The sequence below is a fragment of the Acidovorax sp. FG60 genome (assembly GCF_057808995.1).
Genome location: NZ_JBMDJC010000001.1, coordinates 396,141 through 452,371, shown reverse-complemented (window position 1 = coordinate 452,371; position 56,231 = coordinate 396,141). Strand labels below are relative to the sequence as shown.

At 65.9% G+C, this 56,231-nt stretch carries 50 protein-coding genes and 1 pseudogene (2 of these 51 cut by a window edge); 11 read left to right on the top strand and 40 right to left on the bottom strand.

What is annotated here, in order from left to right; all coding sequences use genetic code 11:
* The 4 genes from ACODS0_RS02035 to ACODS0_RS02020 all read left to right on the top strand — a co-directional run.
* Positions 1 to 18, top strand: the 3' end of a protein-coding gene (locus ACODS0_RS02035) for a hypothetical protein (RefSeq protein WP_488832391.1). 375 nt of this gene lie to the left of the window's left edge; the window shows 18 of its 393 coding nt (coding positions 376–393); its start codon lies off the left edge, out of view; the stop codon is at positions 16 to 18.
* 109 nt (positions 19 to 127) lie between these two features.
* A complete protein-coding gene (locus tag ACODS0_RS02030; RefSeq protein WP_055395483.1) occupies positions 128 to 445 on the top strand; it encodes a BON domain-containing protein in 318 nt (105 codons plus the stop codon).
* A 170-nt stretch (positions 446 to 615) separates the two neighbouring features.
* Entirely contained in the window at positions 616 to 1,791 is a 1,176-nt protein-coding gene (locus ACODS0_RS02025; RefSeq protein WP_488832388.1) for a zinc-binding metallopeptidase family protein, read from the top strand.
* 146 nt (positions 1,792 to 1,937) lie between these two features.
* Entirely contained in the window at positions 1,938 to 2,897 is a 960-nt protein-coding gene (locus ACODS0_RS02020) for an alpha-E domain-containing protein (protein WP_055395479.1), read from the top strand.
* On the opposite strand, the gene ACODS0_RS02015 is transcribed toward ACODS0_RS02020, so the two are convergent.
* The 3 genes from ACODS0_RS02015 to ACODS0_RS02005 form a co-directional block, all read right to left on the bottom strand.
* Positions 2,863 to 3,843, bottom strand: coding sequence for a transglutaminase family protein (locus ACODS0_RS02015; protein WP_488832385.1), 981 nt, complete (start codon positions 3,841 to 3,843; stop codon positions 2,863 to 2,865). The two genes, ACODS0_RS02020 and ACODS0_RS02015, sit on opposite strands and share 35 nt — an antisense overlap.
* A gap of 2 nt (positions 3,844 to 3,845) precedes the next feature.
* The gene (locus ACODS0_RS02010; protein WP_488832384.1) at positions 3,846 to 6,491 is read right to left on the bottom strand and encodes a circularly permuted type 2 ATP-grasp protein; all 2,646 of its coding nucleotides are present in this window, start codon (positions 6,489 to 6,491) and stop codon (positions 3,846 to 3,848) included.
* A gap of 159 nt (positions 6,492 to 6,650) precedes the next feature.
* Entirely contained in the window at positions 6,651 to 10,148 is a 3,498-nt protein-coding gene (locus tag ACODS0_RS02005) for a transglutaminase family protein (RefSeq protein ID WP_488832382.1), read from the bottom strand.
* A 159-nt stretch (positions 10,149 to 10,307) separates the two neighbouring features.
* Between ACODS0_RS02005 and ACODS0_RS02000 the strand changes: the two genes are divergently transcribed.
* The gene (locus ACODS0_RS02000) at positions 10,308 to 11,030 is read left to right on the top strand and encodes an alpha/beta fold hydrolase (protein ID WP_121505597.1); all 723 of its coding nucleotides are present in this window, start codon (positions 10,308 to 10,310) and stop codon (positions 11,028 to 11,030) included.
* A gap of 171 nt (positions 11,031 to 11,201) precedes the next feature.
* Here ACODS0_RS02000 and ACODS0_RS01995 read toward each other — a convergent pair whose 3' ends face one another.
* From ACODS0_RS01995 to ACODS0_RS01945, 11 genes are all read right to left on the bottom strand, one after another.
* On the bottom strand, positions 11,202 to 12,587 hold the full coding sequence (locus ACODS0_RS01995) for an FAD-binding oxidoreductase (protein WP_488832380.1): 1,386 nt from the start codon (positions 12,585 to 12,587) through the stop codon (positions 11,202 to 11,204).
* A 101-nt stretch (positions 12,588 to 12,688) separates the two neighbouring features.
* A complete protein-coding gene (locus ACODS0_RS01990; protein ID WP_082522388.1) occupies positions 12,689 to 13,609 on the bottom strand; it encodes an ABC transporter permease in 921 nt (306 codons plus the stop codon).
* Positions 13,606 to 14,448, bottom strand: a complete 843-nt coding sequence (locus ACODS0_RS01985; protein ID WP_488832378.1) for an ABC transporter ATP-binding protein — start codon at positions 14,446 to 14,448, stop codon at positions 13,606 to 13,608. Before ACODS0_RS01985 ends, ACODS0_RS01990 begins: the two co-directional genes overlap by 4 nt.
* 70 nt (positions 14,449 to 14,518) lie before the next feature.
* On the bottom strand, positions 14,519 to 15,517 hold the full coding sequence (locus tag ACODS0_RS01980) for an ABC transporter substrate-binding protein (RefSeq protein ID WP_228896478.1): 999 nt from the start codon (positions 15,515 to 15,517) through the stop codon (positions 14,519 to 14,521).
* A gap of 86 nt (positions 15,518 to 15,603) precedes the next feature.
* Entirely contained in the window at positions 15,604 to 16,467 is an 864-nt protein-coding gene (locus ACODS0_RS01975; protein ID WP_116749125.1) for a creatininase family protein, read from the bottom strand.
* Between the two features lie 29 nt (positions 16,468 to 16,496).
* On the bottom strand, positions 16,497 to 16,973 hold the full coding sequence (locus ACODS0_RS01970) for a RidA family protein (RefSeq protein WP_218300429.1): 477 nt from the start codon (positions 16,971 to 16,973) through the stop codon (positions 16,497 to 16,499).
* A complete protein-coding gene (locus tag ACODS0_RS01965) occupies positions 16,970 to 18,289 on the bottom strand; it encodes an amidohydrolase family protein (RefSeq protein WP_488832374.1) in 1,320 nt (439 codons plus the stop codon). Before ACODS0_RS01965 ends, ACODS0_RS01970 begins: the two co-directional genes overlap by 4 nt.
* 23 nt (positions 18,290 to 18,312) lie before the next feature.
* Positions 18,313 to 18,900 (bottom strand): NAD(P)H-dependent oxidoreductase, encoded by a 588-nt coding sequence (locus ACODS0_RS01960; protein ID WP_488832372.1) that lies wholly within the window; start codon positions 18,898 to 18,900, stop codon positions 18,313 to 18,315.
* A 25-nt stretch (positions 18,901 to 18,925) separates the two neighbouring features.
* Complete coding sequence (locus tag ACODS0_RS01955; RefSeq protein WP_488832370.1) at positions 18,926 to 19,228, bottom strand: 2Fe-2S iron-sulfur cluster-binding protein; 303 nt, start codon at positions 19,226 to 19,228, stop codon at positions 18,926 to 18,928.
* 189 nt (positions 19,229 to 19,417) lie between these two features.
* Positions 19,418 to 20,074, bottom strand: a complete 657-nt coding sequence (locus ACODS0_RS01950; protein WP_218300432.1) for a TetR/AcrR family transcriptional regulator — start codon at positions 20,072 to 20,074, stop codon at positions 19,418 to 19,420.
* A 78-nt stretch (positions 20,075 to 20,152) separates the two neighbouring features.
* Positions 20,153 to 20,680 (bottom strand): nucleoside deaminase, encoded by a 528-nt coding sequence (locus ACODS0_RS01945; RefSeq protein ID WP_488832367.1) that lies wholly within the window; start codon positions 20,678 to 20,680, stop codon positions 20,153 to 20,155.
* Positions 20,681 to 21,115: 435 nt separating this feature from the next.
* Between ACODS0_RS01945 and ACODS0_RS01940 the strand changes: the two genes are divergently transcribed.
* Positions 21,116 to 22,114, top strand: coding sequence for an isopenicillin N synthase family dioxygenase (locus ACODS0_RS01940; RefSeq protein ID WP_488832365.1), 999 nt, complete (start codon positions 21,116 to 21,118; stop codon positions 22,112 to 22,114).
* A gap of 93 nt (positions 22,115 to 22,207) precedes the next feature.
* On the opposite strand, the gene ACODS0_RS01935 is transcribed toward ACODS0_RS01940, so the two are convergent.
* The 12 genes from ACODS0_RS01935 to ACODS0_RS01880 all read right to left on the bottom strand — a co-directional run bounded on the left by ACODS0_RS01935 (position 22,208) and on the right by ACODS0_RS01880 (position 35,002).
* Complete coding sequence (locus tag ACODS0_RS01935) at positions 22,208 to 22,624, bottom strand: VOC family protein (RefSeq protein ID WP_488832363.1); 417 nt, start codon at positions 22,622 to 22,624, stop codon at positions 22,208 to 22,210.
* Positions 22,621 to 23,619 carry an isopenicillin N synthase family dioxygenase gene (locus ACODS0_RS01930; protein ID WP_488832361.1) on the bottom strand — a complete coding sequence of 333 codons (999 nt, stop codon included), beginning with the start codon at positions 23,617 to 23,619 and terminating at the stop codon, positions 22,621 to 22,623. The genes ACODS0_RS01935 and ACODS0_RS01930 overlap by 4 nt, the downstream gene beginning before the upstream one ends.
* Positions 23,620 to 23,632: 13 nt before the next feature.
* A complete protein-coding gene (locus ACODS0_RS01925; RefSeq protein WP_488832358.1) occupies positions 23,633 to 24,661 on the bottom strand; it encodes an ABC transporter substrate-binding protein in 1,029 nt (342 codons plus the stop codon).
* 379 nt (positions 24,662 to 25,040) lie between these two features.
* Positions 25,041 to 25,838: a 2-oxo-tetronate isomerase gene (gene otnI, locus ACODS0_RS01920; protein WP_488832356.1), complete on the bottom strand. Its 798-nt coding sequence runs from the start codon at positions 25,836 to 25,838 to the stop codon at positions 25,041 to 25,043.
* A 27-nt stretch (positions 25,839 to 25,865) separates the two neighbouring features.
* Positions 25,866 to 26,933, bottom strand: coding sequence for an alpha/beta fold hydrolase (locus tag ACODS0_RS01915; protein ID WP_488832354.1), 1,068 nt, complete (start codon positions 26,931 to 26,933; stop codon positions 25,866 to 25,868).
* A gap of 68 nt (positions 26,934 to 27,001) precedes the next feature.
* On the bottom strand, positions 27,002 to 27,691 hold the full coding sequence (locus tag ACODS0_RS01910; RefSeq protein WP_488832658.1) for a class II aldolase/adducin family protein: 690 nt from the start codon (positions 27,689 to 27,691) through the stop codon (positions 27,002 to 27,004).
* A 17-nt stretch (positions 27,692 to 27,708) separates the two neighbouring features.
* Entirely contained in the window at positions 27,709 to 28,986 is a 1,278-nt protein-coding gene (otnK, locus tag ACODS0_RS01905; RefSeq protein WP_488832352.1) for a 3-oxo-tetronate kinase, read from the bottom strand.
* A complete protein-coding gene (ltnD, locus tag ACODS0_RS01900) occupies positions 28,983 to 29,897 on the bottom strand; it encodes an L-threonate dehydrogenase (protein ID WP_488832350.1) in 915 nt (304 codons plus the stop codon). Before ltnD ends, otnK begins: the two co-directional genes overlap by 4 nt.
* 37 nt (positions 29,898 to 29,934) lie before the next feature.
* Positions 29,935 to 31,302: a GntP family transporter gene (locus ACODS0_RS01895; RefSeq protein WP_488832348.1), complete on the bottom strand. Its 1,368-nt coding sequence runs from the start codon at positions 31,300 to 31,302 to the stop codon at positions 29,935 to 29,937.
* Between the two features lie 332 nt (positions 31,303 to 31,634).
* Complete coding sequence (locus ACODS0_RS01890) at positions 31,635 to 32,414, bottom strand: FadR/GntR family transcriptional regulator (protein WP_488832346.1); 780 nt, start codon at positions 32,412 to 32,414, stop codon at positions 31,635 to 31,637.
* Between the two features lie 126 nt (positions 32,415 to 32,540).
* Positions 32,541 to 33,797: an alpha/beta hydrolase family protein gene (locus ACODS0_RS01885; RefSeq protein WP_488832344.1), complete on the bottom strand. Its 1,257-nt coding sequence runs from the start codon at positions 33,795 to 33,797 to the stop codon at positions 32,541 to 32,543.
* A 155-nt stretch (positions 33,798 to 33,952) separates the two neighbouring features.
* Complete coding sequence (locus ACODS0_RS01880; protein WP_488832342.1) at positions 33,953 to 35,002, bottom strand: SDR family oxidoreductase; 1,050 nt, start codon at positions 35,000 to 35,002, stop codon at positions 33,953 to 33,955.
* Positions 35,003 to 35,147: 145 nt separating this feature from the next.
* Between ACODS0_RS01880 and ACODS0_RS01875 the strand changes: the two genes are divergently transcribed.
* Entirely contained in the window at positions 35,148 to 35,780 is a 633-nt protein-coding gene (locus tag ACODS0_RS01875) for a TetR/AcrR family transcriptional regulator (RefSeq protein ID WP_488832340.1), read from the top strand.
* Between the two features lie 132 nt (positions 35,781 to 35,912).
* On the opposite strand, the gene ACODS0_RS01870 is transcribed toward ACODS0_RS01875, so the two are convergent.
* The 9 genes and pseudogenes from ACODS0_RS01870 to ACODS0_RS01830 form a co-directional block, all read right to left on the bottom strand.
* Positions 35,913 to 36,971: a patatin-like phospholipase family protein gene (locus ACODS0_RS01870; RefSeq protein WP_488832338.1), complete on the bottom strand. Its 1,059-nt coding sequence runs from the start codon at positions 36,969 to 36,971 to the stop codon at positions 35,913 to 35,915.
* A gap of 131 nt (positions 36,972 to 37,102) precedes the next feature.
* Complete coding sequence (locus ACODS0_RS01865) at positions 37,103 to 37,585, bottom strand: nucleoside deaminase (protein WP_488832336.1); 483 nt, start codon at positions 37,583 to 37,585, stop codon at positions 37,103 to 37,105.
* Positions 37,578 to 38,345: an ABC transporter permease gene (locus ACODS0_RS01860; protein WP_055394856.1), complete on the bottom strand. Its 768-nt coding sequence runs from the start codon at positions 38,343 to 38,345 to the stop codon at positions 37,578 to 37,580. The genes ACODS0_RS01865 and ACODS0_RS01860 overlap by 8 nt, the downstream gene beginning before the upstream one ends.
* Positions 38,346 to 38,363: 18 nt before the next feature.
* Positions 38,364 to 39,188, bottom strand: coding sequence for an ABC transporter ATP-binding protein (locus ACODS0_RS01855; RefSeq protein WP_431150328.1), 825 nt, complete (start codon positions 39,186 to 39,188; stop codon positions 38,364 to 38,366).
* Positions 39,189 to 39,351: 163 nt separating this feature from the next.
* Positions 39,352 to 40,383 carry an ABC transporter substrate-binding protein gene (locus ACODS0_RS01850; protein WP_218300439.1) on the bottom strand — a complete coding sequence of 344 codons (1,032 nt, stop codon included), beginning with the start codon at positions 40,381 to 40,383 and terminating at the stop codon, positions 39,352 to 39,354.
* A gap of 293 nt (positions 40,384 to 40,676) precedes the next feature.
* Positions 40,677 to 42,983: an NADP-dependent malic enzyme gene (locus tag ACODS0_RS01845; RefSeq protein ID WP_488832332.1), complete on the bottom strand. Its 2,307-nt coding sequence runs from the start codon at positions 42,981 to 42,983 to the stop codon at positions 40,677 to 40,679.
* 450 nt (positions 42,984 to 43,433) lie between these two features.
* A pseudogene (locus ACODS0_RS01840) lies at positions 43,434 to 44,920 on the bottom strand (nucleobase:cation symporter-2 family protein).
* 200 nt (positions 44,921 to 45,120) lie between these two features.
* Entirely contained in the window at positions 45,121 to 45,825 is a 705-nt protein-coding gene (locus tag ACODS0_RS01835) for a GntR family transcriptional regulator (RefSeq protein ID WP_121505618.1), read from the bottom strand.
* A complete protein-coding gene (locus ACODS0_RS01830) occupies positions 45,822 to 47,150 on the bottom strand; it encodes a C4-dicarboxylate transporter DctA (RefSeq protein WP_055394897.1) in 1,329 nt (442 codons plus the stop codon). Before ACODS0_RS01830 ends, ACODS0_RS01835 begins: the two co-directional genes overlap by 4 nt.
* Positions 47,151 to 47,370: 220 nt before the next feature.
* Between ACODS0_RS01830 and ACODS0_RS01825 the strand changes: the two genes are divergently transcribed.
* On the top strand, positions 47,371 to 48,711 hold the full coding sequence (locus tag ACODS0_RS01825) for a glycerate kinase type-2 family protein (protein ID WP_488832329.1): 1,341 nt from the start codon (positions 47,371 to 47,373) through the stop codon (positions 48,709 to 48,711).
* Positions 48,712 to 48,771: 60 nt separating this feature from the next.
* On the opposite strand, the gene ACODS0_RS01820 is transcribed toward ACODS0_RS01825, so the two are convergent.
* The 4 genes from ACODS0_RS01820 to ACODS0_RS01805 all read right to left on the bottom strand — a co-directional run bounded on the left by ACODS0_RS01820 (position 48,772) and on the right by ACODS0_RS01805 (position 53,521).
* A complete protein-coding gene (locus ACODS0_RS01820; RefSeq protein ID WP_488832326.1) occupies positions 48,772 to 50,016 on the bottom strand; it encodes a M20 family metallopeptidase in 1,245 nt (414 codons plus the stop codon).
* Positions 50,013 to 51,791, bottom strand: a complete 1,779-nt coding sequence (gene uraD / locus ACODS0_RS01815) for a 2-oxo-4-hydroxy-4-carboxy-5-ureidoimidazoline decarboxylase (RefSeq protein WP_488832324.1) — start codon at positions 51,789 to 51,791, stop codon at positions 50,013 to 50,015. The genes ACODS0_RS01820 and uraD overlap by 4 nt, the downstream gene beginning before the upstream one ends.
* 77 nt (positions 51,792 to 51,868) lie before the next feature.
* Positions 51,869 to 52,819, bottom strand: a complete 951-nt coding sequence (puuE, locus tag ACODS0_RS01810) for an allantoinase PuuE (protein WP_488832323.1) — start codon at positions 52,817 to 52,819, stop codon at positions 51,869 to 51,871.
* 24 nt (positions 52,820 to 52,843) lie between these two features.
* A complete protein-coding gene (locus ACODS0_RS01805; RefSeq protein ID WP_055394876.1) occupies positions 52,844 to 53,521 on the bottom strand; it encodes a GntR family transcriptional regulator in 678 nt (225 codons plus the stop codon).
* Positions 53,522 to 53,629: 108 nt separating this feature from the next.
* Between ACODS0_RS01805 and uraH the strand changes: the two genes are divergently transcribed.
* On the top strand, positions 53,630 to 53,980 hold the full coding sequence (gene uraH / locus ACODS0_RS01800) for a hydroxyisourate hydrolase (RefSeq protein ID WP_055394878.1): 351 nt from the start codon (positions 53,630 to 53,632) through the stop codon (positions 53,978 to 53,980).
* A gap of 169 nt (positions 53,981 to 54,149) precedes the next feature.
* Here uraH and ACODS0_RS01795 read toward each other — a convergent pair whose 3' ends face one another.
* Positions 54,150 to 54,692 carry an energy transducer TonB gene (locus tag ACODS0_RS01795; protein ID WP_121505624.1) on the bottom strand — a complete coding sequence of 181 codons (543 nt, stop codon included), beginning with the start codon at positions 54,690 to 54,692 and terminating at the stop codon, positions 54,150 to 54,152.
* Positions 54,693 to 54,759: 67 nt separating this feature from the next.
* Here ACODS0_RS01795 and xdhC point away from each other — a divergent pair, with 67 nt between their 5' ends.
* The gene (gene xdhC, locus ACODS0_RS01790) at positions 54,760 to 55,590 is read left to right on the top strand and encodes a xanthine dehydrogenase accessory protein XdhC (protein WP_431150310.1); all 831 of its coding nucleotides are present in this window, start codon (positions 54,760 to 54,762) and stop codon (positions 55,588 to 55,590) included.
* A 212-nt stretch (positions 55,591 to 55,802) separates the two neighbouring features.
* Positions 55,803 to 56,231, top strand: partial view of a urate hydroxylase PuuD gene (locus tag ACODS0_RS01785; protein ID WP_487260861.1) — the 5' portion only. Its footprint extends 813 nt past the window's final position; only the first 429 of its 1,242 coding nucleotides appear in the window; it begins with the start codon at positions 55,803 to 55,805; the stop codon falls past the right edge of the window.

The following is a 56,231-nucleotide window of genomic DNA, read 5'->3' as shown; positions in this document are numbered from 1 at the left end:
CGCAAGCACGCCTACTGAAGCCTGTCTCTATCCCTACAGTCCGCCGGTCGCGGAGGGTGCAACAGACCGGCAGATTGCAATCTTCCAGCACCCGCGTTCCCAACCATTTTCAAACAAGGACAACACCATGAAATACGCACGTGCACTCGCCTTTGCCGCTGTCGCTGGCATCACCATCATCACGGCCACGGGCTGCTCGGTGGCCCGTGAACAACAGACCGTTGGCGCCTATGTAGATGACGCCGGCATCACCACCGCCGTCAAGGCAAAAATGGCTGAAGACAAATCCGTCTCCGCCACGTCGATCAGCGTCGAAACGCTCAACGGCACGGTGCAGCTCTCGGGCTTTGCCAAGTCGCAGGCTGAAAAGAACCAGGCTGAAGCCATTGCACGCAACACCAAAAATGTGCGTGAAGTGCGCAACAGCATCGTGGTTCGTCCCTGACCGGATTGCCTGAACATTGCGCTGCGGGCTTCCTGCCGGTAGCGCATAGGCACTGACCGCTGAGCAGGCTCCGGGTACCTCCTGGAGCCTGCTTTTTTCATGGGGCGCCAGCAGGCATACCCCTGGGTCTTGCTCGTTTGCCACACCCTACCGGGTATAAGCTCCACACCATGCGGGTATTCAATTGCGACCATTGCGGTCATCTGGTTTTTTTCGACAGCGTGCAGTGTCTGCACTGTGGCAGCGCGCTGGCATTTTTGCCCGATGTGTTGACCATCGCGGCCCTGGCGCCTGCGCCGCAGGATGGCGCCGACCTGTGGCGCCGCAGGGGCGGGCGCGGTGGCTCGGATTACAGCGGTCGCTTGTACCGTATGTGCCGCAACCATACCGAACACCAGGCCTGCAACTTTGCCGTGCCTGCCAACGACTATGCAGAACTGTGTGTCTCGTGCCGCCAGACCCGGGTGTTGCCCGATCTGTCGGAGCCCGCGAACATGGGCCGCTGGATGCAGATCGAGGCCGCCAAGCGGCGCCTGTTTTACAGCCTGGCCCGCTTGGGCCTGGAGCCCGCCCCCGGGCGCACCGGACCCGTTTTTGAATTTTTGGCCGAGGTGCCCGGTGGTCCGCCGGTGTTGACGGGCCACCACAGCGGAACGATTACGCTGAATGTGGCCGAGGCCGATGACGATGAGCGCGCACGCCGCCGCATCGCGCTGGGTGAGCCCTACCGCACGCTGATTGGCCACCTGCGCCATGAGTCCGGCCATTTTTATTGGGATCAGCTGGTGCGCGACGGCGGCCGCCTGGAAGATTTTCGCCAGATGTTTGGCGATGAGCGCCAGGACTACGCCGCCGCGCTGGAGGCTCACTACGCCAAGGGCAACGACCTGGGCGACTGGGTCGACCACCATGTCAGCGCCTATGCCGCTGCCCACCCCTGGGAAGACTGGGCCGAAACATGGGCTCATTACCTGCACATGATCGATCTGCTGGAGACGTCGGCCAGCTACGCGACCGAGGTCACGATCCCGGGCATTTATGGGGCGCAGCGCAGCAGCGCCATCGACCCGTTTGCCAGCCCGGCGCCTGATTTCCAGTCGATGGTGCAGCACCTGGTGCCGCTGACACTGCTGCTCAACAGCCTCACCCGCAGCTTGGGGCAGCCAGATGCCTATCCGTTTGCGTTGGCAGGCGAGGTGCTGGCCAAACTGCGGTTTGTGCATGACGTGGTGCGCGAAGCCGCCCGGCGGCCCGCCCCAGTCGCTGCTCCGGCTCCGCAGCCCCCACCGGGTCCCAAACAAAACGTCAAAAAAAATAGCAAAACAACCAGCAAGGACGTGCGCTAGCGCCATTTTTTCCTTGGTTTTTTTGCCTGCATCAAAGAGCGACAAGGGTGGCGGCCTGGAACTTGCTAGGTGTCTGCCATGGGGCTGTTGAAACCCCTTGAGCAGCCAGTACCGAGCCACACACGACGCCAAGGGAGGGCGCGACCATGCTGAGCCGCACCGCTGACCATCTTTTCTGGATGGCACGCTATACCGAGCGCGCCGAAAATACGGCGCGCATGCTGGATGTGAATTACCAGAGCGCGCTGCTGCCGCAATCGACCGAGGTCGCCAAGCAGGGCTGGCAAGGGTTGCTGTCCATCAGCGAGCTGCTGCCCGCCTACACCGCCCAGCATGGCGAAGTGACTCCGGCGAAGGTGCTGGACTTCATGGTCAAAGACCCTTCCAACCCCTCGTCCATTCTGGCCTGCCTGCAGGCCGCGCGGGAGAACGCGCGGGCCGTACGCGGTGCGCTCAACACCGAGGCCTGGGAGATCCAGAACCAGACCTGGCTCGAAGTGAACCGCCTGATCGCCAGCGGTGCACTGGAGCAGGACCCGGCGCGATTCTTCGAATGGGTGAAGTTCCGCTCGCACCTCTCGCGGGGTGTGACGGTGGGCACCATGCTGCAGGACGAGGCGCTGCACTTCATGCGCCTGGGCACCTTTCTGGAGCGGGCCGACAACACGGCGCGGCTGCTGGATGTGAAGTTTCACGCGGTGCAAAGCGACTTCATGGGCGCGGCCACGGCGCAGGACCAAGACTACGATTTCTACCACTGGAGCGCCATCCTGCTCAGCGTGTCGGGCTTCGAGACCTACCGCAAGGTGTACCGCGACGTGATCACGCCCGAACGTGTGGCCGAACTGCTGATCCTGCGGGCCGACATGCCCCGCTCACTGCACGCTTGCATGAAAGAGGTGCTGGGCAACCTCGACATGCTGGGCAGCGGCCAGTCGGCCGAGACCCAGCGGCACGCGGGGCGGCTGCTGGCGCACCTGAAGTTCGCACGCATCGATGAAATCCTGACCCATGGACTGCATGCTTACCTCACCCAGTTCCTGGAGCGGGTGAACGACCTGGGCGCGCGGATCAGCCGGGACTTTCTGGTGCCTGCGGCGGTGTGAGGGGTGTATCTGGTGCGTCTGGCGCAGCGGCCATAGCGGCCGTGGCGGCGGGCACCGGCTCCACCGTCACGCCCACCTGCAGCACATGGTGGTCGCCGCCGTGGATCACGCCGCGCAGCGGCGACACATCCGAAAAATCGCGGCCGATGGCCAGGGTCACATAGTCCTCGCCCGCCGCGCGGTCGTTGGTGGGGTCCAGGTCAAACCAGGTGTTGTCGCCTGATGCGCCATCACTTTCGTCGGCTGCCGGTGACCACACCGACACCCAGGCGTGCGAAGCATCGGCCCCCACCAGCCGGGGCTGCCCGGGCGGGGGCTCGGTCAGCAGGTAGCCGCTCACATACCGCGCCGCCAGACCCAGGCTGCGCAGGCAGCCGATCATCACATGGGCAAAGTCCTGGCACACGCCCCGGCGCAGCCGCAGCGATTCGAGCGCGGGCGTGCCCGCGTCGGTGGCGTTGGATGTGTAGGCAAAGTCGGCATGGATGCGCGACATCAGGTGGCGGGCGGCCTGCATCAGCGGGTGGCCGGGTGCAAAGCTCTCGGCGGCATAGGCCACAAAGTCGGCATGCCGGGGAATGTAGGGCGACGCAAAGCTGAACTCGGTGGCCGCGTGGTAGGGCTGGCCGCGCCGATAACCCAGGCGCTCGCGCACGGCCTCCCAAGGTTCGCCGGGCGGTGCGGCGGGCACGGGCAGGGTCTCCAGCAGGCTTTCGGCGCGCACCCGCAGTTGCTCGTGGGTGAACGGCAGGCTGAAGAACGCGCGGGTGTTGCCAAACACGTCCTGCACCATGTTGCACTGTGTTGGGGCGGGGTCCACCTGCAGGCTGTGGGTCAGCACACGCTGCACCACGCCGGTGCGCGGACGCAGATGGGCCATGTGCTGGGCGTTCTGCACCGCCGGGCTGTAGTGGTACACCGTTTCGTGGATGACGCGCAGCTTCATGGTCAAGCTCCTACGCTGTGCCGAAGTGCATCCGCCGAATGCGTGAAGTAGCGCGTGGCCAGCACATCCGACAAGCCCATCACGCCCTGCACACACCGGCCCAGATATTCCTCCAGAGCGGCATGGCGGCCTTCGGCGTCCTGTGCGCACAGGGCCACCAGCGACAGGTCGGCCGCCTCAGGGATGCCCGTGGCGGCGGATTCGCCGGGCGTACCGGCGGCCGCTTCGATCTTGGCAATGCGCCCGCGCAGCGTCTGTGCGACCCAGGCCAGCGAGCGGGGGTTGTCGCGGTCGATCACCAGCAGGTCCAGCAGCGCGGGCATGTCGCGCCGCTGCTGGTACTGCGCGTGGAAGGTGATGGTGCTGTCAAACAGCGCCACCATGGCCTCGAAGCCGCCTTCATCGTGCACGGCGCCGGTCTGCAGGCCGCTTTCCAGCGCCGAGGCCAGAAAGCCCAGGCGCTCCAGATGGCGCCCGATGGACAGCAGGCGCCAGCCGTCGTCGCGGGTCATGCGGTCGGTCTGCTGGCCCGTCATGGCGGCGGTGTGGCCGCTCAGCCCTTCCAGCTGGCGCAGCGCGTCCAGCGGCGAATAGTCGCCGTCGTCTTCGGCTCCTGTGCGGGGCGCAAAGAACTCCGCCTCGGCGCGCACGATGAGGTTCCAGTGTTCCTGCGACAAACGGTCGCGCACGGCCGAGGCCGCACCCAGGATGCCGCGCAGGTTGTAGCCCACGCTGGTCACCTGCGCGGGCTGCGTCAGCCCGGCGATCAGCGAGCGCTCGAACACGCGCCGTGCCTGCCCGGCCGCAGGCACGGTCGGCAGCACCAGCCCCTGGCTCACGCCCATGGCGCTCAGCCAGGTCAGCAGCGGCTGCGAGGTCTGGTCCTCCCCATTGAGGCATTGCAGCGTGATGCGCGCCAGGCGCGTGACGTTCTCGGTGCGTTCGGTGTAGCGACCCAGCCAGAACAGGTTTTCGGCCGCGCGGCTGGTCACCTGGCGGCTGCGGTGCACCACGGCGGGCGCGGCCTGGTTGTGGGCCAGCAGCGTGGTGGTGTCCACGGGGCCATCTGTTTGCACCCATACATCGGCGCTGCTGCCGCCGCGCTGCATGGATGTAATGCCGCTGTCGCCCTGGGCCAGGCGGGCCAGCCCGCCCGGCAACACGCGCCACGAGCCGGGGCCGTCGCACACCGCAAACACGCGCAGCATCACCGAGCGGGGGGCGATGGGGCTGCCGCCCTGGCCCGCACCTTCTGCGGCTTCACTGCGCCAGGTGGGCATTTGCGACAGCGGCAGGTGGGCCTGCACGGTGTATTCGTCGCCCTGGGCCTCGATGCGAGCGGACCACTGCGCCAGGTCTTGCGCCGACAGCGCACCGCCCAGCACGGGCACGCGCTGCGCCATGGGCCAGGTGGGGCGGATCACGCTGTGCGCGAGCTGCGGCAGCACCGCCTGCATGGCCGATCGCTCGCCACACCACCAGGTGGGCAGCGACGGCAGGGCCAGCTCTTCGCCCAGCAGGTGGCGCGACAGCGCAGGCATGAAGCCCAGTAGCGCCGACGATTCGAGGAACGCCGAGCCCGGCGCATTGGCCACCAGCACGTTGCCCGCACGGATGGCCTGCAGCAGGCCGGGCACGCCCAGGCGCGAGTCGCTGCGCAGCTCCAGCGGGTCCAGAAACTCGTCGTCCAGGCGCTTGAGGATGCCGTGCACCGGCTGCAGGCCATGCAGCGTCTTGAGGTACAGGCGCGCGTCGCGCACGGTGAGGTCGTTGCCCTCCACCAGCGTCAGACCCAGGTAGCGCGCCAGGTACGCGTGCTCAAAGTAGGTCTCGTTGTACGGGCCGGGCGTGAGCAGCACGATGCGCGCATCCGCCCCCGCCGGGCTCATCTGCCGCAGTCCGTCGAGCAGTGCGCGGTAGGTGGCGGCCAGGCGCTGCACATGCATCTGGCTGAACGCCTCGGGGAACAGGCGCGAGATGAGCAGCCGGTTCTCCAGCAAATATCCCAGGCCTGAGGGCGCCTGCGTGCGCTGCGTCACCACCCACCAGTCGCCCTGCGCGTCGCGCGCCATGTCGAACGCCGCGATGTGCAAATGGGTGCCGCCCACGGGCTGCACGCCATGCATGGCGCGCAGGTAGCCCGGGTGGCCCTGCACCAGCGCGCTGGGCAGCAGGCCTTTGCGCAGCAGCTCCTGCGGGCCATACACGTCGGCCATCACGCGGTTGAGCAGGCGCGCGCGTTGCAGCACACCGCGCTCGATGTGTGCCCAGTCGCCCTGCGAGAGGATCAGCGGGAACAGATCCACCGACCAGGGCCGCTGCGGGCCGTCGGCGTCGGCATAGACGTTGTAGGTGATGCCGTTGTCGCGCACCTGGCGCTGCAGGCTTTGCATGCGCCGGTCCAGGTCCTGGAAGCCCTCGGGCCCCAATTGATCAAAGAATTGGGCCCAGGCGCTAGTGATATCTGGCTTGTTTGCTATTGATTTGGGAGTGGTTGATGCAGTGGCAGCGCCGGGGGCGTCCGCCACGCTGGCACCCCGCAGCTCGTCAAAATGCCCGGCCGCCGCAGCAGGCGCCAGTGCAGCCGCCAACTGGGCTGCGCTGTCAGAAGGGTCGGGGGTGGGGAGGCTGTCGTTGAGGTGGTTCACTGCGCTCGATTTTCGGGCATTTGGTCGACAACACTCTGCGGGTAACCCGCACCGTCGAAACTGGCGGGGCCGATGCCAGAGACGCCAAGCAAGGGCCGCCCCGCAGCAAGGGCGTCGTCCCCCTGGGGGGAAGGCGCGCAGCGACTCAGGGGGGCTTCTCTACCTCCGCATCTTTCGCCGCAGATCCAGCGTGAACGGAAACTCCCGGCTGCCCGGCAGCTCAATCGTCGCAGGCGGCACCGCCAGCCTGCCCGGCGTGTGGCCCATGCGCGAGAAGCGCGCCAGGCGGCGGCTTTCGGCCTCATACGCGTTGACCGGGAAGGTGTCGTAGTTGCGCCCGCCCGGGTGCGCCACGTGGTACTGGCAGCCGCCGAGCGAGCGGTTCATCCAGGTGTCCACGATGTCGAACGTGAGCGGCGCATGGGCGCCAATGGTCGGGTGCAAGGCCGAGGGCGGGTTCCAGGCCTTGTAGCGCACACCGGCCACAAATTCGCCGGTCGTGCCCGTGCTTTGCAGCGGCAGCGGCTGGCCGTTGACGGTGACCACATGGCGGCTTTCGTTCATGCCCGTCACGCGCACCTCGATGCGCTCCAGCGACGAGTCCACATAGCGCACGGTGCCGCCCGCAGAGCCTTCCTCGCCCATCACATGCCAGGGCTCCAGCGCGTTGCGCAGGGTCAGCTCCACGCCCATCGATTGGACGGTGCCGACCATGGGGAAGCGGAATTCGAACTGTGGCGCAAACCAGGCGGGGTCGAACGCGTAGCCTGCAGTGTTCATCTCGGCCATCACGTCGTGCATGTCCTGCTGGATGAAGGTGGGCAGCATCCAGCGGTCGTGCAGCTCGGTGCCCCAACGGGCGGCGGGCGCGCGGTAGGGCGCCTTCCAGAAGCGGGCGATCAGGGCGCGCAGCAGCAGCTGCTGCACCACGCTCATGTGGGCGTGGGGCGGCATCTCGAACGCGCGCAGCTCCAGCAGGCCCAGGCGACCGGTGCTGCTGTCGGGCGAGAACATCTTGTCGATGGAAAACTCGCTGCGGTGGGTATTGCCCGTCACGTCCACCAGGATGTTGCGCAGCGTGCGGTCCACCAGCCAGGGCGGCATGTCCTGGCCGTACAGGGCGCGGTTGGATTCGATCTCGCGCAGTGCGATCTCCAGCTCATACAGCTGGTCGTTGCGCGCCTCGTCCACGCGCGGCGACTGGCTGGTGGGGCCGATGAACAGGCCGCTGAACAGGTAGCTCAGGCTGGGGTGGTTGTGCCAGTACAGCAGCAGGCTGGCCAGCAGCTCGGGCTTGCGCAAGAACGGCGAGTCGGCCGGTGTGGCGCCGCCCATCACAAAATGGTTGCCGCCGCCGGTGCCGGTGTGGCGGCCATCGGTCATGAACTTCTCGGCCGACAGGCGCGTCTCCCACGCGGCCTGGTACAGAAACTCGGTGTGCTGCACCAGCTCCTTCCAATGGCTGGCGGGGTGGATGTTCACTTCGATCACGCCCGGGTCGGGCGTGACTGCCAGCACCTTCAGGCGTGCGTCGCGCGGGGGCGGGTAGCCTTCGAGCACGATCTTCATGCCCAGCTCTTCGGCCGTGGCTTCGATGGCGGCCAGCAGGTCCAGGTAGTCGTCCAGGCGTGCCAGGGGCGGCATGAACACGTACAAAACGCCGTACTTCTCGCCCACCTTCTCCGCCTTGGGGCCGCTGGCGCGGCGCGGGTCGCGCACCTCCACGCACAGGGCGGTGCGTGACAGGCCTGCGGCCGACTGGAACTTGCCCGGGGGCTGCACGCCCGCATGGGGGTCGGGCTGCCCTGCCTGGCGCGCGTGGTCGCCGCCCGCAGTGCCTTGCGCCATGCGGCGTGCCTCGCCCGGTGCGGTGGCGCCCGCCAGGTAGGGCAGGTCGCGGTCGCCGGTGACAGGGCCCGCTGGAACGGAATACCGCGCACGCAGCGTGGCGGCAGCGGCCAGCGGGCCCTGGGGTGCAGTCGGGTCTTGCGCGATCAGGTGATCGGTGTCCGACGCCTTCACCCAGGGCAGGGCGTCCAGCGGCAGGCGGTAGCCCATGGGCGAATCGCCGGGGATGAGCAGCATGCGGTCATCGCGGAAGAACCACGGCCCGGTGCTCCACACGCTGCCCACCAGCGTGCCAGCGCCTTCGCCTGCCTGCAGCGGCAGCACGTAGCCCACCACGCTGTCGAGTTTTTGCTCGAACACGCGGCGAAGGCGTGCGCGCTCCAGCTCATCGTCCAGGCGCGCGTCAAACGGGTCCACGTTGACCGGCAGGCGCCGCTCGCGCCACAGGTAGTAGAAGGTGTCTTCATAACCGGGCTGGATGTAGCGGTCGGTGATGCCCAGCTTGCGCGTGAGGTGGCGCACAAAACGTTCGGCATCGGCGCTGGTGTAGTGCGAGGGGTTGCGTTCGTCAGCAAACAGCGCGGGGTTCTGCCACGCGGGCTGGCCGTCGGCGCGCCAGCAGATCGACAGTGCCCAGCGCGGCAACTGCTCGCCCGGGTACCACTTGCCCTGGCCAAAGTGCAGGAAGCCGCCCTGGCCGTATTCGGCGCGCAGCTTGTGCACCAGCTCGGTGGCAAAACCGCGCTTGGTGGGGCCCAGGGCGTCGGTGTTCCACTCCGGCGCGTCGCGGTCGCCCACGGCCACAAAGGTGGGCTCGCCGCCCATGGTCAGGCGCACATCGCCCGCCACCAGGTCGGCGTCCACCCGCTCGCCCAGCGCCAGCACGGCCCGCCACTGGGCTTCGGTGTAGGGCTTGGTCACGCGGGGCGATTCAAAGATGCGCGTCACGCGCATCTCGTGGCTGAACTCCACCTCGGCCTTGTCCACGCCGCCTTCAATCGGCGCGGCGCCCGAGGGCTGGGGTGTGCAAGCGAGCGGGATGTGGCCCTCGCCCGCCATCAGGCCGCTGGTGGCATCCAGGCCGATCCAGCCTGCGCCGGGCAGGTAGACCTCGCACCAGGCGTGCAGGTCGGTGAAGTCGTGGTCGGTGCCGCTGGGGCCGTCCAGCGCCTTCACGTCCGGCGTGAGCTGGATCAGGTAGCCCGACACAAACCGCGCCGCCAGCCCCAGGTGGCGCAGCAGCTGCACCAGCAGCCAGCCCGAGTCGCGGCACGAGCCGCTGGCTTTTTGCAGCGTTTCCTCGGGTGTCTGCACGCCGGGTTCCATGCGGATCAGGTAGCGGATGTCTTGCGATACCTGCTGGTTGAGCTTGACCAGGAAATCGATGGTGCGCTGCTTGCTGCGGTCCACCTTGTCCAGATAGGCCTGCACCAGCGGTGTCATCGGGTCGGTAGCCAGGTAGGGCGCCAGCTCCTGCTGCACATCGCTGCTGTAGTTGAACGGGATGTTCTCGGCCTCGGGCTCCAGGAAGAAGTCGAAGGGGTTGTACACCGCCATTTCCACCACCAGGTCCACCGTGACCTTGAACTCGCGCGTCTTCTCGGGGAAGACCAGCCGCGCCTGGTAGTTGGCAAACGGGTCCTGCTGCCAGTTGATGAAGTGCTGCGCGGGCTCGACCTTGAGCGAGTACGAAATCACATTGCTGCGACAGTGGGGCGCGGGCCGCAATCGGATGGTCTGTGGCCCGAGGCCTACCAGCCGGTCGTATTGGTAATGCGTGACGTGGTGGAGCGCGGCGTGGATGGGCATATGCAGGCCATGCTAGCAAGTCCCGAGCCATCGCGGGCAACTATTCCGGGGGCGGTGACAAGCGGTCATCGGCTGTTCACAATGTGCGGTCCGTACCCCGCTGCCGGGGCCGCCTGTTTTTCTGACTGCGCACCAACTTGGTGATGCCCTGATTCACCCATGTCCCAATCCCCCCAACTGCTGCTCCTCCCCGGCCTGGCCGCCGATGAACGCATGTGGCGCGGCGTGCTGCCGCTGCTGCCCGCCGCGCTGCGCCCCGAGGTCGCCACCGCCCACCAGGATGTGAACCTGCACCGCATCGAAGACTTTGCCGCACGCCTGCTGGCACAACACGCGGGGCCACTGGTGCTGGCCGGTGCGTCGATGGGCGGCATGATCGCCATGGAAGCCGCGCGCCAGGCGCCGCAGCGTGTGGCAGGGCTGGCGCTGCTGGGCACCACCGCGCGGCCCGAGACGCCGGATATGCGGGCGCTGCGCGAAGCCGCTATCGAACTCTTTGAACAAGGCCGCCTGCGCGAAGTGATCGAGCCCAACGTGGCCTTTGCCTTTCATCCTGACAACGCCACGCGGCCTGAGCTGGTGCAGGCCTATCTCGACTTTGTGCTGGACGCAGGCGCCTCCCACCTGGTTCGCCAGAACCGCGCCGTCATCCATCGGCCCGATGCCCGCCAGCACCTGCCCGGCGTGGCCTGCCCGGTGCTGGTGGTATGCGGCGAGGCTGACCAGCTCACGCCGCCCGAATGTTCGGCTGAGATTGCGGCGCTGGTGCCCGGTGCTGAGCACCACCTCTTGCCGGACAGCGGCCACATGCTGACCATGGAGCAACCTGAAACGGTGACACGGCTGCTGGTGCAGTGGCTGGCGCGCAGCGGATGGATCTGACCTGAGCTTTCTTCCTCTCGCCTTGTGGACGAGGGCGCAGTGGTGGGCGGGATGGACTTAGAGCGGCTCAAAAAACTCAGCGAAGCGGCCATCCCTAGGCGTTCGGCCTCAGGCCGTACAAGGAGTACGGCAAGGTGGGACAACGACGCCAGGGAAGTTTGTGAGGCGCTCTCAGGCAGTTTGTCGCGCTGGCTTTGTCTCGGGCGCCAGTTGTGTTTCCGCATACCAGCTGCGCAGTTTGCCGGGGTTGAGCAGGCCCTGCGGGTCGAAGCGGCGCTTCATGCCCACCACGGCCGGGTCCAGGTGGTTCTGCTTGCCGTCTTCTACGATGTACACGTGCGGGTTGTTGATCTGCACGCCGTGGTCGCGGTAGATCTGCATGATCTGGTTCAGGCGCTCCTCGGTGGTGTAGCGGATGATCTGCAGCCCGCTGCAGTTGAAGGCGCCTTCCTTGGTGCGCAAGAACTCCAGGTGCATCATGACCTCGCCCTTCAGCGCAGCCTCCAGCGCCTTCACCTGCTTGAGACGGTGCATGGGGTTGAAGCCGCTCTGGATGTAGGTCAGGCCCTTGTCCACCTTGAGGGCGTGCAGGGTGGTGTGGTTCCAGGTGTATTCGAGCAGCGTCTTGTGGCTGCCGGCCACTTCGTCGGCGGTCTTGCGGTAGGTAATCTGGCCGCCGTGCTGAGCCACCATATTGCGCATGCCGGCTTCGGAGTGCGGGGCTACCAGCATCAGCACCGCGTGCTGGTCGGCGGGCAAGTGCTCGGCCAGGCTGGTGAAGTATTGCGGGATGGGTGCGGCCAGAAAACACACCTCTTTTTTCTCCAGCCCGGGGGCGCTGCCAAAGCGGTCGGCAAATTCCAGCGCGTCGTCAAACTTGTCGAAGGTAGCGATGCATTCGGTCCACTCCACGGCAGGGGCCAGGGCCACTTCCAGCTCCAGCACGATGCCGTTGGTGCCGTAGGTGTGGTGCAGCAGCATGGCTTCGGGGCCGTGCAGTTCGATGATCTGCGGTTCGGGCTCCACCGTCATCGCACGCACGGCCAGCACGTTGCCAGGTGCGGCCAGTGGGCCGTGGTTGATGGAGCCTGCCCCCCCAAAGCCGCCGCCAAACAGCCCGCCCAGCGTGGCGCTGCGGTAGGTGCTGGGCAGCCAGCGCAGCTCTTGCCCATGGGGCTTGGCCTGCGCATCAAAGTCTGCCAGCCGGATGCCCGACTGCGCGCGGCCCACACCGCCGCGCACCCAGCCAAACGCGTTGTAGCCCGACAGGTCCAGGATCACGCCGCCGTGCAGCGGCGTGCTCTGGCCGTAGTTGCCGGTGCCGCTGCCGCGCACGGTGAGGGGGATGCCCGCGCTGGCGCAGGCGGCCACCACCTGGCGGATTTCTGCTTCGGTGCGCGGGCGCACGGCGATGTCGCCGCGCTTGCCCGCCAGGTCACGCTTGAGCACGGGGCTGAACCAGGCAAAGTCCTGTGAGAGGCGGCCCACGCGCAGCGGGTCGGCGATCCAGTCGAGGCCGGGCAGCAGGTCGGGCAGTTGATGGGCGGTGGTGGTCATGTCGGTATCTCCTTGGCCGCTGGTGGCCGTTTTGGGCAAAAGAAAGCCCTTGCCGCGCGCAAGTGGCTGCGCGCGGTGTGTTGGCGATGGGGTTGAAAGGGCTAGTCGTGCGACGTTTCGCTGGCGTGCCAGCCGCCCAGGGCGACACGGGTGAGCCAGGCCATCAGCACGAACAAGGCGACGCCAGTGAGCGAAATCAGCAGCAGTGCAGCAAACATGCGCGGGATGTTGAGCTGAAAGCCGGCCTGCAGAATCTGGTACGCCAGCCCCGCACCCTGGCCCCCGGTGCCCGCCACAAACTCCGCCACCACGGCGCCTATGAGCGCCAGGCCGCTGGAAATGCGCAGCCCGCCAAAAAAGTAGGGCAGCGCGCTCGGGATGCGCAGGCGCAGCAGCGTCTGCAGCCGCGTGGCGCGGTTGAGCTGGAAGTAGCTTTGCAGGTCAGGCTCCACGCTGCGCAAACCCAGCGTGGTGTTGCTGATGATGGGGAACAGGGCGACCAGTGCGGCGCAGATCACCATGGACGCGGTCGGGTCCTTCACCCAGATGATGATGAGCGGCGCCACGGCCACGATGGGCGTGACCTGCAGCAGCACGGCGTAAGGGAAGAGCGCGGTCTCGATGCGTTTGCTCTGCACAAACAGGAACGAGATGAGCACACCCGCCACGGTGGCCACCACAAAGGCCAGCACCGTGATCTTGACGGTGACCCACAGCGAGCCGCCCAGTGCGGCCCAATCGGTGAACAGCGTCTTCATCATCAGGATGGGCGAGGGCACCAGGTAGGGTGGCAGCTCCATGGCCGTGACCAGGCCCTGCCACAGCGCAATCAGCACAAGGCCGACCAGCACTGGGTAGACCACACGCTGCACGCGTGGCTGGGCCATGAGCGGCGGGCGTTTGGGTGTGGCCTTGGCGGCAGGTTTGGCAGCGACGGGTGCAGGCGCTGAGCGCGGGGCGGCCGAGGGGTGGGCGGTGACCACGGGCGACGCCATCGGTGCGGAAGGGAAGGGGGTGCTCATGCCACGGTCTCCTCGGTGTCCACGCTGGCGCGCAGCAGGCTGTCCTGCAGCAGCTTGGCGTAGCGGCTGAATTCGGGCGACACCATGAAGTCGGCCGTGCGGGGGTAGGGCGCGTCGATGCGGAACTCTTCGACCACGCGACCGGGGCGTGCGGCCATCATGACCACGCGGCTGGAGAGGAACACCGCCTCGTGGATCGAGTGCGTCACAAAGATCACGGTGAGTTTTTTCTTGCGCCACAAGTCGAGCAGGTCGGCGTCGAGCTTGTGGCGAGTGATTTCGTCGAGTGCGCCAAAGGGCTCGTCCATCAGCAGCAGGTCGGGCTGGGTGACCAGGCCGCGCGCAATCGACACGCGCATCTGCATGCCGCCGGACAGCGCTCGGGGTAGCGCATGGGCAAATTTCGACAACCCCACCAGCGCCAGCGCTTCGGTCACGCGCGCATCGGCCTCGGCGCGGGGCACGCCCGCCAGGTCCAGCGGCAGGCGCACATTGGTCTGCACACTGGCCCAGGGCATGAGCGTGGGCGACTGGAAGACAAACGCCATCTTCTTGCCGCTCTCTTCCAGCTGCGCCACGGGCTTGCGCCACAGGTGCAGGCGGCCGTCGGTGGGCTCCAGCAGGCCTGCCACCATTTTCAGCAGCGTGCTCTTGCCGCAGCCCGAGGGGCCAAGCAGGGTGACGAACTCGCCTTCCTCAATGGTCAGGTCCACCGGCAGAAGGGCCTGGGTGCCATTGGGGTAGGTTTTTTCGGCGGAGAGCACCTCCACGGCGGGCGTGGAATAGGTGGCTGGCGTCGGGGCGTGCGCCAGCGGTGGGGAGTTAGCGGGGGATGTCATGGTCGCCTTTCGATGGATGCGGCCGGGCGTGCAAGGGAGCGCACCGGCCGCTGTTTCAGGGCTGTCAGGCTCAGGGCAGAACCTTGAGGTCTTTGACGAACGAAGTTGTGTAGGTCTCGGCCAGCTTCACCTTGGCAGGGTCGATGAGCTTGGCGTCCACCAGGAAGTCGTAGCTGGCCTTGGCGCGTGCGTCGGTCATGATGCCGATGCCCATGGTGGCCGCGTCACCCCCGGTGGCCATGCCCATTTCCTTGAGTTTGGCCACGCTGTAGGCGAGCTGCTCGTCGGTCATGTTGGGGTTGTCCTTCTTGATGAGCGCGTTGGCGGGTGCGGGGTCGGCCAGGTAGCTCTTCCAGCCTTCCATCGATGCCTTCACGAACGAGGCCACGGCGGCGCCGCGGTCCTTCACCGTCTTTTCCATGCACGAGATGGTGGTGGCGTACGCTGGGTAGCCCTGGTCGCTGAACATCAGCGTATTGGCCTTGACGCCCGCCTTGGCAATCGCAAACGGCTCGGATGTCAGGTAGCCCTGCTGCGCGGTGTTCTTGTCGGCCACGAAGGGCTGGATGTTGAAGGTGTAGGGGCGCGTCTGCGAGTCGGTGAAGCCGTACTTGGCCTTGAGCCAGGGCCAGTAGCCGCGCTGGGCCGACGAGGCGATCAGGATGGTTTTGCCCTTGAGGTCTTCGAATTTCTTCACGTCCTCGTGCGCGATGAGCACCTGCGGGTCCTTCTGGAACACGGCCGCCACGTTGACCACGGGCACACCGCCTTCACGCATCTGGATCATCTGCAGGTCGCTCGACCCCATCACGCATTCGGCCTGGCCGGCGGCCATCATCTGCACGATGTTGACCTGCGGGCCGCCCATCTTGATGGTCACATCCAGCCCGTACTTTTTGTACAGGCCCGTGGCCACCGCCTGGTAGAAGCCGCCATGCTCGGCCTGCGCGTACCAGTTGGTCATGTAGGTGAACTTTTCCTGCGCGTGGGCCTGCATGGTGCCGACGGCACCAACAGCGAGCAGCGCGGCTGCACCAAGTTTGGAAAGGCGGGAGGCGGTCTTCATCATGGTGGTACTCCGGTAGGGTGGTGGAGGTGGAACGAAGGGACAACGAAGGGGAAGGCGAAAAGGTTTTGCGGTGGCGTTCGCAGGTTTCAGGCCAGTGCGCTGGAGTGCTCCACGTGGCCGGTGTGATGGGCGCGGCCCCAGGTGGGCTCAGCGCGCGGTGCCCACTGCAGCTTGTGCAGCTCGGTGATGGCGGCAGCCCAGCTCACGGCCAGCGAGTCGAGGATGGCGTGCCCCTGTTCGGCCGTGGCGGGCAGCGGGTCGCCAATGATTCCGCTGGGGCCGAAGTCGCGCGCACTCCAGGCGCAGGCAGGGCGACCGTCGGGCGAGAGCAGGGGCGAGTCAAAAACGGGCGGGTAGTTGACTACCGCACGCTCCATGTGCACGGTGTCGGGGGCCAGCGCCAGCATCAGCGCCGTCTCGGCGTGGCCTGCGTGCATCGCCAGTTTCTTTTCGGTGTCGGACAGGTACTTGCCCGCCACATGTGGCACACGCCAGGTGAAGCTGGGCACCACGATGAAGTCGCCATGGCGCAGACGCAGCTCGCGCGCGCACATCTCCATCACCTGCGGCTGACCGCCGTGGCCGTTGACGAACAGCAGCTTGCGAAAACCTGCGCGGTACACCGACTCGCCCACTTCGTTCATGGTGGCCAGCAAGGTCTCGCCGCTCAGCGTGACGGTGCCGGGGAAGTGCAGGTGCTCCTCAGACTTGCCGTAGGTGATGGGTGCCATCGCAAACGCGGGCACCTCGGCCGGCAGCCTTGCCAGTGCGTGGCCCACCACACCCGCGCTGATCACCGTGTCCACCGCACAGGGCAGGTGCGGGCCATGCTGCTCGGTGGCGCCCGTGGGCAGCACGATGACGGTGTTCTCCTTGTCCGGCAGGTCTGCGATCTCGGTCCAGCTCAGGTAAGGCAGGTAGCGGTGGGGCGGGTTGTAGCCGTGCAGCATGGGTGGTTCTTTCGTGAAGGAAGGCGTTGTCAGCGCAAGGGGAGGTAGGCCGTGGCCTCCACCTCGATGAGGATGTCGGGCGTGGGCAACATGCCGCTCACTTCCACTACGGTGGATGCGGGTGGCTCGCCGGGGAAGAACAGCTTGCGCACGCGGCTGTACTGTGGGAAGTGGTCCAGGTTTTTGAAGTACTGCACCAGCTTGAACACGTCGGACATCTGGCCGCCTGCGGCCTCGATGGTCTGGCGGATGCGGTCGAGCACATACCAGCTCTGCGCGAGGATGGGGCCCTCCTTGATGTCGCTGCTGAACTCGCCCGTGCGGCCAATCAACGTGGCGGCCTCATGCGGGATGTCGTCGTAGCCACGCACGATGCGGCTGGCGGCAGGGTCCACGGCAATGATCCCGCTCAGGTAGATGAAGTCGCCTGCGCGGCGCCACGCGGCGTAGCGGGCCAGGGGCTGGGCGATACCTGGCGCAGGTACGGGCGCAGATGTGGGGCTCATGCGAGGCTCCGTGCGGATTGGGTTGTGGGCACATGCCAGGCAGCCGGTGCATGGCCGCTGGCGACGCGGCCCTGGCGCAGCACCACACGGCTTTGTGCGCGCGATGGAAAGCCCCAGTGGTCGGCCTGCGTGAAGACCAGCAGGTCAGCCACCGTGCTAGGCTGCAGCGGCAGCGCCGTGGTGCCAGTGCGGCCGGTGCGCAGCCAGTCGGCACGGCACAGCGATTCGCTCCATTGGTCGAAAGGTGCATCCAGCTGCGCAGCCAGCACGCCCGTGGCCAGGGCTTCCAGCGGGTCAAAGCTGCCCACGGGGCAGAACGGGTCTTGCACGTTGTCGCTGGCGACCAGCACCGGGATGCCGCGTGCACGGGCCTCCTTCACCAGCGTCAGACCACGCTGGCGCGGCGTGCGGCCGGTGGTGGCGTCCTGCAGCAGCAGGTTGGTGATGGGCAGCGTGACCAGCGTGATCGGGCTTTGTGCCACCGCGTCGAGCGTGGCGAGGGCCGTGGCCTCGTCCTGTGCGGCCAGGGCGCAGGTGTGGCCGCAGACCACATGGCCTTCGAAACCCAGCTCCTTGAGCAGTGCGGCCGTGGTCGCCAAGCCCTGTGCGCCGGGGTGCAGTTCTTCGTCCACATGCAGGTCCACGTTCAGTCCGTGGTGTTGTGCGGCTTCCAACAGGTGGCGCAGCGCCTGCGGGTCCCAGTTGGTGGAATGCACAAAGCCGCCCAGCAATGCGCCGGGGCCGCTGGTGGCCACGGTGGCGGCCAGCCGCAGGGCGGCGCTGCGGTCTGCGTACAGGTGTAAGGGGATCAGGCTCACGCGCTCCAGCGTGATGCGGTCGGCCCAGTCGTGGACCAGTGCGCGCAACACGTTCCAGGCCAGTGGCTGCGCGTCGGGCTCCCACCAGTCGCAGTGGGTGCGCAGGTGCACGGTGCCTGCGTCGTAGGCCCATTGCAGCGCGCGGCTGGCGCGGGCGTGGATGTCGGCTTCGGCCCAGCCCTGGCGGTCCACCATCATGGCCTCGATGGCGCCCAGCAGGCCGGGTTTGACCTCTCCCATGCGCGGCAGGGTGAAGGCCTTGTCCAGGTGGGTGTGGGCATCGACCAGGCCGGGCAACACCAAGGCGCCCGCTACGTCCCACACGGTGCCATGTGGCGCAGGCTGGGTGCCGTGGGGCACCACCTGCACGATGCGGCCCTGGGCCAGGTGCAGGTCGGCCAGTGCGGGCTGGTGGCCCTGCTGCGGCCACGCAGAGGGCAGCAGCCAGCGCGGCAACCGGGCGCGCAGGATGTGGTCGGGAGTGTTGGATGCGTGCATGCCGTGGCCCTTAGAACGTGGTCTTACGCAAAGCGCGCCATCGCCTGGCCCACGCGGGCCTTGAAGGCCGCCAGCCGGGGCGGTGTGGCCACGTTCATGTGGTAGCAGGCGTGGTAGTCCACCCGCGCCTTGCCGCCCGTGAGCAGGCGCATGTAGCGGGTGATGGACTTGCGCGGCGGGTCGCCCATGAACAGGGCCGTCCAGCGGGGGCGCCCGTAAGTGACCACGGCCGAGATGCGCTGGATGTGCGTGAGCGAGGGCTTGACGTTGTGGGGATCGCTGATGTCAAAGGCCACGCCGGGCATGAGCACGCGGTCGAAAAATCCCTTGAGCATCGCCGGCATGCCAAAGCACCAGGTGGGAAAGCAAAACACCACGGCCTCGGCCCAGAGCAGGCGGTCCACATAGCCCTGCACGGGCAACTGGTTGCTGGGCACCTCGTGGTAGCCCAGGCGCTCCTCGCGTGTCATCACGGGGTTGAAGCCCTCGGCGTACAGGTCGCAGTCGTCCACCTCATGGCCTGCGCCGCGAAGCTGCTGCACCACCTCGGTGTGCAGGGCGGCGTTGTAGCTGGTCTCTACCGGGTGGCAATAAATCACGAGGATGCGCATGGCGGGGCTTCCTGGTTGTTGAAGTTCAGAGGTCGAGCGTGAGCGTGGCGCTGTGGCTGCGCGCGCAGCACACGGCGACGTGGGTGGCTTGCTCTGCTGCGCTCAGGCAGCTGTCGCGGTGGTCAGGCTCGCCGTCCAGCCAGCGGGTGACGCAGGTACCGCACACGCCCTGCTCGCACAGGGTTTCCAGCGGCACGCCAGCGAGCTGCAGCACGTCGGCCATGCTCTCGCCGGGGCCAACGGGCAAGCGCATCTGGCTGCGCTCCAGGATCAGCTCGAACGTGTGTTCTGTGCGGGTGGCGCTGGCGGTGTCAGGGGCTGTCTGCATTGTTTGACCATGTGATTTGATCGATTGGTCAAACTGTTGCAAAGGCTGTGCCAGCCACAGAAAACGGTCAAACGTCTTTGTGGTGGATCAACGCGGCCTGAAAGGGGCTTTTGACGCCGCGTGCTGGTGCAAATTGCCCGGGATTCGCCCCTCGGGCACCCGAGGGATGCCCAGAATGGGGCGGGGGCCTTAGTCTGGTGCGAGGCCGCAGCCCAGCAGCACAAAGCTGGTGAGTTCACGCACGATGGGCTCGCGGTCGATGGGCTCGTCGGGCGCCAGGCCCAGCATGATGTGCACCTGCACGCCGTAGTCGGCGTAGTGCTGCGTCATGCCCCAGATCTGCATGAGCAGTAGCGTGGGGTTGACGGCGCGCATGCGGCCTTCGGCAATCCAGCGGTTGATGAGGTCCACCTTCTGCTGGGTGGACTTGACGGCCACGGGCCAGTATTTGCCCAGGTTGCGCCCACCGCCCAGCACCTCGGTGGTGAAGATGCGCGACAGGCCCGGGTTGTCCAGCGCGTAGTCGAGCTTCTTGCGCACGTAGCTGCTCAACACCTTCTTGGGATCGTCGCTGTTGCTGTCGAAAATGAAGGCGCCCGACCAGCCGTTGAGCACCGAGTACAGCAGCTCTTCATAGAGTTCTTCCTTGCTGCTGATGTAGTAGTGCAGCTGGGGCTTGGTCAGGCCCGCGCGCTCGGCAATGGCCTTGGTGGATGCCCCTTTGAACCCATGGCGGCTGAACTCGGCAACCGCCGCCTCGCGGATGGCGGTGAGGATGCGCTCGCGCCCTTGTTTGGCGCGGCCCAGGAGTGCGCCTGAGGCGACATCGGTTTCGGTTTCAGTCATGGACGGGCGGGGTGCGGGATGCGCGGCTTGCAAAAGACAACAGGTAGAAGATAGCGATTTTGCGCGCTACTGCTCGCTTCACGCTTTCCAGAAGCCGATGTGGGGAACGCTGGCCTCCTCGATCAGCGCGGGGCCAATGCACTCGATGGAATGGGGCGATGCTGCGAACACATCGCGGCAGGACAGCTCTGCATCGCGTTGTTCCGCTCGCTCGCCGCGATAGACCCGCAGGCGAACGGCGTCAATGCCAAACACCACGCGACCGATGCCAGACCAGAAAATTGCGCCTGCGCACATCACGCAGGGCTCGGCCGAGGAGTACAGCGTGGCCTTGGCCAGTGCATCGCGGCCCACGCGGGGGCTGAGCTGGCGCACGGCGTTGGTTTCGGCATGGCCCGTGCAGTCGCCGGTTTCGGTGGTGTTGCAGTAGGCCTCGGCAAGCAGTTCGCCGCCTGCGCCCACCACCACGGCGCCAAATGGACGATTGCCGCGCGCTCGTGCCGTGCATGACCAGATGATGGCCTGGCGCAGGTAGGTGCCGTCGGTGTCGTTGATGGACGTGGGGTCGTCAAAACTGGCAGGGCGTGCAGACATGAGCGCGTGCATGGGGTGTCTCCGTCGATGGTGGGTTGGTGGCTGTCGTTGTGCAACGCCGGACTGTCTGCACGCCCGCCGTTGTGGTGCAGGGCGCTATGCATTTGGCATGCCAATCACAATCAGTGACATGTGTGCATGGCTTTCGGCGCGCTGTACACAAGCGCTCTGACTTTGCGCGGGCACAAACGCAAGGCGTTGTGGGCATTCTTCTTGCATCGCCATTGGCAAGAGTAGAAGCGTTCACTGCGTTGCCCCCTGTGCAGTCCTGCACGACGCGATGCCAGTCGGAAATTGCTCTTGAAGCCCGCTGTGCGCACAGCGGTGTGCGCTTGCACACCGGGGCTTCAAGGGTTGAACGGACGGCCGCAGCAGGTGGTGCCAAACGCTCTTGAAGCACCCAGCGGGAGGGCCTTTCTTCCTTCCACTTGTCTTCAGGAGAACTGCATGACCACCACCACCGCCACCTACGACCTCGCCGAGCTGCAAAGAGAAACGCGCATGGGCGCGATGGGCTCGGAAACCGCGAGCCGCGAGATCCGCCGCATCGACCTCAGCCACTTTGCTCAGCGCAAGACCGAGATTGCCAACCAGCTGTGGGACGCCGCAGTCGATGTCGGCTTTTTCCAGATCGTGAATCACGGCATTGACCTGGTCGAGGTGCACAACGCCTTCGCGATGACCGAGCGCTTCTTTGCGCTGCCGGATGCCGTGAAGGCGCAGTACCCGCTCAAGAAGGCGCTCAACGTGGGCTGGGAGAGTCGCGCGCAGGTGCGCCCCTCCACCGGCACACCGGACCAGAAGGAGTCGTACCAGATCACCCGCCCGCACATGGCGGGCCTCTGGCCCACTGACGAGGAGCTGGCGGGCTTTCAATCCACCATGCTGAACTTTGAGGGCCAGTGCTGGCAGGTGGCCATGCAGGTGCTGTCGTGTTTTGCGTGGAAGCTGGGGTTTGACGAGGCCTTCTTTGCCCGCGCGCACGACCCTGCACAGGCCAGCTACCAAAGCACCTTGCGCCTGCTGCACTACTTTGCGACCCCGCCCGAGCAACAGGCCAGCCTGGGCCTGTGGCGCGCAGGGGCGCATACCGACTTTGATTGCCTGACTCTGCTCTTTCAGCGCCAGGGCCAGGGCGGCCTGCAGGTGTGCCCGGGCAAGGAGATGGAGACCCAGGCCTGGACCTCGGTAGAGCCCGACGAGCAGGCCATCACCTGCAACATCGGCGACATGCTGATGCGCTGGAGCGACGACCAGCTGCCCAGCAACTTCCACCGTGTGAAGAACCCGCTGCCGGGTGAATACATGGGCCCGCGCTACAGCATCGCTTTCTTCGCCCAGGCCAACCGCGATGCCATCATCGAAGGGCCGGGCAAGAAGTACCCCGCGATTGCGGCCGGTGACTACCTGAACCAGCGGGTGGCGGCCAACTTCAAGGCCTATTGAGGCGCGATGGATGGCACAGGGGTGGGCGTTGGTCCACCCCGCTGCTGCATTGACGGTCACGGCCGTCGATAGTCTGGCCGGGTAGGTGGTGGCTCAAGCAACGTTGCGTGGAACGCCCACAGCGCTCACCCGGAACACGTTGTCCTCCGGGTCCGCCAGCACCGCCTGCCATTGGCCGTAGTAGGTGGCGTAAGGTGGCTTGATGATCTTCCCGCCCAGAGCTTTTGCCTTCTCGCTGGCAGAGTCCACGGCATCTGGCATGTCCAGCATGAAGGTGGCATAGCCTGTCACACCGCGTGGTGACGGCAAGGCTGCGCCAGGATGCCGGTCGGCCAGGCCTAGCAGGGCATAGGCCTCGGGGGCATTGAAGCCGAGCTGGAAGTGCTCGGTCTCCACCGCCCGGTAGATGGCCGAGCGCGTCCCCGGCGCCTCGGGCAACTGCAGCAGGGCTTGATAGAACTGAAGCTGCGCCTCGATGTCCTGGCACAGCAGGTTGAACCAGAGCCTCATGCCATCACCGCCGCGCTGGCTGGGGTGGTGGTCTGACCCAGGCCGTACGTCTTGCGGTACATGGCCTGCAGGTGCTCGCCCACGGTGCAGGGTGCAAAGCGCGGCGACTCCCCCGCGGGCACGCAGGTGGGGATGGGTACCACCTGGGCCTCGTAGTCGGGCGTGTAGAAGAACGGAATGGAGTGGCGCGGTGCGCCCCCGCTGTGCACGTTGCGCACGCGGTGGGGGTTGGATCGGTACAGCCCATTCGTCCAGCGCGGAATCATGTCGCCCAGGTTCACCACCAGCGCTCCCTCGATGGGGGTGGCAGCCACCCATTCGCCGGTGGGAAGTTTCACCTCCAGCCCGCCATGGTGGTCCTGGGCCAGCAGGGTGATGGCACCCCAGTCGGTGTGCTCGCCCGCGCCAAAGGTGAGCGCATCGGCGCTCTCAGGATGGGGTGGGTAGCGCAGCAGCCGCAGCGTGAGCATGGGGCTCTGGTGTGTGTGGTCGAAATAGTCTTCTGGCAGGTCGAGCGAGAGCGCCAGCAGCTGCATCAGCCGCAGGGCCAGCTGCCGCATGGCGGCGATGTAGGTGCGGCTCTGGGTGGCTAGCTCGGGCAACCCCTCCGGCCACTGGTTGCTGCCGTAGGAGTGGTAGCCGCGCTGCACATACGGATGGTCTGCCGCATAGTCCAGCCCGCAGTAAAAGCTTTCCTTGAGGTCCGGGCGCGCATTGGCGTCCAGTGTCTGCCCACCCAGGCTTTCGTAGCCTCGCATGGCGGGTGAATGGTGCAGCGAAATCGCTTCCTTGGATGCCAGCGGCAGGTCAAAGAACTGCTGCGCCAAGGCAAACTGGCGCGCAATGACGTCCTGCGGCACGCCGTGGTGGCGCACGTAGAAGAATCCCGGGCCCGTGCAGGCCTCGCGCAGTCGGGCGGCCACGGCCATCACGGCGGGGCTGTTCGGTGCGTCCTGCACCAGGGCGCCACTGAGGTCGATGAGGGGGATGCCCATGGCGCGCTCCTGTTCAGGCCTTGAGCTTGCGGTCGGCGGCCAGGGGCAGAAAGCGGTCGGTCCAGATGTCGGCCACCGCCAGGCCGCTCTTGAGGCCGAAGGCGGCCACGGTCTCGTCGATGGTGGCCTGCAGGCGTGCAGGGGTGGCGGCACCCCAGCCGTTGGCGCGTGTCTCGGCCGTCTTCATGGTGCCGTCCACGATGAGCTGCAGGCGCTCGAACTCGATCTCCTCATTCGCCAGAGGCTCGCGGGCCTTGACGGCGGCAGCGCCGGCGCGCGGGTCGGCAATCGCATCGACCCAGCCGCGTGTGGTGGCTTTGACGAAGGCCTTCATGGCGTCCGGGTTGTCCTGCATGCTCTTGGCGTTGGCAATGAGCCCATTGCCATACGACTTGAGGCCATAGTCCGAAAAGCGGAACACCGTGATCTGATCAGGCGTCAGGCCCCGCGCCTTCAGGTTGAGCAGACCGGTGAAGAAGAAGTACGCCGCCGCGTCGAAATCGCCTTTGACGAAGCGTGTGTCGCCGATGTCGGGGGCCACGTTTTCCCATTTCACGCCGCTGCCATCAAAGCCCTGCGCCTTGGCAAAGGCGGGAAAGAGCTTGCGCGAAGCATTGAAGGGTTGGCCCAGGATGGTCTTGCCCGCCAGGTCGGCGGGCTTCTTGATAGCGCCGTCCTTGCGCACCATGACCGAGTTGGGGTTCAGGTCGTACTGGATGGCCACCGCCGCCAGTTTGGACTGCGGGTTGGCGGTGTTGAACTCAATCATGGTCGATAGGTCGGCCGATGCCACGTCATAGGCTCCACCCGCCACCAGGCTGATGGCCGAGGCAGACCCGTTGCCGGTGTCGATGGTGACGTCCAGGCCTGCATCCTTGTAGTAGCCGCGCTGCTGCGCCAGCAAAAAGCCTGCGCCCGAGGCCTCGACCTTCCAGCCCAGGTTGAACTTGAACTTTTGCAGATTGCCCTGGGCGCGCACAAACGGTGTGGCAGACAGAAGGGCGGCGGCGCCGGTGGCGCGGATGAGGGAACGGCGTTGCATGGTGGAGCACTCCTGGTCGTTGGCGGATAACCACGGGGGAGTGAAAAGCCAGGCTTCACACCCCTCCGAACGGGGTGCATGCAATGAACCGACGGGGCGCTGGGGCTGCGAGGTGGGGGCACCGGCCTCCTGAAGACGCACAGTCCTGCGCGCCCGTGGTGGCGTCAGTCCATTGCATGCTTCAAGAGCAATTTCCGGGCGGTGGCCGCTGAACGCTTCTACTCTTGGCGTCTGCGTATTTGCAGGATCTGTGCCATGCCAACCCAAGGAGAAACCATGCCCGAACGCCCCCGCGTGCCGCGCCATGGTGCGCGCTGCACCAGCGTCAGGCGTGCAGCGGCAACTGTGGTGCGGAGCGGGCCTTTAGAGGAACGGGCCCTTAGAGCCAGGGCTTGAGCCAGCCCAGCCCGTCGCTGGTGGCGTGGGCGGCGGCCCCGCGCGCGGGGCGGTATTCGCAGCCAATCCAGCCGTCGTAGCCCAGGCTGTCCAGCAGGTTGAAGAGATAGGTGTAGTTGATCTCGCCCACATCGGGTTCGTGGCGTTCGGGCACACCGGCAATCTGGAAGTGGCCGACATTGCCGGTCGGCAGGTATTGGCGCACTTTCATGGCCAGGTCACCTTCCACGATCTGGCAGTGGTACAGGTCCATCTGCACCTTCACATTGGTGGCACCGATCTCGGCGATCAGAGCATGGGCCTGGTCCTGGCGGCTCAGGAAGAAGCCGGGCATGTCGCGGCCATTGATGGGCTCCAGCAGGATCTGGATGCCGTGCGGCGCAGCCTGCTCGGCGGCGTAGCGCACGTTGGCGATGTAGGTGGCGCGCACGGTGGCTGCATCGGCCCCTTGGGGCACCAGCCCGGCCATCACGTGGATGCGGGGGCATTGCAGGGCCTGGGCGTATTCCACGGCTTTGGCAATGCCTTCGCGGAATTCGGCCTCACGCCCCGGCAGGCAGGCCAGCCCGCGCTCGCCCGCATCCCAGTTGCCGGGCGGCGCGTTGAACAGCACCTGCTGCAGGCCGTTGGCTTGCAGCCGGGTGGCTAGTTCTTGCGCCGGGTAGGCGTAGGGGAAGAGGTACTCCACCGCCTTGAAGCCATCGCGGGCAGCGGCGGCAAAACGGTCGAGAAAGTCCACGTCGTTGTAGAGCATGGACAGGTTGGCGGCAAAACGGGGCATGAGAAAAGGCTTTCTGAGAAAAACGGGTCAGCGGCGCGGTGCGCTGGTGAGCACCTGCGCCAGCCGGTCTTGGTAAAGGCGCGCCAGGCCCACCGTGCTGTGGCCGAGCGTGTCGGCGCTGGCAGGGATCACGTAGGCCTGTGCGTGCGGGATGCGGGCGATGGCTTTGTCCAGCACGCCCAGCTCGGGCGGGTTGCGCTCGTCGTCTGCCGAGTTGATGGCCAGCACGCGCGCAGTGATGCGTTCCAGCCCGGGCTCGGGGTCGTAGTCGCGCGAGGCCTCCCACTGGTAGATGTGGTCGTTGGCATCGCCACGGAATGGGGCTTTGAGGCGTTGCTCCACCAGCGCATCGGCCGCAGCGCGGTTGGGGGCCAGCTTTTGCAGGCCCTGGTTGCCACCGTTGGTGCCGGTGCCAAAGAACACCGATGCAAACTGCAGACTGCGGGGCTGGCGGGTGTAGTTGCCGCCTTGCCATTCGGGGTCGTTGCGGATGGCTTCGACCAGCAGGCGGCGCATCATCCAGTTGCGGCCCGACATGACGGCGGGCAGCGAGGCCATGGGTACGGCAATGTCCATGAAGTCGGGGTAGCGCTGGGCCCACAACCAGGTGTGCATGCCGCCCATGGAGTTGCCGATGATGGCGCGCACATGGCGCACGCCCAGGTGCTCTGTCAGCAGGCGGTACTGCGCCTGCACCATGTCGTCGTAGTTGTAGGCCGGAAAGGCGGCGCGCAGGCCGTCTGACGGCTTGCTGGAGCGGCCGGTGCCGATGGCGTCCGGCAGGATGATGAAGTGCTTGCGTGCATCCAGCGGCTGTCCGGGGCCAAACAGCGTGCCTGCAAAGCCGGGTGTGAGCATGCTCTCCGCCGAGCCATTGGTGCCATGCAGCACCAGCACCGGCTCTCCGGTGGGCTCGCCCACGGTGGAGTAGGTCAGCTTGAGTTCGGGCAAGGTCTGGCCTGTGTGGAAGCGGAAGTCCTTGACGACCCATTCCCCATGCTTGGGGGCGGGGTAGTCCGCAGCCGATACGCCACCGGTGGTCAGCACGCCCAGCAAAACGGGGGCAAAGGCTTTGCGCCAGAAAGAAAGGGTCATGGTTTGTCTCCTTGTATGTAATCTTTCGTCCCCACGCCGTAAGAACCTGTGCAAGCGCAGCGCCCCAGTTACCAGTGCGCTCCAAAACTCTGGCGCAGCTCTTCAATCTGCACGGGGTTGAGGGGCGTGGGATGAGGCCTGCACAGCATCCACAGGCGCGCGGTTTCTTCCAGCTCTTCCAGCACGGCCATGGCGGCAGCGGGTGTGTCATGCCACACGTTGGGTCCCAGGCGCGCCAGCATCACGGCGCGCACGGGGCTGCCCTTGGCGGCATAGCGGCCAATGGTCTGCGCCACCAGCGCTGCGGCAGCCGGGTCGCCAGGCCGGTGGTAGGGGATGTGCGGCACGCGGCCTACCTTCATGACGAAGTAGGGCGTGATGGGAGGCAGCAATTGAGCGTCAGGCCCCAGCGGGCCGTTGGCCGTCATGTCGGCCTGCAGCGAGCAGGCCACCAGATGCGTGCTGTGGGTGTGGATCACGCAGCGCGCAGCGGCTGCTGTCGAAGCCGAGGCCTCATAAATCTGCCGGTGCAGTGCAATGGTCTTGCTGGCCCGGTCGCCCGCCACCTGCCGGCCTTGGGCATCCAGGCGCGCCAGCCGCTCGGGCTGCAGCGTGCCCAGGCAGGCATCGGTGGGGGTGATGAGATAACCGTCGGCCAGGCGCACGCTGATGTTGCCTGCGGTGGCGTGCACATAGCCCCGCTCAAACAGGCTGCGGCCCACGCGGCAGATTTCCTCGCGGGCTTGGGCTTCATCCATGAAGGCGGGGCTAGAGGTCATACCTGCAATTGTGCAAAAGCCTTGGTGAAGAAGTCGGTGCTGCCGAAATTGCCCGACTTCAGCGTGATGTGCAGCCCGTCCTTCGCGTCGGGGGCCACGGCATGGCACCACGGCACGCCGGGGTCGATCTGCGCGCCAATGCGCATTTGCGTGATGCCCAGGGCCTGCACACATGCACCCGAGGTTTCGCCGCCCGCCACGATGAGCTGGCGCACACCGCGCTGCACCAGGCCGCGTGCAATGGCGGCAATGGTGTCTTCCACCATGGCACCGGCCTTTTCAGAGCCCAGTTTGCCCTGGATGGCGCGCACGGCCGAAGGCTCAGCGGTGGAATACACCAGCACCGGGCCGTTGCCAATGTGGCCTTCGGCCCAGGCCAGCGCTTCGGCGGCCACGTCCACGCCTGCCGCAATGCGCAGCGGGTCGATGGCTAAGGCGGGCTTGCCTGCCTTGATGAAGTCCATGACCTGCTGGTTGGTCGCCACCGAGCAGCTGCCCGACACGATGGCCTGAAGCCCTTGTGCAGCGGGCAGGCGGGCGGCCTCGTTGCTGGGGGCCACGCCAAAGTTGCCCGGCAGGCCAATGGCCACGCCCGAGCCCGCTGTGACCAGCGGCATGCCCTTGAGGGCAGGGCCCAGGCGCAGCAGGTCGGCGTTGGACACTGCATCGACCACGGCCATGCGCACTCCCTCGGCCTTGAGTTGATCGATGCGCGCGCGGATGGCGGCCTCGCCCTGTGCGACCACGCTGTGGTCGATCAGACCCACGCGGCTTTCAGTCTGCGCCTGCAGCACGCGCACTAGGTTGGGGTCGGTCATGGGCGTGAGCGGGTGGTTCTGCATGCCGCTCTCGTTCAGCAGCACATCGCCCACAAACAGGTAGCCCTTGAACACGGTGCGCTTGTTGTCGGGGAAGGCGGGCGTGGCGATGGTGAAGTCGGTGCCCAGCGCCTGCATCAGCGCATCGGTCACGGGGCCGATGTTGCCTTCGGCCGTGCTGTCAAAGGTGGAGCAGTATTTGAAGTAGATCTGCTCGGCGCCTTGCGCTTTCAGCCATTGCAGCGCCTCAAGCGACTGGGCGATGGCCTCCTCCTTGGGAATGGTGCGTGACTTGAGCGCGACCACGATGGCATCGGCCTCGGTATCCAAAGGTGCCGTGGGCACGCCCATGGCCTGCACCACGCGCATGCCTGCGCGCACCAGGTTGTTGGCCAGGTCGGTCGCGCCGGTGAAGTCGTCGGCAATGCAGCCCAGCAGTGCACGTGCGCGCGTCATGCCTTTTTCTCCTTGGCTTCGGGCAGGGTGATGCCGGGGAAGATCTTGATCACGGCACTGTCATCTTCCTTGGCAAAGCCTGCGGTGGATGCCTGCATGAACATCTGGTGCGCGGTGGCGGCCAGCGGCAGGGGAAATTTGCTGGCGCGTGCGGTGTCCAGCACCAGGCCCAGGTCCTTCACAAAGATGTCTACCGCCGACAGCGGTGTGTAGTCGCCCGCCAGCACATGGGCCATGCGGTTTTCAAACATCCAGCTGTTGCCCGCGCTGTGGGTGATGACCTCGTACAGCGCTGCAGCGTCCACGCCTTCGCGCAGGCCCAGGGCCATGGCTTCGGCGGCCACGGCAATGTGCACACCGGCCAGCAGCTGGTTGATGATCTTGACCTTGCTGCCGGCGCCCGCCTTGTCGCCCAGGCGGTACACCTTGCCGGCCATGCCGTCGAGCACGGCGCCCGCTGCGGCATAGGCCTCGGGCTTGGCCGAGGTCATCATGGTCATCTGGCCCGATGCGGCCTTGGCGGCGCCACCGGAGATGGGCGCGTCCACATAGTGCAGGCCCAGCGCGTTCAGGCGCGCTTCCAGCGCCACGGACCAGTTGGGGTCCACGGTGGAGCACATCACAAAGGTGCTGCCGGGGCGCATGGCCGCTGCTGCGCCGCCTTGTCCATCGTCGCCAAACAGCACGCTCTCGGTCTGCGCGGCGTTGACCACCACCGACACCACCACATCACTCACCGCCGCCAGCGCAGCCGTGGTGGCGTGGGCGGTGCCGCCTTCGGCCACAAAGGCGTCGGCCACGCCGGGGCGCACGTCGCACACGTGGATGGTGAAACCGTTGTTGCGCAGGGTCTTGGCAATGCCAGCGCCCATGGCGCCCAGGCCGATGATGCCGACGGTGGGTTGTGTCATGTTGTCAGTCCTTCAAAGAATTTCAATAAGAGGGCGCTTAGGCCACCAGCACCCAGAGCAAAGCGGTCATTGCAAAACCTGCAAGGCCCAGCACGGTGGTCAGCACGGTCCAGGTGCGCAGGCCATCGCCCACGCTCAGGCCCAGGTAGCGGGTCACGATCCAGAAGCCCGAATCGTTGACGTGTGACAGGCCCAGGCTGCCAAAGCCGATGGCAACCGTGAGCAGCGCCACTTGCAAGGGGGAATACCCGCCACCCGCCATCGCATCGGCCAGCAGGCCGCAGGTGGTGATGATGGCCACGGTGGCCGAGCCCTGGGCGGCGCGCAGGGCCAGAGAGATGATGAACGCCAGCAGGATGAGCGGCAGGTGAGTAGCGGTGAGGCTTTGCGACAGCGCAGCGCCAATGCCGCTGGCCGTGAGCACCTTGGCAAACACGCCGCCCGCACCCGTCACCAAAATCACGGTGGCGGCAGGGGGCAGGGCGGATTCCATGATGGCGTTGGTGCGTTCACGGTTCCAGCCCTGGTTGCGGCCCAGCAGAAACATGGCCAGGCCCACGGCCACCATCAGCGCAAAGATGGGCGAGCCGATGAAGCCCAGCACGTTGCGCAGGCTGTCGCCCTTGGGCAGCAGCGTGGCGCCGGTGGTGCCAGCCATGATGAGGGCCAGTGGGATCAGGATGAGCGCCATGATTGTGCCCACGCCCGGTGCGCTGCGGGCCTTGGACGCGGTGCTGTCTTCGCTGTTGCCAAAGGCCGCAAACTGCTCTGCTGTGGTGGGCAGCATGGGGTAGCCCTTGCGGTTGAGCCACCCCGACACGACCTGGGACAGCGCCGCCAGCGGGATGCAGATGGTCAGGCCGATGATGGTGATCCAGCCAATGTCGCCCTTGACGATGGCCGCCCCTCCGACGATGCCGGGGTGCGGTGGCACCACCACGTGCGCGGCCAGCATGATGCCCGCTACGGGCAGTCCGAACTTGATGGGGTTGACGCCCGCTGCCTTGCAAAAGCCGTAGACGATGGGCACCAGGATGATGAAGCCCACGTCAAAAAACACCGGGATGGCCAGAACCAGCGCTGCAGCTGTGAGGGCCATGGGTACCCGTGTGGGGCCCAGCAGCTGCGTGAAGCGGTTGGCCAGGCTGGCCGCGCCACCCGAGACCTCGATCATGCGCCCCAGCATGGAGCCCAGCGCCACCAGGATGGCCACCGAACCCAGCGTGCCGCCCATGCCTGCAATCAGCGTGCTGATGATGTCGCCGATGGGCATGCCGGTGGCAAACGCCACCAGAAAGCTCACCAGCATCATGGCCACGAAGGCGTGGACCTGCCAGCGGATGATGAGCAACAGGAGCAGGGCAATGCTGCCGGCGCCGATGCCGAGAAGTGCGAGGGTGGACATGAACGGGGTATCTCCGGGATGGAAGGGGACAGGCCCAGGCAGCCCAAAGAAACAGGGCCTGTAGCGGCCCGGTTTGGGTGCCTGGTTGCACCTCATTTGGTGTGTTTATATGGTTATCATACAAATTATCGCGCACCGTTTTGGTTCGGGTTAACCCGTATGGGCGGGCTGAAGGAGCGGGTGGTGCGGCGCTGTTTGAAGGTTTTTTGGCCCTCTGCGCGCGACCGGTAAGCGATGTAAGCTACTAATTTGATAGCAAATTGCGTGGGGAAGCATCCCCTGATCCGCCTGCGCAGCGGCCATGCGCTGCGGGAGCCGGGCACCCGCCGGGTTCAGAACACCAGCGGTGCGGACGCTGCAACGAGTGGCTGCGCCAGCCGCGCGCCGTCCTGGGCCCAGAAAGCGATGTCGGCCTGCTCGATGCGGGCCAGCGCGTTTTTCATGTGCTGCGCGGCGGCGGCGCGTGCGGCCACCGGGTCACCCGCCTCGATGGCTCGCACGATCTGCGTGTGTTCGTGGGTCACTGCGTCGGCAAAGTCCTCGCGCCGCGCTTCGTTGGCGCGGGTCACGCGGGTTGCGCCTTTCAGGAACTGGGCGAGGTAGTCCAGTGTGCTGATCATGAACGGGTTGCCCGCTGCCCGCGCAATGGCGCGGTGGAACAGCACGTCTTCCTCCACCCCGTCGCGGCCCGCGCGCACTGCGTCGGCGATGTGCTGCATGGCGGCGCGGATGGCGGTGATGTCGTCTTCGCTGCGGCGCAGGGCGGCGAGTTCGGCCACCTCGGCTTCGAGTGCGCGGCGCACCTCCACGATCTGCATCACGGCCTCGCGCGATGCCGCGTGGGGCAGATCAAACTGCAGCGGCTCGATGCCTGGCGCCAGCACGTACACGCCACTGCCCTGGCGCGAGTCCACCAGCCCCAGCGACTTCAGCCGCGAGATCGCCTCGCGCACCACCGTGCGGCTCACCTGGAACTGCTGCGCCAGCACCGCCTCGGTGGGCAGCTTCTCGGCCGCCTGGATGCGGCCCGCGCGGATCTCGGCCTCCAGCGCGCTGGCGACCTGGTCGGACAGCTTGATGCTGGGTTTGATGGCGGAAAAAGGTGACGACATGGGCGAAGCGGACAGAGGTGGCGGCAGCAGTCCCGAGGGACGGCTGACTGTACCCCAAGCGTCAGCGCAAGGCGCCGTGCAGCACGTCCTGCCTGCGCGACCGCGCGCCTGCCAGGTCTGGTCAGATCAATTCGCCACCCTGAGCCGCTGCACCAGCCAGCTCGCCGCGAAATCAAAGTGCTCCCGCATGTGCAGCTCCGCCGTATGCCCATCGTCCCCGTAGACCAGCTGGGTCACGTTGAAGCCGAGCGCGGCCAGAGAAGAGGGCTCCTCCTTGGACACAAGGTCTTCGTGGATCCCGTTCACCATCAGAATGGGTTTTTGCAACTGCCCCCTCGTCGGCGTCTTCAACTGGCGGGAGAGCTGGAAGGTTTCGTAATAGTTGCACATCGTCTGCCGAGGTGTGGTCCGCGGATCCATGTTCGCAAACATGGTGTACGGCGCGACGATCCATGCAGGAGCCACCATGCAATGCGCGCTTCCAAAGCTGGAATCGCTGGGGCCGCCAATGTTGACAACCGCTTTGTAGAGGTCGTTCTTCAGTCCGCCAAGCGTTGCCAGATAGCCGCCCATGCTCCAGCCGTACACCGCCACCCGGCTGGCATCCAGATCACTGCGTTGCTGGATGTAGTCGGCAATGGCGTCGAACATCACATGGGAGTCGGGGTGGAACCCCAGCTGGTTCTCCCCGGTGTCCGGGTTCTCCACAACGATGGTTGCAAACCCACGGCTTGCGAAGTAGTCGCTGTGCCGGATCATCTCTGTCTTCAGGTTGTCGAGGCCGCCAAGGATCACCAAGGTTGGCAGCTTTGCATCGCCGCTGCGGTGGGTGGATGGGGCCCGGAAGTAGCCAATGAACTCTTTGCCGCCGGCCTTGAAGGCAATCCGCTGGAGTGGTTTGCCCAGGGCTGCATAGGCTTGTTCGGTCGCGCGCAGGTCTGCAGCGGGAATACGCTTGGGGATGCGGTTCATCCGCCAGTAGAAAGCCGCCTTTTTGTAGGCGGCCGATGCCGCCAGGTTGTCGCCCTGCTCGGCGGCCACGCGTGCTCTTTCTGCGTGCATCTGCGCGGGCTTGCTGAACGTTGCCTGCCAGGTCGGCTGCGATGGCCCCGCGTGTTCCGGCAGCGCTCCAATGACCTCGTCAAAGGTTCGCGCTTCGATCCCGGCATCCTCCAGCCACCAACAGATGTTGAATTTGAACGAGGGATGCAGGCGAGCGATGCCGCCCGGGTACTCGGCCTGTCCTTTTGCGCAAAATTCGGCCATGCTGTTCGCAGCCCGGGCCGCAGGGATTCCCTGCGCAGCGGACTCTTGTGGTGCGGCGGCTGCCAGCAAAGCAGCGCCGAAGGACATCCATAGTTTCCAAGCCAGTCTGTTCGTCACGATATCTCCTTCAGGGTGGTAATGCGATGGGAGCGTGGCAAGGCACAAGACACGTGTCACCAGGCCGATGAACGGCTGCCGAGGGTGCGTTGCACGCGTTGGGGGTTGGCTGCTCGCGCCCTTTTTGCCGGAGCGACGCAGCCGCATGTCTGGCGCTATCGGTTCGGTATGCCGGGCAGCCAGCCATGGCCTCGGTACCAGGCCACCGTGTCGGCAACGGTTTGCTCGACCGGGCGAAACTTCAGCTGAAGCTGTTGCTCGCTCTTGGCATGATTGAAATGGCTGCGTCCCGCCTCCTTGCGCATCAACCGCACGGTAGCCAGGCTGAGCAGGATGGGCTTGCCGGTGATGCGTGCGTAGAGCTCCTGGACGCTCGCCAGGAGATACAGGAGCGGAAAGGGCAGGTTGCGTGTCGGCGTCTTGATGCCCGCGATCTTTCCTACCAAAGGCACCAGTTCCTGCATCGTCATGTGGCGGCCGGCAGCCAGATAGCGTTCGCCGCGCAGCCCCTGCTCTGCAGCCGCAATCTGCGCATTCGCTACATCGCGAGCATCCACAACGGAAAAGCTGCCGGGCACCAGCCCCGGCAGTTTTCCCAGCACCACGTCGTTGACAAACTGCCCGGAAGAGGTGGGGCCGATATCGGCCGGTCCCCACATCCATCCGGGCAAGACGAAGCTGGCATGCATGTCCGGGTGCGCAGCCAGAAAGGCCGACACAGCTTGGTCGGCCAGTATCTTGCTGCGGTAGTAGTCGTCTTCGGCATCCGCGAGTTCGCGCAGGCAGGTCTCATCCATGAGCATGCCTGGCTCGCCATTGAGCACCGCAATGGACGAGGTCTGGATGAAGCGCCGGATGCCCGCGTCATATGCCCGCTCGATGAGGTCCTTGGTGCCGTCCACATTGATGCGCTTGAGTTCTGCCCAGTGGCTGCCGCCCTTGAAGTTGTCCCGGAAGAACGCGGCGGTGTGGAACACCACGTCGCAACCCTGGAGCGCTTTGGAGAAGGCGGGCACGTCCGCCATGTCGCCCTGCACCAGTTCGACCCCCTCCACCCCTGCAAACTGCTGCTGGCCCTTGGCCTTGGAGCGGACGAGTGCCTTGACGAAGAAGCCGCGCTCGACCAGTTCGCGCACAAGGTTGTTTCCGAGGAGGCCGGTAGCGCCGGTGACAAAAGCGGCCCGCAAGCCCTTGGATTGTTTCATGTCGATTGAACTTCAAAAATCAAATGATCTTTCAGTTTATCGATGGGCAAAATAAATATCAAGTGATATTTGAAATCTGACCCAGCCTGGCGGCACCGGCGAGGGCTTCAGGTCCATCTCGAAAGTTCATGTGATATCTTTGGGCATGAGCCCCACGACAGCAAGAAAGCGCTTGAGCCGAGAGGAAAGCCAAGCGCAAACGCGCGAACGCCTGATCGAAACCGCGCAGCAGTTGTTTGTTGCGAACGGGTATGGGGGCGCGTCCATCCGCGACATTGCGAACAAGGCGGGCTACTCCCAGGGCGCGTTCTATTCCAACTTTTCGAGCAAGGAAGATGTGTTGCTCGAGCTGCTGCGGCGTCACATGACGGCAGAGGCGACGCACCTGTCCCGGGTCATGTCGGGTGACGGAGACGATTCCGAGCAGATATTTGCCGATCTGGATGCCTGGGCTTCCACGCTCAATCACGACGCGGATTGGTGCATGCTTTCTATCGAACTGCAATTGCACGCCAACCGTAGTCAGACGTTCGCCGTGGAGTACCAGAAGGTGTGGGATCGGCACCGCAGCGAGCTGGGCCAGGTGATTGGCCAGTTGTTCCACAAGCTCGGAAGGATTCCGCCTGCCGAACCTGCCGAGCTGGCCGCTGCCTTCATGGCCCTGTCGCATGGCCTGGCGTTGCAGCGGATGAGCACGTGTCCCGATCCCTCGGGGCGCCTCATCATGGCGTTCCTGCGCGGGCTGATTGCAAATGCGGAGCGAGAGAACGCCGGATAGCGGCCGCAAGCCCTGGCGAATTCATCCGCTCGATGCAAGACATCCATTGGGCATCGTTGCTGGCGTGCCGATCGTGGTCTTCTTGCAAGCCTCTCCAGTCTCTCCAGCCTGCTTTGATCTGCTGGACTGCTCTTACTTGGCGGCCGCCGACGCCGCGCATGCCTCACCCATCCCGGCCATGCCCGCCAGCCGCTGCAGGCGGCTGCGCTTGTCCATGCAGTCCTTGTACTCCGCTTCACGCACCTTTTCCTGCGCCAGTTGCGCAGCCCGCGCGCGCTCGGCTTGCAACTGGGCCACACGCTCGTGGATCTGCGGCATCACGGCCAGCGCGGCCTTTTCGCCTTCCACAATGGCATTGGCGCGCTGGCTGAAGTCGGCGGCGCCGATGTCCAGCACCTGCGGGCGGATGATCACGTCGGCCCGCGCCAGCTCGGCCTGGCCCAGCTTCTGGCCCATGATGGCAATCGACTGGTTCAGCGCGCCCAGCATGTTGCCCGGCGTCTGGCCCCGGGCCTTGTTGGAGATGTCCACCGCAATCACGATGTCGGCGCCCAGCTGGCGCGCGGCGTCCACAGGCACCGGGCTCACGATGCCGCCGTCCACAAAGTGGTACTTGCCGATGGTGACGGGCTGGAACACGCCCGGCACGCTGCTCGATGCACGCACCGCCTGCCCCGTGTTGCCGCGTGCGAACACGGTGCGCTCGCCGTCTTCGAGCCGTGTGGCCACCACCACGAAGGGCTTGGCCATCTGTTCCAGCGGCTTGCGGCGCACCTGCTCGTTCACATAGTCTTCCAGCTTCTGGCCCAGCACCAGGCCGCCGGAGGAAAGCTGCAGGTCGCGAATCTTGGCTTCGTCCAGCGCCACGGCCTTTTCCTGCATCTCAAAGGCGTTCATGCCACTGGCGTAGAGCGCACCCACCACGCTGCCCGCGCTGGTGCCGGAGACGACAGCGGGTGCCAGGCCATTGGCCTCCAGCATCTTGATCACACCGATGTGTGCAAAGCCCTTGGCCGCGCCACCGCCCAGGGCGATACCGATGCGGAGGGGGGTCGTTGCGGGCGTGGAGGGCGTGGCGAGGGGCGCGACTTCGCTGCCCGCCCCCGTCTGGGTCGGGGCTGTGCCGCCACATGCGGCCAGACCTGCTGCGGCCCCAAGGGCCAGAAGGCGCAAAAGAATGGTCAAGCGCATGCCTGGTGATCCTGCTGTCGTCCAAACGGGGCGGGCAGTATAGCGGCAGGGTGCCTGCGGCCGGTGTTGTGTGGGGAGTATGCTCCTAAAAAAGGAGCGCTATGCGATTTGTGGGCGGGCAGTGGAGCAGTTTATCGCCAAAAATCGCGGTGCAGGGCTGTGATCTCTTTCGCCAGTGCGGGCACGGGGCCCAGCACCTCGGTGTGGCGCTGTCCGCTCGCAAACACCGTGCGGCAGGGCAGGGCCAGCGTGGGGTTCTCGGGGTGGTCCCCCGTCAGCGCGAGCAGGGCGGTTTCTTCGGCACCATACAGCACGCGGCCGATGCCCGTCCAGTAGATGGTGCCCGCGCACATGGCGCAGGGCTCGAAGGTGGTGACCAGCGTGCACTGGGCCAGGTAGGCGCCGGGGTAGTTGGCCGCTGCTGCGCGGGCCAGCGTGCTCTCGGCATGGTTCACGGTGTCGATGTTGCCCTGCTCGGCCAGCACGGTCTCGCCATCGGGCTCGACCAGCAAGGCGCCGAAAGGGTGGCGGCCCATGTCCATGGCGCGTTGGGCTACGGCATTGGCGCGGCGCAGCAGCAGCGCCACCCGGGCATCGTCCAGTGGCTCACTCACCCTGAGACCCCCGGTGCGCCCACCCCGTGGTGCGCTTTTCAATCCAGCTGAACAGCTCGTACATCACCATGGCCATGGCGCCCACCACCATCAGGCCCGCAAACGCCAGGCCCATCTGCATGGACGAGCCTGCGCTGATGAGCAGATAACCAATGCCTTCGTTCGCGGCGGTCATCTCCGACACCGTGGTGCCGACAAAGGCCAGCGTGATGGCCACCTTGAGCGAGCCATAGAAGTACGGCATGGAGCGGGGCAGGCCCACCTTGGTCAGCACGTCCCAGCGCTTGGCGCCCAGCACGCGCAGCACGTCTTCCAGCTCGGGCTCCAGCGTGGCCAGGCCGGTGGCGATGTTGACCATGATGGGGAAGAAGCTGATGAGAAAGGCCGTGAGGATGGCCGGGCCCACGCCGATGCCGAACCACACCACGAGGATGGGAACAAAGGCTGCCTTGGGCAGGGCGTTGAAGGCGGTCATCAGCGGGTATACGGCGGCATAGGCCAGGCGAGAACTGCCGATCACAAAACCTAACAGCACGCCGACCACGATGGCAATGCCAAAGCCCGCCATCGTGACCCAGTAGGTGCGCCAAGCGTGTGCGGCGATCACGCCGCTGAACTCGACCAGCTGCGTGGCAATGACCCAGGGGCTGGGGAAGAGAAATTCGGGGACGCTGAAGGCCGAACAGATGATTTGCCACAGCAGAATGGTGGCGGTCAGCAGCAGCCAGGGGGACCAGCGCTCTACGGTTTTCTTGTGCATGGTGGGAAGGTCTTCGGGTTACTGCTGGATGGGCGCGCCGGCCTTGCGCAGGGCGCCGATGTGGCCGCGCAGTTCATGCACGATGTCGGTGAATTCCTTGGTGTAGGTCACCTCCAGGTCGCGCGGGCGGGGCAGCTCGATCTCCTTGCGCACCACAAACCGGCCCGGGCTCTTGCTCATCACATACACCGTGTCGGCCAGGAAGACCGATTCGCGCAGGTCGTGCGTGACCAGGATCACGTTGAATTTCTGCTCGGTCCACAGGTCGCGCAGGATGCACCACAGCTCCTCGCGCGTGAAGGCATCCAGCGCCCCAAACGGCTCGTCCAGCAGCAGCATCTTGGGCTCGTGGATCAGCGCGCGGCAGATGCTGGCGCGCTGCTGCATGCCGCCCGACAGCTGCCAGGGGAACTTGTCCTCATAGCCCGCCAGCCCCACCTTCTGCAGCAGCTTGCGGGCGCGTTCTTCGTATTCCTTACGTTTCTGCTTGAAGTTGCTGCGGTAGGGCTCGACGATTTCGAGTGGCAGCAGCACGTTGTCCACCGTGGTGCGCCAGGGCAGCAGCGAGGGCGCCTGAAACGCCATGCCCGAGACCTTGAGCGGCCCCGTCACCGGCTGTCCGTCGATGAGGATCTTGCCCATCGATGGCATCTTCAGCCCCGTGGCCAGCTTCATGAAGGTGGACTTGCCACAGCCCGAGGGGCCCACGATGGCGATGAACTCGCCCTGGCGCACCTGCAGGTCGATGGCCTCCACCGCAAACTGGTTCTTGGCGCGCAGCTCGTCGTTGTAGGCGAGCCAGACATCGCGGAAGTCCACAAAGTAGGAATCAGCAGCCTGCATCAGAGGTCCGTAGTGAGTAGTGTTTGTGCACCGAGGTTGATGCTGGGCGCGGCCCAGGCCAGCGCCCCCGTGCAAGGGCCGCCCCGTCGCACCGGGGGCGTCCCCCTCCCGACTCGCGCAGCGAGTCGAGAGAGGGGGAAGGCGCGAAGCGACTCAGGGGGTGTCACTTCTTCGGCAGGATGTTCAGCTCGGCTGCAGGGGGCAGAAAGCTGGGGTTCCACACATCGTCGGCGTTCACGCGGGTCTTGGTGTTGAACGCGTCCGACACCTGCGATGCCATCAGCGACAGGCGGCCGGGCTTGGCTTGGCCAAAACCTTCGGCGCGGGCGTCGGGGCTGTTGATGACAGTGTCGATGGCCAGTTGCAGGCGGCGGGTTTCGAGCGGCACGTTCACGATGCCGTCGCGCGCCTTCACATGCTCAATGGCGGCTGCGGGGTTGGCGATCACTTCCTTGGCGCCCTTGGCAAAGGCCGACAGGAACGCTTTGATGGCGGCCGGGTTCTCCTTGATGAGCTTTGGAGACGCGATGATCACGTTGCCATAGAGCTTTACGCCGAAATCGGCATAGGGCAGCACCACCACGTCGGCGGCCTTGGCGCCACGGGCTTCCAGGTTCAGCAGCGAGGTGAAGGTGAAGCCGGTGATGGCGTCCACATCGCCGCGCACCAGCATGGTTTCGCGCAGGGGCGGGTCCATGGCCGTCCAGGTCACAGCGCCAATGCCGTTGGCCTTCTGGAAGATGGGGAATGCGCGGCGACCCGCGTCAAACACGGGGGCGCCCAGCTTCTTGCCCGCCAGGTCGGCGGGCTTGGTGATGCCGCTCTTTTTCAGCGCCATGACTGATGCGGGCGTGTTGTTGTAGACCATCATCACCGCCACGGGCTTGTTCTGCGCGTCGGGGTTGTTGGCGTGGAACTCCATCACGGCGGCCAGGTCGGCAAAGCCCATGTCGTACGTGCCCGAGGCCACGCGCTGCACTGCACCACCCGAGCCGTTGCCAGCATCCACGGCCACATCCAGGCCTGCGGCCTTGAAGTAACCCTTGGCCACGGGCTGCAGGAACAGCGCGGCGGGGCCTTCAAAGCGCCAGTCGAGCTGGAACTTGATGGGCGTGGTGGCCTGCGCCTGGGCCAGTGAGGTGCTGCCGATCAGGGCCAGGGCGGCAGCGGTTTGCATGAACAGTCTCTTTTTCATCGGGGGCTCCTGTCGGGCGAGGGGAAATGCGGTGAGGGAAGGCATGGGCCCCATCCAGGGGCCATACACCTGCAGTCAGCAAAAACGATGCCCGGTTTGTGTACGCGGGTGCTTTGCTGTGCCCCATTGTTCACCGAAGTGGTGCACGCCAGCATGCTGGGTTTCCCGAAATGGTGCATGCGCCGGGTGAGGGGTTGGCTTGCCCATGAAAAACGGGGCCCGTAGGCCCCGTTGAAACGGTGTGTGGGCAGGCCTGATCATGGACTGCGCACGGTCAGCACGGCACAACGCGCTCAGCGTGGCCGAGCAGCAGCGCTGGCCACGGCCAGGGCCGTCATGTTGAGCACGCGGCGCACAGTGGCGGCCGGGGTCAGGATGTAGGCCGTGGCAGCGGCACCCATCAGGATGGGGCCCACCGTGACGCCACCGCTGGTGGTCGTCTTCAGCACGTTGTAGAGGATGTTGGCGGCATCCAGGTTGGGGCAGATCAGCAGGTTGGCCGAGTCCGTCAGGGTCGAATCCGCCATGTAGGCGTTGCGGATGTTCGGCTCCAGCGCGGCATCGCCGTGCAGCTCGCCATCACACTCGATCTCGGGGTGGGCGGCCACGAACAGGTCGCGCGCCTCGCGCATCTTGCGGGCTGATGCGCGCTTGGACGAGCCATAGCTGGAGTGCGAGAGGAAGGCGACCTTGGGTGGGATGCCAAAGCGTTGCACCTCCTGCACCGACATCCAGGCGATGTCCGCCAGCTGCTGTGCCGTGGGGTCTTCGTTCACATAGGTGTCGGCAATGAACAGCGTGCCCCGGTTGGTCATCAGCGCGTTCAGGGCAGCGTAGTTGTGGGCACCTTCCTGGCGGCCGATGATGCTGTGGATGCGTTCCAGGTGCGTTTCATACGTCCCCACCAGGCCGCAGATCATCGCGTCGGCATCGCCCAGCTTGACCATCAGCGAGGCAATGATGGTGTTGGAGCGGCGCACGGCGGCCTTGGCCACTTCGGGCGAGGCGCCGTTGCGCTTCATGAGCTGGTGGTAGTGCTCCCAGTACTGGCGAAAGCGTGGGTCGTCCTCGGGGTTGCACACCTCCACATCCTTGCCCAGCTGCATGCGCAGACCGGCCTTGGCGATGCGCGCAGCAATCACGGCAGGGCGACCGATGAGGATGGGTTGCGCGATCTTGTCGTCGATGGCCATCTGCGCGGCACGCAGGGCGCGTTCGTCTTCACCGTCGGCGTAGGCCACGCGCTTTTGCGCGTCGGGCAGGGCCTTGGCAGCCATGATCACGGGGCGCATCAGCATGCCGGTCTGGTAGACGAAGCGCGACAGCGTTTCCTTGTAGGCCTCCATGTCTTCGATGGGGCGCGTGGCCACGCCCGATTCGGCTGCGGCCTTGGCCACGGCGGGCGCGATCTTGAGGATCAGGCGCGAGTCGAACGGTGTAGGGATGAGGTAGTCGGGGCCAAAGGTCAGCTCTTTGCCCGCATAGGCGCTGGCCACTTCTTCGCTGATGTCGGCCTTGGCCAGGTCGGCGATCTGGCGCACGCAGGCCAGCTTCATCGCCTCGGTGATCTTGGTCGCGCCGCAGTCCAGCGCGCCGCGGAAGATGTACGGGAAACACAGGACGTTGTTGACCTGGTTGGGGTAGTCCGAGCGGCCCGTGGCAATGATGCAGTCGGGGCGCACGGCCTTGGCCAGTTCGGGGCGGATCTCGGGCTCGGGGTTGGCCAGTGCCAGGATGATGGGCTTGGGGCCCATGGTCTTGACCATCTCGGCCGTGAGCACGCCGGGGGCCGAGCAGCCCAGGAACACGTCGGCGCCGTTGACGGCATCGGCCAGCGTGCGGGCATCGGTCTTTTGCGCGTATCGCGCCTTCGACTCATCGTAGCCCCCGGGGCGGCCTTCGTAGATCACGCCCTTGGAGTCGCACACGAAGACGTTCTCGATCTTCACGCCCAGGCCCACCATCACGTTCAGGCAGGCAATGGCGGCCGCGCCCGCGCCCGACACGGCGATCTTGACCTGGTCGATCTGCTTGCCCACCAGCTCCAGGCCGTTGAGCAGCGCCGCGCTGCTGATGATGGCCGTGCCGTGCTGGTCGTCATGGAACACCGGGATGTTCATGCGCTTGCTGAGTTCGCGCTCGATGTAAAAGCACTCGGGCGCCTTGATGTCTTCGAGGTTGATGCCGCCCAGCGTGGGTTCCAGCGCCGCGATGATCTCGATGAGCTTGTCGGGGTCGCGCTCGGCCAGTTCGATGTCGAACACATCGACACCGGCAAACTTCTTGAACAGGCAGCCCTTGCCTTCCATCACCGGCTTGCTGGCCAGTGGGCCGATGTCGCCCAGGCCCAGCACCGCCGTGCCGTTGGTGATCACCGCGACCAGGTTGCCGCGCGATGTGTAGTCAAACGCCTTGGAGGGGTCGGCCGCGATGTCCAGGCACGGATAGGCCACGCCTGGCGAGTAGGCCAGCGACAGGTCGCGCTGGTTGGACAGCGGCTTGGTGGGGGTGACCGAAATCTTGCCCCGGGTGGGATTGCGGTGGTATTCGCGCGCAGCGTCGCGCAGGGCCTGTTCGGCGGCGGAAATGTTCTGTGTCATACGGAAATCCTGGAAATCCTCGGCGGAATGCAAAACAAGGGTACCCGATGGCGTGGGCGGCTGGCATGCAGGTTTATGCGGATGCGGCATAAGAGCCTGTTCGAAGTCTTTTTGGAGTCGCACAAGTCCCTTGCCGGGATGGGATGCAAGGCGCGGGGTGCAGCCAATAGCTTGGCTATTGGCAAGCGCCGCAACGCCGCAGACCGCCCGGCAAGGCACTTGCCCGCAGGGTTGGAGTGAAATCGGGCGATTGGACGCTTCAGCTGCTTGCATGGGCATGAGCCTATGCGGCGCATCCGACGCATCCACTCCTCCCGATTGCATTCCAATGCGATCTCCAAAAAGACTTTGAACAGGCTCTAAGGCCAAAACCCCCTGGCAGCCATGGCGGACAGGGGGGCGGAGCCACGCGGGCGGTGTCAGGTTTTCGGCAGCGTGCAGGCGTCAGGCCTAGTGGGCGTCGGCCTGGCGTGCGGCGTTGACAGCGGCGGAGGTGTCGCGGCTGGCGCCATTGAAGAAAACGTTCAGGGCCACCGCCGTGATCGAGGCCAGGAGGATACCGGATTCGATCAGCGGGTGGATGGCATGCGGCATCCACTGGCGGAAGTTGGGCGCGATCAGCGGCACCATGCCCACGCCGATGGATACGGCCACGATCATGGCGTTGAAGCGGTTGGTCTTGAAGTCCACCCCGCCCAGAATGCGGATGCCTGTGGCCGCCACCATGCCGAACATCACCAGGCCCGCGCCGCCCAGCACCATGGTGGGCAGCGACTCGACCAGCGCGGCCATCTTGGGCAGCACGCCCAGCACGATCAGGATCACGCCGCCGGCCACGCACACAAAGCGGCTCTTGACGCCGGTGACGGCGACCAGCCCTACGTTCTGCGAGAAGCTGGTGTACGGAAAGGTGTTGAAGATGCCACCCAGCAGCGTGCCCAGGCCGTCGGTGCGCAGGCCGCGCGTGAGGGCCGCCTGGTCCACCTTGCGGTCGGTCATCTCCCCCAGGGCCAGGAACATGCCGGTGGATTCGATCATGACCACGATCATCACCAGGGTCATGGTCAGGATCAGGATGGGGTCGAAGACAGGGTTGGCAATCTCGAACGGCAGCACCAGGTCAAACCACTGTGCCTTGGCCACCTTGTCGAAGTTCATCAGTCCCATGCCCACGGCCACCACTGCGCCGATCACGATGCCCAACAGCACCGAGATGTTGGCGACGAAGCCCTTGGCGAACTTGGCTATCAGCAGGATGGACAGCAGCACCAGGGCCGAGATGCCTACGCCGGTCAGGTCCGCGTACTTGGGGTTGGGCACCGTGGGCACCACCGCAAAGCCCTTGGGCACCGGAGGCAGCGAAGAGCCGGGGGCTCCGGCAGCGGCTTGGGCATCGGCCAGCCACTTGAGGTGCTCGGGGTTGGGCACGCTGGGCGCCGTGGGGCCCACGGGGTTGCCAAAGATCCAGTTGATGCCCACGCGCATCAGGCTGATGCCGATCACGGCGATGATGGTGCCCGTGACCACCGGCGGGAAGAACCGGAGCATGCGGCTGACCAGCGGAGCGATCAGGATGGAAATCACGCCCGCGCCAATCACCGAGCCAAAGATCAACCCGGCCCCGGCCGTGCCGCCCGTGGTCTGCGCCATCGAGACCATGGGCGCCACCGATGCGAAGGTCACCCCCATCATCACGGGCAGCTGAATGCCGAACCAGCGCGAGGCTCCAGCGCCTGGATCAACGTGACCAGCCCGCATACAAACAGGTCGGCCGAAATCAGCTTGGCAACCTGATCGGGCGTGAGGTTGAGGGCGCGGCCCACGATGAGCGGCACCGCTACAGCGCCCGCATACATCACCAGCACATGCTGCAAGCCTAGCGCCGTGAGTCGCCCCAAAGGTAGGTGTTCGTCCACGGGGTGTACAGGCGGGTTCATGCGAGTCTTTCGGGGGTTGGGGGTATGAATACGGAAGGGACACCTGAGCCGGATGGTGCACAAGTGTCCATACAAAAATCGTATACAAAATGACCGGACGCGCTTATCCCGGTAAACCCTTAGAGGGGCGCAGCAAAATACCCGCCTGCAGTGGATGCAGGCGATTGGAAGGTTTGTGGCCGGGGCGCGACTGGCTTGGGCTAGCTCAGGGCTGTCGATGCCGCCTTGGTGCGTTGGCTGGTCAGCGGTGCGAGGGATTCACGCAGCCGGTCCCGCACCAGCGGCTGGCCGGGGTTGAGGGCGCCTTCCACATGCCCGATGTGGGCCAGCATGCGTTCGCGGGCCAGCGTGGTGTTGCCTGCTTCCAGCGCTTCGACGATGGAGGCGTGTTCGGCGCACGACTGGCTGGCCGCGTGCTGCGACTGGTACAGCGAGGCTGCCAAGGTGGTGCGCGCCGTGAGGTCGCGCAGGATGTCGCTCAGGCTGCGGTGTCCCATCGCCTCGGCCAGGCAGACGTGGAAGTCTGCGAGCAGAAAGGCGCGTGTGGCGGCATCTGCACCTTCGATGGCCTGCTGTTCTTCGGCGATGTGCGCCCGCAGACGGCGGGTCACGCTCTGCAGCGGGCGGCCCGCATCGGCCAGGATGCCCGACTCGATGATGCGCCGGGCCGAGAACGCATCGCGTGCGTCCTCCACCGTGGGCTCCACCACATACCAGCCCCGGCGTGGCCGCACTTCGACAAAACCACGGGCCTGCAGCTGCATGAGCGCCTCGCGCACCAGAGTACGGCTCACACCGAAGAGGTCGGCCAGTTCCTGCTCGCCCAGGCGCTCGCCGGGTGAGAGCTTTTGCGCAAGGATGGATTCCACCACCTGCTGGGCGATCTGGGTCTGGTTGATGCTCATGCGGCCGATTGTGGCGCTACCGGGGGCGCCATCTCTGGCGAGACCTCGGGGGCCAGCGGCGGCGTGCTGCGGCCGTCCAGCACGGCATGTGCGCGCTCGCGGTCGATGTCGCCCTCCCAGGCCGCGATGGCCACGGTTGCCACGCAGTTGCCAATCAGGTTGCCCAGGGCGCGGGCGATGCCCATGAACCAGTCCACCGACAGCACCAGCACCAGCCCGATGGCGGGGATGGCCGGGATTGCGTGCAGCGTGGCGGCCAGCACCACAATGGCCGAGCCCGGCACACCGTGAGCGCCCTTGGACGTGACCAGCGAGATCGCCAGGATGGTCAGCAGGTCGGCCATCGAGATGGGCGTGTTCGTGGCCTGGGCGATGAACACGGCCGCCAGCGTGATGTAGATCGAGAACGCGTCCAGGTTGAACGAGTAGCCCGTGGGGATCACCAGGCCCACGGTCGAGTCGCGGATGCCCATGTGCTTGAGCTTGGCCATGATCTGGGGCAACACGCTGTCCGACGAGGTGGTGGCGAACACCACGGCCAGCTCCTCGCGCAGGTAGCGCAGAAGCTTGAACAGGCTGAAGCCCGAAAACCGCATGATCAGGCCCAGCACCACCACCACGAAGATGGCCACTGCCGCATAGAACAGCACCACCAGCATGCCCAGCTGCTTAAGCGAGCCAATGCCGTACTTGCCCACCGTGAACGCAATCGCGCCCAGCACACCCAGCGGCGCCAGCTTGATGATCAGGCCCATGGTCTTGAACAGCACGTGCGACAGGTCTTCGATGAGGCTGGTGACGCGCGCGCCGCGCTCGCCCATCAGCGCCAGCGCGCAGCCAAACACAATGGAGAACAGCAGCACCTGCAGCACATCGCCATTGGCGAAGGCGCTCACGGCGGTGGTGGGGATGAGCTTGAGCAAAAAGTCGCTGAAGCCGCCACCCGTGAGCTTGCTGGCGTTGTCTGCATAGGCGCCCATCGCCTTGGGGTCGAGCGCCTTCGGGTCCACATTCATGCCCACACCGGGTTCAAACCAGAACGCGAGCGCCAGGCCCAGCACCAGCGCGATGGTGGTGACCACCTCGAAGTAGATCAGCGACTTGATGCCCACGCGGCCCACACGCTTCAGGTCGCCCGTGCCCGCGATGCCGTGAACCACCACACAAAAGACGATGAGCGGGATCAGCATCTTGATGAGTTTGATGAAACCGTCGCCCAGCGGCTTGAGCTGCACGGCGGTGTCGGGCCAGAGCAGCCCTATGGCCACGCCAGCAATCAAGGCCAGGACCACCCGGCCAAACAAGGAGTTGAGGAAGCGGAGCATGTAAACCCTTTGGATAGGAAGGCGATACTGTTGGTCAATCTTGCATACAAGAACTGTAGACAACAGTTGCAGGCCAGAACATGGGGTTATCCCGCGCTGCGCGTGGTAACCGCGTCGCCACCGCGTCATGCCGCCGGGGGCTGGGTTGAAGTAGTTTTGACTTCTGCGCACGGTCATGCCCTGGCCGTGCCCGCACAATCGCTCGCGGAGACGACCATTCATGACCACCCCCCCCACCGTGCCAAACCCCATTCGCCAGAGCAGCGAATTCCTCGAATATCTCTACGGTGTTGCCGTGCGCCGCGCGCTGCCGCTGCACAACACCGCAGCCTTTTTGCCCCCGCCGCCCAGCCGCGAAAGCGGAGGCCGCACGCTGGTGCTGGGCGCTGGCAAGGCGGGCGGCGCCATGGCGCAGGCCGTCGAAGCACTGTGGCCTGCGGATGCGCCCTTGTCGGGGCTGGTGGTCACGCGCTACCACCACACACCGCCCCGGCCGCAAGGCCTGGCGCAGCGCATCGAAGTGGTCGAGGCCGCCCACCCCGTGCCCGATGCGGCGGGCCTGGCTGCTGCGCAGCGCATCCTGGCGCTGACGCAGGGTCTGACTGAAAACGACCTGGTGCTGTGCCTCATCTCGGGCGGGGGCTCCGCCCTGCTCACGCTCCCGGGCGACGGCCTCACGCTGGAGGACAAGCAGCGCATCAACAAGGCGCTGCTCGAAAGCGGCGCTGCCATCGACGAAATGAACTGTGTGCGCAAGCACCTCTCGCGCATCAAGGGCGGGCGGCTGGCGGCGGCCTGCGCGCCTGCGCGGGTGGTCACGCTCACCATCAGCGATGTGCCGGGGGACGACCCTTCGGTCATTGCCAGCGGCCCCACGGTGCCTGACGCCACCACCTGCGCTGATGCGCTGGCGATCCTGGACCGCTACCGCATCGAGGTGCCCACTGCAGTGCGCTCAGCCCTCGAAGCGGGCACGCCGGAAACCCCGAAGCCCGGCGACGCCGTGTTTGCCCACCATGTGGTGCACATGACCGCCACGCCCCAGCAGTCGCTGGAAGCTGCGGCCGAGGCCGCGCGGGCGGCGGGTGTGCAGGCGCACATCTTGTCGGACGAAATCGAAGGCGAATCGCGCGAGGTGGGCAAGGTGCACGCCGCACTGGCGCGGGCTGTGGCGCGGCGTGGTCAGCCCTTTACAAGGCCGTGCGTGATCCTGTCGGGCGGCGAGACGACCGTGACGGTACGCCCACAGCCGCCAGGCACACCCCGGGGGCGGGGTGGCCGCGCGGGCGAGTTCTGCCTGGGCCTGGCGCAGGCGCTGCAGGGGCAGCCGGGTGTGTGGGCGCTGGCCGCAGACACCGACGGCATCGACGGCGTGGAGGACAACGCGGGTGCCCGCGTGGCGCCCGACACGCTGGCGCGGGCCGAGGCGGCGGGCCTGCGCATCGCAGCCCACCTGGACCGCAACGACGCCTATGGCTTCTTTGAGCCCCTGGGGGATCTGGTGGTGACGGGGCCTACCCACACCAATGTGAATGATTTCCGTGCGCTATTGATTTTGTAGCTGCCAGCGCTTGATGGATAAGCGCTAGAGGCTAATTTCCCCCAAGTTCTGCCTGACAGTTCACGCCAGGAGATCGCACAGCGCCCGCGCAATCACCTTGGTCGCACGACGCAGGTCTTCCAGCTGCAGGCGCTCGTCGGCGCGCTTGGCGTGGGATTCGAGTACCGTACGTGGCCCGGCACCGTAGATCACGCCGGGGATGCCGCGCTCCACATACAGGCGCACGTCGGTGTACAGCGGCGTGCCCACGGCGGGCACGGGCTCGCCCAGCACGGCCTGGGCGTGTTTCTGGATCGCATCGACCAGCGGTGCATTGCCCGCCAGCGGGGTCATGGCGTTGGCCAGCAGCAGGCGCTTGATCTCCACGCTGATGCCAGCGCGTTCGCCCGCCGCCTGCTCGATGATGCGGCGGATGGCGGCTTCGACTTCCACCGGGTTCTCTTCAGGGATCATGCGGCGGTCGAGCTTGAACATCACCTTGCCGGGCACCACATTGGTGTTGGTGCCGCCTTCGATGCGGCCCACGTTCAGGTAGGGGTGCTTGATGCCCGTGACGTTGGACGTGACCTTCTTGTATTCGTCGTTCTGCGCGTACAGCGCGTTCAGGATGTGCACCGCGCCCTGCAGCGCGTCCACGCCGGTGTGCGGCACGGCGGCGTGGGCCATCTTGCCGTGCACGGTCACTTCCATTTGCAGGCAGCCGTTGTGGGCGGTGACCACTTCGTAGCTGAAGCCTGCGGCAATCATCAGATCGGGCTTCGTCAGCCCCTTTTGAAGCAGCCATCCGGGGCCCAGCTCGCCGCCAAATTCTTCGTCGTAGGTGAAGTGCAGCTCGACCGCGCCTTTCGTGGGCTTGGCCACGGCTTCCAGGGCGCGCACGGCGAAGGTGAACGATGCAAAGTCGCTCTTGCTCACGGCAGTGGCGCGGCCATACATGGCGCCATCCACGATCTCGGCGCCATAGGGGTCGTGCGTCCAGCCTTCGCCGGGGGGCACCACGTCGCCGTGGGCGTTCAGGGCAATGGTTTTGCCGCCGTCGCCCTGCGCACCGTACTTGCGGCGCACGATGAGGTTGGTGATGGACTCCATGCCGTAGGCCAGCACATCGGAAGCGGGCACCGCGTGTTTTTCGGCCTCGTAGCCAAACTCCTTGAGCAGCTCGGCCGTGCGTTCGGCGTGGGGTGCGTTGTTGCCGGGCGGTGTGTCGGTGGGCACGCGCACCAGGGCCTGCAGAAAGCGCACTTCGTCGTCGAAGTGTTGGTCGATCCAGGCGTCCAGCGCGGCGTGGTTGTTATTCGTTGTCATGGTTGTGGTTCCTCGGCAAGTTGGCGCAGCACCTGGGTGAAGGCGTCCACGGCCAGCTGCATGTCGTTGTTGGTGGTGGATTCGAGCGGGTTGTGGCTGATGCCGGAGTTCTGGCCGCGCACAAAGAGCATGGCCTGGGGCATGATTTCGTGCAGCTTCATCGCGTCGTGCCCCGCGCCGCTGGGCATGCGGAACACGGGCACGCCCAGAGTGTCCACGGCGCGCTCCCACTGGTGCTGCCAGGCGGGCGCACTGGGCGCGGCGGCGGCGCGCATGGATTCTTCCAGGGTGTAGCGCAGGCAACGCCGGGCCGCGATGTGGGCGAGCTGCTCCTTCACATCGCTCACCAGCGCATCGCGCTGGGCATCGGTGGGGGCGCGCAGATCCAGTGAAAACAGGCAACGCCCCGGCACCACGTTGATGGAGCCAGCGGGCACCTGCAGCTGGCCGATGGTGCCCACCGAGTCGCCATCTTGCGCGGCGCGCTGCTCCACATACAGCGCCAGCTCCGCCACAGCCACGGCCGCGTCGCGGCGCCGGTCCATGGGGGTGGTGCCGGCGTGGCTGGCGGTGCCGATCATCTCGCACAGGAAGCGCACGCTGCCGTTGATGGAGGTGACTACGCCCAGGGGCAGGTCCAGCTCGTTGAGCACGGGGCCTTGCTCGATGTGGACTTCGATAAAGCCCAGGTACTGCGCCGGGTCGCGCTGCAGCTTGGGGATGTCATCAATGCACAAGCCTGCATGCTGCATGGCCGCGCGCATGGTTATGCCGTCCACGTCCTTCTGGTCGAGCCAAGCGGGGTTGAAGTCGCCGATGAGAGCGCCCGAGCCCAGGAAGGTGGCCTTGTAGCGCTGGCCCTCCTCTTCGGCAAAGCCCACCACCTCGATGCCGAAGGGCAGGCGCTGGCCGGTGCGGTGCAGCTCGCGCACGCAGGCCATGGGCACGAAGATGCCCAGGCGGCCGTCGTATTTGCCGCCGTTGCGCACGGTGTCGTAGTGGCTGCCGGTCATGAGGTAGCGTGCGCCTGGGGCCGCCGGGTGGTAGCGGCCCACCACGTTGCCCACGGCGTCGATCTCCACCTCGTCAAAGCCGCAGTCGCGCATCCAGTGGCTGATGCGCTGTGCGCAGGCGCGGTGCGCGTCGGTGAGGTAGGTGACGGTGAGCTGGCCTTTTTCGGCAAAGCCGGGGTCGGAGTGTTCGGCCAGTTTTTCCTGCCAGTCCCACACGTCGTTGCCCAGCACGGGCTCGGCGGCGAACTTGTCGTTCAGGCGAATCTCGGCAATGCGGTGGATGTTGCGCAGGGCCTCGGCCAGTTCGAACTCGGGGTGGTTGTCCAGGCGCCGCGCAAAGGTGTCGATGATCTCCCGCTTGGGCAGGCCCGTGCCGCGCGGCCCGCGCACGGCCAGGATGAACGGAAAGCCGAAGCGCTCGTTGTAGGCCGCGTTGAGCTGCTGGATGCGCTCGAACTCCTCGGGCGTGCATTGGGTCAGGCCCGCCGTGCTTTGCTCGTTGGTGGATTCGGCCGTGAGGTTTTTCGCCACCATGGCTTTGCCCGCCAACTCGGGGTGGGCGCGGATCAGGCCCAGCTGAGCGTCCAGCTCGGCAGTGCGCACCACCTGCGCCAGCGCGTGCTTCAGGTGCGCCAGCGTTCGGAAGGGCCGCTGCGCCAGGGCCCGCTCGGCAATCCAGGGCGAGTGTTCGTACAGCCCGTCCAGCAGCGCCAAGGCCTCGGCGGGGCTGGCGGCGTTGAGTTGTTCCAGGGTCAGTGGCATGGTGGGTGCTTCAAAAAAGTGAGCTGCTAGCGCTTGTTGGATAAGCGCTGGGGGGCAATTTGGTTCATCAATGTGGCTCACACGGCGGGTGCAGGGTGGTGCTGCGCCCAGTGGCGCGCAATGTCGATGCGCCGCGCCACCCACACCTTGTCATGCTGTGCGATGTGGTCCAGAAAACGCTGCAATGCCGTGATGCGGCCGGGGCGGCCCAACAGGCGGCAATGCATGCCGATGCTCATCATCTTGGGGGCGTTGTCACCGTCGGGGTCACCCTCGGCATACAGTGCGTCGAAGGTGTCCTTCATGTACTGAAAGAACGGGTCGGCGTGCGAGTAACCCTGTGGCAGGGCAAAGCGCATGTCGTTGCAGTCCAGCGTGTAGGGCACGATGAGCTGGGGTGCCGTGCTGCCATCGGTTTTGCGCACCTTCATCCAGAAGGGCAGGTCATCGCCGTAGTAGTCGCTGTCGTATTCAAAGCCGCCAAAGTCGGCCACCAGGCGGCGGGTGTTGGGGCTGTCGCGGCCGGTGTACCAGCCCAGGGGTCTCTCACCCGTCATGCGCTGGATGATGTCCATGGCCTCTTGCATGTGGGCGCGTTCCACCTCTTCAGGGATGTGCTGGTAGTGAATCCACTTGAGGCCGTGGCAGGCGATCTCGTGGCCCAGCTCCACCAAGGCGGCTGTGAGCTCGGGGTGGCGCTGCAGAGCAGTGGACACGCCAAACACCGTGAGCGGCAGATTGCGTTTTTCAAACTCGCGCAGGATGCGCCACACGCCGGCGCGCGAGCCGTATTCGTAGATGCCCTCCATGCTCATGTGCCGCTCGGGGTAGCTGGCGGGGTTGAACATTTCGGAGAGGAACTGCTCGCTGCCCGCGTCGCCATGCAGCACGGCGTTTTCGCCGCCTTCCTCGTAGTTCAGCACAAACTGCACGGCAATGCGCGCACCGCCCGGCCACTGCGCGTGGGGCGGAGTCTTGCCGTAGCCGATGAGGTCGCGGGGGTAGGCTTGGGTGGAGTCGTAGATCATGGGAATGCGGAAAACGTCGGAAGGTCAGGCAGTGATGGGGGCCAGGGCGGCGGCCAGGTCGCTGGCCGGGCGCTTGCGGTCAAAGGTCAGGCTGGCTTCGACATGTTCGAGGTGGCTTTGCATCAGGGCGACGGCGCGTTCTTCGTCGCGCGCGGCCAGGGCTGTCACGATGTCGGCGTGCTCCTCGTGCGAGTGTTCTGCGGCGCTGGCCGACTGGTACATCAGCGTGATGAGCGCGCAGCGCGAGATCAGGTCGCCCAGCATCTGCGCCAGCACCTCGTTGCCCATCAGCTCGGCCATGCGCACATGGAAGTCGCCCAGCAGCTCGGTGCGGCTGCTGGCGTCGGCGGTGTCCATGGCGGCCTTCTCGCTGGCCACATGGGTGCGCAGCGCCTTGATCTTGGCGGGGGTTACGCTCTGCACGAAGGCGCGGGTCATCTCGGTCTCCAGCATGCGGCGCACGGCAAACACCTGGCGCGCTTCTTCCACCGAAGGGGTGGACACGAACGCACCGCGCGCGGGCTCCAGCGTGACGAGGCGGTTCTGTGCGAGCTGAAACAGCGCCTGGCGCACCAGCGTGCGCGACACGCCAAAGTGGTCGGCCAGTTTCTGCTCGGCCAGTTTGGTGCCCGGCTGCAGGCGGTGCTCTACGATGGCGCGGGTCAGTGCGTCAACAATGGCGCTGGTGGATGAGGATTCCATGGCGGCATGATACGGTGGATGGCGAAAAGTGTATACACTTTTGGTCTACACACTGCGGTACGGCAATCCTCGTCGATTGGCCGTGGCCCCCACTTCAGGAGATTCCCTATGGGATTGAGCACCCACGTTCTGGACACCATGAACGGCTGCCCCGCCGCTGGCATGGAGGTGGCCCTGTACTCCACCGACGGCGACAACGCCACCCTCATCAAGCGCCTGGTGCTGAACCACGATGGCCGCACCGATGCCCCGCTGTTCGACAACGCCAGCCTGCGCACCGGCACCTACCGGCTGCGGTTTGATGTGGCGGGGTACTTCAAGGCCCGGGGTGTGGAGTTGCCCGAACCCAATTTTTTGAACCAGGTGAGTCTGGACTTCGGCATTGCGCACGCCGACCAGCACTACCACGTGCCCTTGCTGGTGAGCCCGTGGAGCTATTCGACCTACCGTGGGTCGTGAGAGGTACTGCTGCGGTGCGTGGCATCGCGTGGCCGTCTTTACTGGCGCTGCCCGGACCAGGGATGCCAAGCAAGGGCCGCCCCGCAGCGAAGGCATCGTCCCCTTTCCCGAAGTCGCGGAGCGATTTCGAGAGAAGGGGGAAGCGGCGTAGCCGCTCAGGGGGATGTACCTAATGCTGCCCTTCGGTGAGCGTATCGAGCTGGAAATGCCCGCTTTTGTCCCACAACCAGGTGTCGGTGTAGGTGACCTTGCCCATGCGCGTGGGCGCAGGGAAGGGGGCTGCGGCGCGCACGGTGCGTTCGATTTCGGCCACCACCTCGGGGGCGTGTTTGGGTGCACGCATCCAGCGCAGGCGCGTGACCTTGCCGGCGCGGTCGATATCCACCTCCAGCACGCCGATGGCATACAGCATGGGCGGCAGCTTGCCCTTGTACACACGCTGTGCGTTCAGTCCATAGAGGTGGGTGGCGGCGTCTTCGCGGTAGGCGCGTGCCGTGCTGGCGGCAGACGCGCGGGCCGAGCCTGCGGCAGCGGGCACAGGCCCCTTGACGCTGGCGGTGTCCGGGCTGGGCATGGTGCTGTCCTGCGCCGGGGCTGGTGGCTCGGGGGCCGACTTACAGGCCGCCACCAGCGATGCAACGGCGGCCATGAGTCCGGCAAGCAGCCAGTGGCTGCGGTGGCTGGAGGAGCGCTCGGTGGGGGTGGGCGGCATGATGGCTTTTGTGAACTGAACGATGCCCCGTGGGGCGGGCGACCCTTGGTGGCGTGAAGGATCTGGATTGACTGATGTACTTTTGTTGCTGGACGGCCTTGCAGCCGCCCCCGCCTGTCTGGTAAGGGTGGAGTCTACCGAAGGCTCGGCCCCGCGTGAACCCGGCGCGTGGATGGCCGTGTTCGCAGACCGTATCGTGGGCACCATCGGCGGCGGCCATCTGGAGCTGCAGGCGATTGCCGAAGCGCGCCGCCGCCTGGGCGGTGTGCCCGGCCCGGCCCCGGGGCAGCCACCCATGCGTTTTGCACTGGGCCCGGCTCTGGGGCAATGCTGCGGGGGCGTGGTGTACCTGGGTTTTGAGGTGCTGACCGCAGCCGACCTGGCCCCCGCTGCGGGTCTGCGCGCGCGCCTGTCGCCGCACCAGCACCCCGTGGCACTGTTCGGTGGGGGCCATGTGGGCCACGCGCTGGCGCGGGTGCTGGCGCCGCTGCCGTTTGCGCTGACCTGGATCGACAGCCGCGACGGCATCTTCCCCAGCCCCACGCCCGAGGGCGTGGTCTGCGAACACTCCGAGCCCGTGCAACTGGCCGTGCCCCGCCTGGCGCCGGGCAGCCGCGTGCTGATCATGAGCTTTAGCCATGCCGAAGACCTGGACGTGGTGGCCGCCTGCCTGCGCCGCCAGCGTGAACAGGGCGACCTGCCTTTCATCGGCCTCATAGGCAGCAAGACCAAATGGGCGACGTTTCGCAATCGCCTGAACGGGCGCGGCTTTGCACAGGACGAACTGGCCCAGGTCACCTGCCCCATTGGTATCCCCGGCATTGAGGGCAAGGAGCCCGAAGTGATCGCCGTCGCGGTGGCTGCGCAGCTGCTGCAGACGCTGAAGGGGGCGGGCTGAGGGTAATTCCGGGCCTCCATGCCTCGGATTGGGGCTGGAGTCGGGAACAATTCCTGCATACACTTTTCAACGGATTTGTTGACGGTTTACGGGTCGCAGCGGTGCCCCGGCGGGTTTGCCCGCCAAGGTGCGCGACCAAAATTTCTGCTCAGAGCGCCCGCAGTGGTGAGCAGGTTTGCTGTTTGGCGCTGACGCGCCATCAAGGTTGAGATATGGAAAGCTACTTTCTCGACTGGGCCAACCTGCTGTTGCGCTGGGTCCACGTCATCACCGCCATCGCCTGGATTGGCTCGTCGTTCTACTTCGTCTTCCTCGACAGCAGCCTCACGCCGCCTGAGGACGACGACCTCAAGAAACAGGGCGTGAGCGGCGAACTCTGGGCCGTGCACGGCGGCGGTTTCTACCACCCGGTCAAGTTCGCCGTGTCGCCGCCCAAGCTGCCCGGCCACCTGCACTGGTTCTTCTGGGAAAGCTACAGCACCTGGATCAGCGGCTTTGCGCTGTTCACCGTGTCGTACCTCTACAGCGCCAGCACCTACCTCATCGACAAGTCGAAGATGGACTGGGCGCCTGCCACGGCCATCGTCGTCGCGCTGGCGTTCTTCGTCGTGTTCTGGCTGCTGTACGACGCGATCTGCCGC

Excerpts from the sequence above, each read along its gene's own strand:
- ACODS0_RS01795 (WP_121505624.1), bottom strand. The coding sequence starts at position 54,692 with ATGCCGCCCACCCCCACCGAGCGCTCCTCCAGCCACCGCAGCCACTGG.
- ACODS0_RS01805 (WP_055394876.1), bottom strand. The coding sequence starts at position 53,521 with ATGGAATCCTCATCCACCAGCGCCATTGTTGACGCACTGACCCGCGCC.
- ACODS0_RS01890 (WP_488832346.1), bottom strand. The coding sequence starts at position 32,414 with ATGTCGTCACCTTTTTCCGCCATCAAACCCAGCATCAAGCTGTCCGAC.
- ACODS0_RS02005 (WP_488832382.1), bottom strand. The coding sequence starts at position 10,148 with ATGCCCATCCACGCCGCGCTCCACCACGTCACGCATTACCAATACGAC.
- ltnD (WP_488832350.1), bottom strand. The coding sequence starts at position 29,897 with ATGACACAACCCACCGTCGGCATCATCGGCCTGGGCGCCATGGGCGCT.
- ACODS0_RS01925 (WP_488832358.1), bottom strand. The coding sequence starts at position 24,661 with ATGCAACGCCGTTCCCTCATCCGCGCCACCGGCGCCGCCGCCCTTCTG.
- ACODS0_RS01860 (WP_055394856.1), bottom strand. The coding sequence starts at position 38,345 with ATGCACAAGAAAACCGTAGAGCGCTGGTCCCCCTGGCTGCTGCTGACC.
- ACODS0_RS01835 (WP_121505618.1), bottom strand. The coding sequence starts at position 45,825 with ATGAGCATCAACCAGACCCAGATCGCCCAGCAGGTGGTGGAATCCATC.
- uraH (WP_055394878.1), top strand. The coding sequence starts at position 53,630 with ATGGGATTGAGCACCCACGTTCTGGACACCATGAACGGCTGCCCCGCC.
- ACODS0_RS01970 (WP_218300429.1), bottom strand. The coding sequence starts at position 16,973 with ATGAGCCCCACATCTGCGCCCGTACCTGCGCCAGGTATCGCCCAGCCC.
- ACODS0_RS01975 (WP_116749125.1), bottom strand. The coding sequence starts at position 16,467 with ATGCTGCACGGCTACAACCCGCCCCACCGCTACCTGCCTTACCTGAGC.
- ACODS0_RS01945 (WP_488832367.1), bottom strand. The coding sequence starts at position 20,680 with ATGCACGCGCTCATGTCTGCACGCCCTGCCAGTTTTGACGACCCCACG.
- ACODS0_RS01950 (WP_218300432.1), bottom strand. The coding sequence starts at position 20,074 with ATGACTGAAACCGAAACCGATGTCGCCTCAGGCGCACTCCTGGGCCGC.
- ACODS0_RS01845 (WP_488832332.1), bottom strand. The coding sequence starts at position 42,983 with ATGACACAGAACATTTCCGCCGCCGAACAGGCCCTGCGCGACGCTGCG.
- ACODS0_RS01935 (WP_488832363.1), bottom strand. The coding sequence starts at position 22,624 with ATGAGGCTCTGGTTCAACCTGCTGTGCCAGGACATCGAGGCGCAGCTT.
- ACODS0_RS01980 (WP_228896478.1), bottom strand. The coding sequence starts at position 15,517 with ATGATGAAGACCGCCTCCCGCCTTTCCAAACTTGGTGCAGCCGCGCTG.
- ACODS0_RS01995 (WP_488832380.1), bottom strand. The coding sequence starts at position 12,587 with ATGACCACCACCGCCCATCAACTGCCCGACCTGCTGCCCGGCCTCGAC.
- ACODS0_RS01825 (WP_488832329.1), top strand. The coding sequence starts at position 47,371 with ATGACCACCCCCCCCACCGTGCCAAACCCCATTCGCCAGAGCAGCGAA.
- ACODS0_RS01855 (WP_431150328.1), bottom strand. The coding sequence starts at position 39,188 with ATGCAGGCTGCTGATTCCTACTTTGTGGACTTCCGCGATGTCTGGCTC.
- ACODS0_RS01940 (WP_488832365.1), top strand. The coding sequence starts at position 21,116 with ATGACCACCACCACCGCCACCTACGACCTCGCCGAGCTGCAAAGAGAA.
- ACODS0_RS02015 (WP_488832385.1), bottom strand. The coding sequence starts at position 3,843 with ATGAAGCTGCGCGTCATCCACGAAACGGTGTACCACTACAGCCCGGCG.
- otnK (WP_488832352.1), bottom strand. The coding sequence starts at position 28,986 with ATGACGCGCGCACGTGCACTGCTGGGCTGCATTGCCGACGACTTCACC.
- ACODS0_RS01820 (WP_488832326.1), bottom strand. The coding sequence starts at position 50,016 with ATGACAACGAATAACAACCACGCCGCGCTGGACGCCTGGATCGACCAA.
- ACODS0_RS01985 (WP_488832378.1), bottom strand. The coding sequence starts at position 14,448 with ATGACATCCCCCGCTAACTCCCCACCGCTGGCGCACGCCCCGACGCCA.
- ACODS0_RS01910 (WP_488832658.1), bottom strand. The coding sequence starts at position 27,691 with ATGGATGAAGCCCAAGCCCGCGAGGAAATCTGCCGCGTGGGCCGCAGC.
- ACODS0_RS02020 (WP_055395479.1), top strand. The coding sequence starts at position 1,938 with ATGCTGAGCCGCACCGCTGACCATCTTTTCTGGATGGCACGCTATACC.
- ACODS0_RS01850 (WP_218300439.1), bottom strand. The coding sequence starts at position 40,383 with ATGAAAAAGAGACTGTTCATGCAAACCGCTGCCGCCCTGGCCCTGATC.
- ACODS0_RS01960 (WP_488832372.1), bottom strand. The coding sequence starts at position 18,900 with ATGCGCATCCTCGTGATTTATTGCCACCCGGTAGAGACCAGCTACAAC.
- uraD (WP_488832324.1), bottom strand. The coding sequence starts at position 51,791 with ATGCCACTGACCCTGGAACAACTCAACGCCGCCAGCCCCGCCGAGGCC.
- ACODS0_RS01990 (WP_082522388.1), bottom strand. The coding sequence starts at position 13,609 with ATGAGCACCCCCTTCCCTTCCGCACCGATGGCGTCGCCCGTGGTCACC.
- ACODS0_RS01965 (WP_488832374.1), bottom strand. The coding sequence starts at position 18,289 with ATGCACGCATCCAACACTCCCGACCACATCCTGCGCGCCCGGTTGCCG.
- ACODS0_RS01955 (WP_488832370.1), bottom strand. The coding sequence starts at position 19,228 with ATGCAGACAGCCCCTGACACCGCCAGCGCCACCCGCACAGAACACACG.
- ACODS0_RS01895 (WP_488832348.1), bottom strand. The coding sequence starts at position 31,302 with ATGTCCACCCTCGCACTTCTCGGCATCGGCGCCGGCAGCATTGCCCTG.
- ACODS0_RS01880 (WP_488832342.1), bottom strand. The coding sequence starts at position 35,002 with ATGAAACAATCCAAGGGCTTGCGGGCCGCTTTTGTCACCGGCGCTACC.
- puuE (WP_488832323.1), bottom strand. The coding sequence starts at position 52,819 with ATGATCTACGACTCCACCCAAGCCTACCCCCGCGACCTCATCGGCTAC.
- otnI (WP_488832356.1), bottom strand. The coding sequence starts at position 25,838 with ATGCCCCGTTTTGCCGCCAACCTGTCCATGCTCTACAACGACGTGGAC.
- ACODS0_RS01830 (WP_055394897.1), bottom strand. The coding sequence starts at position 47,150 with ATGCTCCGCTTCCTCAACTCCTTGTTTGGCCGGGTGGTCCTGGCCTTG.
- ACODS0_RS01930 (WP_488832361.1), bottom strand. The coding sequence starts at position 23,619 with ATGGGCATCCCCCTCATCGACCTCAGTGGCGCCCTGGTGCAGGACGCA.
- ACODS0_RS01875 (WP_488832340.1), top strand. The coding sequence starts at position 35,148 with ATGAGCCCCACGACAGCAAGAAAGCGCTTGAGCCGAGAGGAAAGCCAA.
- ACODS0_RS02030 (WP_055395483.1), top strand. The coding sequence starts at position 128 with ATGAAATACGCACGTGCACTCGCCTTTGCCGCTGTCGCTGGCATCACC.
- ACODS0_RS02025 (WP_488832388.1), top strand. The coding sequence starts at position 616 with ATGCGGGTATTCAATTGCGACCATTGCGGTCATCTGGTTTTTTTCGAC.
- ACODS0_RS02000 (WP_121505597.1), top strand. The coding sequence starts at position 10,308 with ATGTCCCAATCCCCCCAACTGCTGCTCCTCCCCGGCCTGGCCGCCGAT.
- ACODS0_RS01870 (WP_488832338.1), bottom strand. The coding sequence starts at position 36,971 with ATGCGCTTGACCATTCTTTTGCGCCTTCTGGCCCTTGGGGCCGCAGCA.
- ACODS0_RS01915 (WP_488832354.1), bottom strand. The coding sequence starts at position 26,933 with ATGACCCTTTCTTTCTGGCGCAAAGCCTTTGCCCCCGTTTTGCTGGGC.